Origin of the sequence: Citrobacter amalonaticus, from assembly GCF_018323885.1 — a bacterium.
GTDB classification, from domain to species: domain Bacteria; phylum Pseudomonadota; class Gammaproteobacteria; order Enterobacterales; family Enterobacteriaceae; genus Citrobacter_A; species Citrobacter_A amalonaticus.
The window spans coordinates 1,958,858-2,016,528 of sequence record NZ_AP024585.1; the positions used below are offsets into that span (position 1 = coordinate 1,958,858).

Below are 57,671 nucleotides of genomic sequence, written 5' to 3' on the forward strand. Positions count from 1 at the left end.
GGTGCTGCTAGCGGAAGTGCCGCGTAGCGTGGTCGCTTCACCGGCGCTGCTGGCGCAATTTGCAACGATCGCGGTGCCAGAACAGCTATCGTCGCTGCCCTGGATTGCCGTCAACACCTTCTATCAACACAACGTCTCACTTAGCCATCAGCACAGTCGGGAACCGGTGACCTTTCCGATCACGCCGCGACTGAGTACCGACAGTATCTACGTAGCGCGCAATGCAGCGCTGGCGGGGTTAGGCGTGGTGGTGGTGTCAAGCTGGACGGTGACCGAGGATATCGCGCAAGGACGACTCGTCGAGCTGGTTCCTGACTGGCAGGCCGCTCCTTTGCCAGTACACCTGGTCTATCCCTGGGCGCGTTATTATCCCACTCGCCTGCGTAAGTTTCTGGAATTGATGAAAAAGGTGATGCCGGAACTGGCGGGAATGCGCCGACCTGAAGGGGAATAAAAAAGCCGACCCTGAGGTCGGCTTTTTACGCTATCGATTTTACTCGACAGGCTGAGGACGAGTCGGTCCAGCAGAGGCACTGTGCGAGGCAGTGTGACCACCTGCGGCGCCTTTACCATCAAAGGCGAAAGCAGGGCGCTGCCAGTCACTGTGGCGTGGCGCTTCAGGCACATATTCCGGCGCTGGCGCACGGGTCATCGGTGCGGTTGCGTGGCTGTGCTCAGCAACAGATTCTGCCACGACTGGCGCTGCGGCTTCTGCGACCGGTGCAACGACAACGGGTTCGGATACTGGCGCAGGCGCTGTGGGGGCTTCAACGATCACTGGCGCTGCAACCGGTTCTGCAATGACTTCAGGCTCCGCAACCACTTCAGGTTCAACGGCGACAGGTTCAGCCGCAACCACGTCAGGCACGACAGTCATTGTTTCAGGCTCGACCGTAACCACGTCTGGTGTCTCTTCAACGACCGGAGCGGTTTCCTGCGTTTCAGCGACAGGCTCTGCCTGAGCGGCAACCTCTTCGGCGACCGGCACATCGGCGTCGGCAATCACCTGCGGCTGTTCAACCACCGGGGCGGCAATAACTTCCGGATGCGTCGTTTCAACCACGGCTTCAGCCTGAACCGGCGCTTCTGCTACCGTTTCAACGACAGTTTCAACGGCGGGTTCGACTGCGGAAACAGCTTCAACGGCGGCTGCCACGGCTTGCGGTTCGGTCACAACAGGCTGGGCCTGTACCTGTTCGATTTCCTGTGCTTCTGGCTGCGCATCCTGAGGACGGGCTACCGGGTAGCGGACCACACTTTGCCGGACGCCATTTCTGGCGAGGCGCAGGCGACAGTCAGCGGCATCGGCGACTGCAGTGGGTAACGTTCGTCACGATAACGACGACGACGCTGGCCGCTCACACGCAGATGACGTGGGGAACGACGCGAACGACGCGGCATACCGGCGTTATCACGTGCTTCACCATTGTCATCCTGCTCTGGGGTTGCTTCTGTCACGACAGGCAGCGGCACTTTCACCAGTTCAGTGCTTTGCGCTGGCGCAGCCTGTGCTGCAACTGGTGCGACAACGTTCTCTTCCGTGGTGGCGGTTTCTACCTCTGCCACTTCTGAGGCCTGGTCGTGGTAACGAACTTTCTGGTTCAGCTGACGCTGTTTACGGCGCGGCTGAGCCTGACGAACGCGCTCTTCCTGTTCGGTCTCTGGAGTCTGCTGCTCATCAAGATTCAGCGCTTTTACTTCCTGCTGAGCCTGACGTTTATCATCACTGCGACGGCGGTTACGTTCGCGACGTGGCTGCTGCTGCTGCTCATCACCAGACTTTGCTTTATCCGCTACGTCGGTCGCTTGCTGACGGTTATCACGGTTTTCGGCATTCTGCTGCGCATTACGGCGGTTACGGCGATTCTCGTCGCGGTTCTCGCCATTTTCTGAACGTTCGCCACGGTTATCGCGGTTGTCACGACGTTCGTTGCGATCGTTACGGTCACGACGGTTGTTCTGGCGTTTACGGCGATCCTGCTGACGCTCCGGCTTCTCCGCGGCTTTCGGCGCTGGCTGCTCGGCAGGTTTCACTTCTTCACTACCGCTGAACAGCGATTTCAGTGCGCCAAAGAAACGGCTCAGCAGCCCCGGCTCTGCCGGAGCGGCTGGCGCAACGGCGGCCTTCGGCGCAGCGGCTTTCACTGGCGGTTCGGCAGGCGTTGGCGCAGGCGGAACTTCTGGCATCGCGAAGGTGGCAAGAGCGGGCTGCTCAGGACGTTTACGCTCGGCGAACTCTTCTTCAGACGGTAACGCCATCGCTTCTTCATGCAGCTTCGGCAGCATGTAGCTCAGAGTCGGCGTCTCTTCACCTTTACGCACGCGCAGTACGGAGTAGTGCGGCGTCTCCATTTGATCGTTAGGTACGATCACGCAACGCACGCCATCCTGTCGGGTTTCAATCGCATTAACGGCAGTACGTTTTTCGTTGAGCAGATAGGAGGCAATTGGCACTGGGACAATCGCGTGGACTTCCTGAGTATTCTCTTTCAGCGCTTCTTCTTCAATCAGACGCAGAATAGACAGGGACAGCGACTCGTTATCACGCACGGTGCCGGTACCGCTACAGCGTGGGCAGACGTGATGGCTGGACTCGCCCAGCGACGGGCTCAGGCGCTGACGGGACATTTCCAGCAGGCCGAAGCGTGAAATATGGCTGATCTGGATACGCGCACGATCCTGGCGGACCGCTTCACGCAGACGGTTTTCCACCGCACGCTGATGGCGTACCGGGGTCATATCAATGAAGTCGATAACGATCAGGCCGCCGAGGTCACGCAGGCGCAACTGACGGGCGATCTCATCGGCCGCTTCCAGGTTAGTGTTGAACGCCGTTTCTTCAATATCGCCGCCGCGGGTTGCGCGAGCGGAGTTAATGTCGATGGCGGTTAACGCTTCGGTGCTGTCGATAACGATAGAGCCGCCGGAAGGCAGACGCACTTCACGCTGGAACGCGGATTCAATCTGCGACTCGATCTGATAGTGGCTGAACAGCGGGATTTCACCGGTGTAAAGTTTGATTTTGCTGCTGAAATCCGGACGACCTAACGCCGCAATATGCTGGCGCGCCAGTTCGAGCACTTTCGGGTTATCGATAAGGATTTCACCGATATCCTGACGCAGATAGTCGCGGAAGGCGCGAACAATCACGTTGCTCTCCTGATGGATCAGGAACGGAGCAGGGCGGCTTTCCGCGGCTTTCTGAATGGCTTCCCAGTGTTTCAGACGGAAGCTTAAGTCCCACTGCAGCGCTTCGGCAGATTTGCCTACGCCCGCAGTACGTACAATAAGACCCATGCCATCAGGCAGTTCAAGGCTTGCCAGCGCTTCTTTCAGCTCGGTACGGTCGTCGCCTTCGATGCGACGAGAGATACCCCCCGCACGCGGGTTGTTTGGCATCAGAACCAGATAGCTGCCCGCCAGGCTGATAAAAGTGGTCAGGGCAGCGCCTTTGTTGCCACGTTCTTCTTTATCAATCTGAACAATAACTTCCTGGCCTTCGCGCAGCACATCTTTGATGTTTGGACGACCATGAGCGTTGTAATTAGCGGGGAAATATTCGCGGGCAATTTCTTTTAACGGGAGGAAACCGTGACGTTCAGCGCCGTAATCAACAAAAGCCGCTTCCAGACTCGGTTCAATACGGGTAATTTTGCCTTTATAGATGTTCGCTTTTTTCTGTTCATGTCCAGGACTTTCAATATCCAGGTCGTACAGACGCTGCCCATCTACAAGGGCAACACGCAACTCTTCCTGCTGAGTTGCGTTGATTAACATTCTTTTCATCGTAACTTACTCATTATTCTTACATTGACGACTAAGCTGCGGGCAGAGTATTGCCTTTCCGGGTGTGAACCGATGGCCTCGTGTCTATTCGCGTCGCCAACCTCACGGTTATCGTCAGCTCAAAGAGGCGCAGAGTGTCGGTTGCCTGCATTTCATACGGAAACGCAGCGCAATTATCAGGGGAACCGCCTGGGTATTACTCTCCAGAGAAGATCCGATCTACCGGTAAGGACTGCAACCCGCAGCCCGCTAACTGTCTGAAAGATCAATACGTCTTACGCCATTGCTGCGTGGATGATCGTCCGGACAAAATTGGGTCTTTCCGTAAAATTCCTTGTTTTAACAAGATTCAGCACGGAAGCGGTGACATTATTCCACTGCTAACCTTGTTATAGCAAGATGACTTTTACCATTTATCACCCGCTTACTCACAGTTTTTTCACTTATGCGCGGTGATTGGTTTAATAACCACCAAATCAGTCATGAAACACGTGAGTGACGAAGGATAAAGATAAATATAAGCATAGAAAAATGAGTGGCGCTAATCCTTGTGGCTATTTAGAATCGGCCCCCATGAAAACAGAGACTCCATCCGTAAGAATTGTTGCTATTACTGCTGACGAAGCGGGGCAACGCATTGATAATTTTTTGCGCACACAGCTCAAAGGTGTGCCGAAAAGTATGATTTATCGCATTTTGCGTAAAGGCGAAGTGCGGGTGAATAAAAAACGCATCAAACCCGAATACAAACTGGAAGCGGGTGATGAAGTGCGCATTCCGCCGGTTCGCGTGGCGGAGCGTGAAGAAGAGGCCGTCTCGCCGCATCTGCAAAAAGTGGCGGCGCTGGCGGACGTTATCCTTTATGAAGACGACCATATTCTGGTGCTGAACAAGCCGTCGGGAACCGCGGTGCATGGCGGCAGCGGGTTAAGCTTTGGCGTGATTGAAGGGTTACGTGCGCTGCGTCCTGAGGCGCGTTTTCTTGAGCTGGTACACCGTCTTGACCGCGATACGTCGGGCGTGTTGTTGGTCGCGAAGAAACGTTCAGCACTGCGTTCGCTACATGAGCAACTGCGCGAGAAGGGGATGCAAAAAGATTATCTCGCCCTGGTGCGCGGGCAATGGCAGTCGCATGTCAAAACGGTACAGGCACCGTTATTGAAGAACATTCTGCAAAGCGGCGAGCGTATTGTGCGGGTGAATCAGGAAGGCAAACCGTCGGAAACGCGTTTTAAGGTGGAAGAACGTTACGCGTTCGCCACGCTGGTTCGCTGTAGCCCGGTGACGGGCCGCACACACCAGATTCGCGTGCACACTCAGTACGCGGGTCATCCGATTGCTTTTGACGATCGCTACGGTGACCGCGAGTTCGATAAGCAACTGGCAGGGACCGGATTGTCGCGTCTGTTCCTGCATGCAGCAGCACTGAAATTTACCCACCCGGGTACGGGTGAGGTGCTGCGCATTGAAGCGCCGATGGACGACCAACTGAAGCGCTGTTTACAGGTGTTACGTAAGCCGGCCTGATGCGCATTTATCGCGCTAAACCTGCCGGATAAGACGACTACGTCGCCATCCGGCAGGTTTACGCCTGAAGGCGTTGTATTCTCCCGCCTACTGGATAGTGCCATTAATCAGGTTTTCAGCGGGTTCATCTCTTCCCGACGTAACATCTGGCACAGTGCGATCAGCGGTAAACCAATCAGCGTGTTTGGGTCTCGCCCCTCTAAGCGCTCAAAGAGCGCAATCCCCAGACCTTCGCTTTTAAAACTCCCTGCGCAGTGCAGCGGGCGTTCTTTACGCACGTAGTCTTCAATTTCCGCTTCACTGAGATGGCGGAAGTGAACGTCAAAGGGTTCCACCTCGGTCTGTAAATGTCCCGTCGCGGAGTTATACAGCGCCAGACCGGTATAGAACGTAATGATATTGCCGCTGGCTTTGGCTAACTGTTGGCAGGCTTTCTCTTCTGTTAAGGGCTTACCGGCGATTTCGCCATCCAGTACGCATACCTGATCGGAACCAATAATAAGATGAGACGGAAAGCGGTGAGCCAGCGATTGCGCTTTCTCTTGCGCCAGTCGGTTGACTAAGTGGCGAGGACTCTCTCCGGGCATCGGCGTTTCGTCAACCTCAGGGGCCGCGCATTCAAAGGGCATCGCCAGTTTTTCCAGCAGGGCGCGGCGCCAGGGAGATGTGGAGGCAAGAATGAGATTAGGCATATTTTTTCCACCAGATATAGCGTATTGATGAGAGCCATTTTAAACTATGCTCTTCGTCCTTCAGGCGTGCCGTTGTGGCGTCTCCTGAGCGAAAATAAGTCTGTAAACCGCAATGTGTGCGAATTATTGGCAAAAGGCAACCGCAGGCTGCCTTTTTCTTTGACTATATGACGTTACAAAGTTAATATGCGCGCCCTATGCAAAAGGTAAAATTACCCCTGACTCTTGATCCGGTTCGTACGGCTCAAAAACGCCTCGATTATGAAGGTATCTATACTTCTGATCTGGTAGAGCGCGTCGCCGATTCTGTAGTCAGTGTGGACAGTGATGTGGAATGCGCCATGTCGTTTGCTATCGATAACCAACGTCTTGCCGTGATTACCGGTGATGCGAAGGTTTCGGTAACGCTCGCATGTCAGCGTTGCGGGAAGCCGTTTCCTCATCATGTTCACACAACGTATTGTTTCAGTCCGGTTCGTTCCGACGAACAGGCTGAAGCACTCCCGGAAGCGTATGAGCCGATTGAGGTTAACGAATTCGGTGAAATCGATCTGCTTGCAATGGTGGAAGATGAAATTATCCTCTCCTTGCCGGTAGTTCCGGTGCATGATTCTGAACACTGTGAAGTGTCCGAGGCGGACATGGTCTTTGGTGAACTGCCTGATGAAGCGCAAAAACCAAACCCATTTGCCGTATTAGCCAGCTTAAAGCGTAAGTAATTGAGGAGTAAGGTCCATGGCCGTACAACAGAATAAACCAACCCGTTCCAAACGTGGCATGCGTCGTTCTCATGACGCTCTGACCGCAGTCACCAGCCTGTCTGTAGACAAAACTTCTGGTGAAAAACACCTGCGTCACCACATCACCGCCGACGGTTACTACCGTGGCCGCAAGGTAATCGCTAAGTAATCACGCGTTACTCAACGAATTTTACGTAGCAGGCAGGCTGTTAATGCCTCTTTCGCGTAAGAAACGAAGAGAAACCGTGTGATGAAGCTTAGTGAGGAAATTCCCCGTTGCTGCGGGGAAATACCAAACCAGGCGGCGAAACGACTTTGACACGTCTAACCCTGGCGTTAGATGTCATGGGGGGTGATTTTGGCCCTTCCGTGACAGTGCCTGCAGCATTGCAGGCACTGAATTCTAATTCACAACTCACACTTCTTTTAGTCGGGGATCCCGATACTATCACGCCATTACTTGCTAAAGCTGACTTTGAACAACGTTCGCGTCTGCAGATTATCCCTGCACAGTCAGTTATCGCCAGTGATGCCCGGCCTTCGCAGGCAATCCGCGCCAGTCGCGGGAGCTCAATGCGTGTGGCGCTGGAACTCGTGAAGGAAGGGCGAGCACAAGCCTGCATCAGCGCTGGAAATACCGGTGCGCTGATGGGACTTGCAAAATTATTGCTCAAACCGCTCGACGGTATTGAGCGTCCTGCGCTGGTGACGGTTTTGCCGCATCAGCAGAAAGGGAAGACGGTGGTCCTCGATCTGGGGGCGAACGTCGATTGCGACAGCAAGATGCTGGTGCAATTTGCCATTATGGGCTCGGTGCTTGCGGAAGAAGTGGTCGGTATTAACAACCCTCGTGTGGCCTTGCTCAACATTGGTGAAGAAGAAACCAAGGGGCTCGACAGCATTCGGGATGCCTCTGTGGTGCTAAAAACGATCCCTTCCATCAATTACATCGGCTATCTTGAAGCCAATGAGTTATTGACGGGGAAAACGGATGTGCTGGTATGTGACGGTTTTACAGGCAATGTCACATTAAAGACGATGGAAGGTGTTGTCAGAATGTTCCTTTCACTGCTGAAATCTCAGGGTGAGGGTAAAAAACGGTCGTGGTGGCTGCTGATATTAAAACGTTGGTTACAAAAAAGCCTGGCGAGGCGATTCAGTCACCTCAACCCCGACCAGTATAATGGCGCCTGTCTGTTAGGATTGCGCGGCACGGTGATAAAAAGTCATGGTGCGGCCAATCAGCGAGCGTTTACCGTCGCGATTGAACAGGCAGTGCAGGCGGTGCAGCGACAAGTTCCTCAGCGAATTGCCGCTCGCCTGGAATCTGTATACCCAGCTGGATTTACAATGCTGGATGCTGGTAATGGCGACACATCGCAGCCACACTGATTACGGTGTGGCGTGAGAGCCCCAGCATCTTAGCCGTTGTAATGCGCGGTATATAACCAAAAAGTGACTGAGCGTACATGTATACAAAGATTATTGGTACTGGCAGCTATCTGCCTGAACAGGTGCGGACTAACGCCGATCTGGAAAAAATGGTCGATACGTCTGACGAGTGGATTGTCACCCGTACAGGTATTCGTGAACGCCATATTGCTGCGCCGAATGAAACCGTCTCAACGATGGGTTTTACGGCGGCTCAACGCGCGCTGGAAATGGCGGGCATTGATAAAGAACAGATCGGCTTGATTGTGGTAGCGACCACCTCAGCGACACATGCATTCCCCAGCGCAGCATGCCAGATTCAGAACATGCTGGGCATCAAAGGCTGCCCGGCGTTTGACGTCGCCGCAGCCTGTGCCGGCTTTACTTACGCATTAAGCGTCGCTGATATGTACGTTAAAACGGGTGCGGTCAAATACGCGCTGGTGGTTGGTTCCGATGTTCTGGCCCGCACCTGCGATCCAACCGATCGTGGCACAATCATTATTTTTGGCGATGGTGCCGGTGCCGTGGTACTGAGCGCCTCTGACAAGCCGGGCATCATCTCTACCCATCTGCATGCTGATGGCCGCTATGGCGAACTGCTGACGCTGCCGAATGCCGATCGCGTGAATCCGGAAAATTCGATTCATTTGACGATGGCAGGCAACGAAGTGTTCAAAGTGGCTGTTACCGAACTTGCACACATTGTCGACGAGACACTGGCGGCCAATAACCTGGATCGTTCAGAACTTGACTGGCTGGTTCCGCATCAGGCTAACCTACGTATCATCAGCGCGACGGCCAAAAAACTGGGCATGTCGATGGACAATGTGGTGGTGACTCTGGACAGACATGGCAACACGTCTGCGGCCTCCGTTCCTTGCGCGCTGGATGAAGCCGTGCGTGACGGACGTATCAAAGAAGGTCAGCTTGTGTTGCTTGAAGCCTTTGGCGGTGGATTCACCTGGGGCTCCGCGCTGGTTCGTTTCTAGTATAAGGATTTAAACATGACGCAATTCGCATTTGTGTTCCCTGGACAGGGTTCCCAGACCGTTGGGATGTTAGCCGATATGGCGGCAAGCTATCCCATCGTCGAAGAGACGTTTGCCGACGCTTCTGCGGCGCTGGGCTATGACCTGTGGGCGCTGACTCAACAGGGGCCGGCTGAAGAACTGAACAAGACCTGGCAGACGCAGCCTGCGCTGTTAGCCGCGTCCGTTGCGCTGTATCGCGTCTGGCAACAGCAGGGCGGTAAAGCGCCTGTGCTGATGGCGGGTCATAGCCTTGGTGAATACTCTGCGCTGGTTTGCGCCGGTGTCATTAATTTTGCTGACGCAGTGCGTCTGGTTGAGCTGCGTGGTAAATTCATGCAGGAAGCCGTTCCGGAAGGCACAGGCGGTATGTCTGCTATCATCGGTCTCGATGATGCGTCCATTGCAAAAGCGTGCGAAGAAGCCGCAGAAGGCCAGGTGGTCTCGCCGGTGAACTATAACTCACCGGGACAGGTCGTTATCGCCGGGCATAAAGAAGCCGTTGAGCGTGCTGGTGCCGCCTGTAAAGCCGCCGGTGCAAAACGTGCGCTGCCGTTACCGGTGAGCGTACCGTCTCACTGTGCGCTGATGAAGCCAGCAGCGGAAAAACTGGCAGCAGAATTAGCGAAAATTACCTTTAACGCGCCATCTGTACCGGTTATCAACAACGTGGACGTGAAATGTGAAACTGACGCAGACGCCATTCGCGATGCGTTGGTGCGCCAGTTGTACAGTCCGGTACAGTGGACGAAGAGCGTTGAATTAATGGCGTCTCAGGGTGTCGAGCACCTGTATGAAGTGGGACCAGGTAAAGTGCTTACGGGCCTGACGAAACGTATTGTTGATACCCTGACTGCCTCGGCTCTGAACGAACCGGCGGCAATGTCGGCGGCACTTGCGCAATAAAAGAGGAACACCATGAGTTTTGAAGGAAAAATCGCGCTGGTTACCGGTGCAAGTCGTGGCATTGGCCGCGCAATTGCAGAGACGCTTGTTGCCCGTGGCGCGACCGTTATCGGTACCGCGACCAGCGAAAGTGGCGCTCAGGCCATCAGCGATTACTTAGGTGCTAAAGGTAAAGGTCTGATGTTGAATGTGACTGATCCAGCATCTATCGAATCTGTTCTGGAAAAAATTCGCGCAGAATTTGGTGAAGTGGATATCCTGGTCAATAATGCCGGTATCACACGTGATAACCTGCTGATGCGAATGAAAGATGATGAGTGGAACGATATTCTCGAAACCAATCTTTCATCTGTTTTCCGCCTGTCAAAAGCGGTAATGCGCGCTATGATGAAAAAGCGTCATGGACGTATTATCACTGTCGGTTCTGTGGTTGGTACCATGGGAAATGCGGGTCAGACAAACTACGCTGCGGCGAAAGCGGGTCTGATCGGCTTCAGTAAATCGCTGGCACGCGAAGTTGCGTCCCGCGGTATTACAGTGAACGTTGTTGCTCCGGGCTTTATTGAAACGGACATGACGCGTGCGCTGACTGATGAGCAGCGTGCGGGTACGTTGGCGGCAGTTCCTGCAGGTCGTCTTGGCGATCCGAAAGAGATCGCCAGTGCGGTTGCATTTTTAGCCTCTGACGAAGCAGGTTACATCACGGGTGAGACTTTGCACGTCAACGGCGGGATGTATATGGTTTAACCACGAGATACGCAAAATCATCCAAATTGTATCAAGGCGGCAAGACCGAAAAGCCGGCGAGCATAGATGACTATGTGACCAGAGTTTGAGGATGCAGCCAACACAGAGACAATTTGAAGGATAAAGCGTAGAAAAATATTTGCGTTATTATAGGTCTTGGCCTCAAAATAACGTAAAATCGTGGTAAGACCTGCCGGGATTTAGTTGCAAATTTTTCAACATTTTATACACTACGAAAACCATCGCGAAAGCGAGTTTTGATAGGAAATTTAAGAGTATGAGCACTATCGAAGAACGCGTTAAGAAAATTATCGGCGAACAGCTGGGCGTTAAGCAGGAAGAAGTTACCAACAATGCTTCTTTCGTTGAAGACCTGGGCGCAGATTCTCTTGACACCGTTGAGCTGGTAATGGCTCTGGAAGAAGAGTTTGATACTGAGATTCCGGACGAAGAAGCTGAGAAAATCACCACCGTTCAGGCTGCCATTGATTACATCAACGGCCACCAGGCGTAAGTGAACATCTCCAGGCGGTCATTCGACCGCCTGAGTTTTATCTTTTTGTCCCACTTGAATCAATTATCCCTCCCTGGAGGACAACCGTGTCTAAGCGTCGTGTAGTTGTGACCGGACTGGGCATGTTGTCTCCTGTCGGCAATACCGTAGAGTCTACCTGGAAAGCTCTCCTTGCCGGTCAGAGTGGCATCAGCCTGATCGACCATTTCGATACTAGCGCCTATGCAACGAAATTTGCTGGCTTAGTAAAGGATTTTAACTGTGATGACATTATCTCGCGCAAAGAACAGCGCAAGATGGATGCCTTCATTCAATATGGAATTGTCGCTGGCGTTCAGGCCATGCAGGATTCTGGCCTTGAAGTAACGGAAGAGAACGCATCCCGTATTGGCGCCGCTATTGGCTCCGGTATCGGCGGTCTCGGACTGATTGAAGAAAACCACAGTTCTCTGGTGAACGGTGGACCGCGTAAAATCAGCCCATTCTTCGTTCCGTCGACGATTGTTAACATGGTGGCGGGTCACCTGACCATCATGTATGGCCTGCGTGGGCCAAGCATCTCTATCGCGACCGCCTGCACCTCAGGCGTACATAACATCGGTCATGCCGCGCGTATCATTGCATACGGCGATGCGGACGCGATGATCGCGGGCGGTGCTGAAAAAGCCAGTACGCCACTGGGCGTAGGCGGCTTTGGCGCAGCACGTGCGTTGTCTACCCATAACGATAACCCGCAAGCGGCAAGCCGCCCGTGGGACAAAGAGCGAGATGGCTTTGTTCTGGGCGACGGTGCAGGCATAGTGGTACTGGAAGAGTACGAGCATGCTAAAGCGCGCGGCGCAAAAATTTATGCTGAAGTCGTTGGCTTCGGGATGAGCAGTGACGCTTACCACATGACGTCGCCGCCGGAAAACGGCGCTGGTGCTGCCCTGGCGATGGTCAATGCATTGCGTGATGCGGCGATTGAACCTGGCCAGATTGGCTACGTTAACGCCCATGGGACGTCCACGCCGGCAGGCGATAAAGCTGAAGCGCAGGCTGTTAAATCTGTCTTTGGCGATGCGGCAAGCCGTGTGATGGTGAGTTCCACCAAGTCCATGACCGGTCACCTGTTGGGTGCAGCGGGCGCGGTAGAGTCGATTTACTCTATCCTGGCGCTGCGCGATCAGGCTGTGCCGCCAACCATCAACCTGGATAACCCGGATGAAGGTTGCGATCTGGACTTCGTTCCTCACGAAGCGCGTCAGGTCAGCGGAATGGAGTACACGCTGTGTAACTCCTTCGGTTTCGGTGGGACTAACGGTTCATTGATCTTTAAAAAGGTCTGACCGCCGTTCTGCCTTCCTGGTTAAAAGGTCCGCTTGTCGGGCCTTTTTTATTGCGTTTTCTTCCCTTGTCCTGCGCTAACCATCCTGCGACACTAACGGGCCATGCATAAGGAGCCACCATGTTCTTGATCAATGGCCGTGAACAGGAATCTCTTCCCGCAAGCGATCGCGCCATCCAGTTTGGCGATGGCTGCTTTACCACTGCGTGCATTCTCGACGGCACCGTATCGCTGCTGGCGGCGCATTTGCGGCGCTTGCAGGCGGCCTGCGCAACGTTGCTGATTGCCTTTGATGACTGGGATGTGCTTGAGCGCGAAATGACCGTGCTGGCCGCGGGCCATCCACGTGCGGTACTGAAGGTGATTATCAGCCGTGGAAGTGGGGGACGAGGATACAGCGGCGCGCAGTGTCGTGACAGCACCCGCATTCTCTCTGTGTCTGCCTATCCGCAGCATTATGACCGCTGGCGCGAACAGGGGATCACGCTTGCCTTAAGCCCGGTTCGTCTGGGGCGTAACCCTTTGCTCGCGGGCATCAAGCACCTGAACCGGCTCGAACAAGTGCTGATCCGTTCTCATCTTGAGCAGACGGACGCCGATGAGGCGTTGGTTCTTGACAGTGAGGGTTGGGTTACGGAATGCTGTGCGGCTAATTTATTCTGGCGAAAAGACAATGTGGTCTATACGCCGCGCCTCGATCAGGCGGGAGTGAACGGTATTATGCGACAATTCTGTATCCGGAAACTGGCACAATCGTCTTTTCAGGTTGTCGAAACCCATGCCCGCGAAGCAGCGCTGCAACATGCCGATGAAATGGTGGTCTGCAATGCGCTGATGCCGATTGTACCTGTGCGGGCTTATGGCGCTAACACGTTGTCTTCACGTGTATTATTTCAGTTTCTGGCCCCACTGTGTGAGCATCCGAATTAGTCATGAAAAAAAAGTTTCGTGTTGTCCTTTTACTGGTTGTTGTATTGGGCATTGCCGCAGGGGCGGGAATGTGGAAGGTTCGCCATCTGGCGGACAGTAAAATCCTGATCAAAGAAGAGACCATTTTTACCCTTAAGCCGGGTACCGGGCGTCTGGCCCTGGGCGATCAGTTGTATGCGGATCGGGTGATTAACCGCCCGCGCGTGTTTCAATGGTTGCTGCGCGTCGAGCCAGAACTCTCCCACTTTAAGGCCGGAACCTACCGTTTAACGCCGGGTATGAGCGTCCGCGAGATGCTGCAACTGCTGGAAAGTGGCAAAGAGGCGCAATTCCCACTGCGGCTGGTAGAAGGTATGCGCTTAAGCGACTATCTCAAACAGCTGCGTGATGCGCCGTATATCAAGCATACCCTGAGCGACGATCGCTACGAAACCGTTGCAAAAGCGCTGGGCCTTGAAAGTACGGATGGGCTGGAGGGTTGGTTCTGGCCCGATACCTGGATGTATACCGCCAATACCACGGATGTTGCCTTGCTTAAGCGCGCACATCAGAAAATGGTGAAGGCGGTTGAGCGCGTCTGGGAAGGGCGTGCGGAAGGACTGCCGTATAAAGATCAAAACCAACTGGTGACGATGGCCTCGATTATTGAAAAAGAGACGGCCATTGCCAGCGAGCGCGATCAGGTCGCCTCTGTCTTTATTAACCGCCTGCGGATCGGGATGCGTCTCCAGACCGATCCAACGGTGATTTACGGAATGGGGGAGCGTTATAATGGCAAGATCTCGCGCGCGGACCTGGAAACGCCAACGGCCTATAATACCTACACGATAACAGGACTCCCGCCAGGACCGATTGCGATGCCGGGTGAAGCCTCGCTAAAAGCGGCGGCGCATCCGGCCAAAACGCCGTATCTCTATTTTGTGGCCGATGGTAAAGGCGGTCATACTTTTAATACTAATCTTGCCAGCCATAACCGGTCAGTGCAGGACTATCTGAAAGTGCTTAAGGAAAAAAATGCGCAGTAAGTATATCGTCATCGAGGGGCTGGAAGGCGCCGGAAAAACGACTGCAAAGAATGTTGTGGTTGAGACGCTTGAACAACTCGGTATTCGCGAGATGGTTTTTACCCGCGAGCCGGGCGGTACGCAGCTGGCAGAAAAACTGCGTAGCCTGGTACTGGACATTCGTTCGGTCGGTGACGAAACCATTACCGTAAAAGCCGAAGTGCTGATGTTCTATGCCGCGCGAGTGCAGTTGGTTGAGACGGTCATTAAACCTGCGCTCGCAGAAGGTAAATGGGTAATTGGCGACCGTCATGATCTGTCCACGCAGGCGTATCAGGGTGGTGGTCGCGGGGTCGATCAGCAGATGCTGGCGACGCTTCGTGATGCGGTACTGGGGGATTTCCGCCCGGATTTAACCCTGTACCTCGACGTCACGCCAGAGGTGGGTCTGAAGCGCGCTCGCGCCCGTGGCGAACTGGACCGCATCGAACAGGAATCGTTTGATTTCTTTAATCGTACTCGCGCTCGTTACCTCGAGCTTGCCGCTCAGGATGCCAGTATCCGCACGATTGATGCGACGCAGCCGCTGGATACGGTGATGAGCGATATCCGTACCACCATCACCGAGTGGGTGAAGGAGCAGGGAGAATGAAATGGTATCCATGGTTACGACCTGACTTCGAGAAGCTGGTAGCGAGCTATCAGGCGGGAAGGGGTCACCATGCGTTACTGATTCAGGCCCTACCGGGGATGGGCGACGATGCTTTGATCTATGCGTTGAGCCGCTACCTGCTTTGTCAACAACCGGATGGACATAAAAGCTGTGGCCACTGCCGTGGTTGCCAGTTGATGCAGGCAGGAACGCATCCGGACTACTATTCACTGTTCCCGGAAAAAGGGAAAAGCACGCTGGGCATTGATGCTGTGCGTGAAGTGAGTGAAAAACTGTATGAGCGTGCGCGACTGGGCGGAGCCAAAGTGGTCTGGATCCCGGATGCGGCGCTGATGACTGATGCCGCCGCCAATGCGCTGCTCAAAACGCTGGAAGAACCGCCCGCGCAAACCTGGTTCTTTCTCGCCAGCCGTGAACCCGTGAGGTTACTGGCAACGCTGCGCAGCCGGTGTCGTTTACATCATCTCGCGCCGCCGAGTGAATCATATGCGGTATCGTGGCTTGCACGAGAAGTGACAGCGTCACAAGATGCGTTATTGACTGCGCTGCGCCTGAGTGCCGGTTCTCCGGGGGCGGCGCTGACGCTCCTGGGGTCCGAAAGCTGGTCCCAACGTGACGCGTTGTGTCAGGCGCTGGCGAGCAGCATTCCTGCTGGTGACTGGTACTCATTATTGACGGTGCTTAACCATGAACAGGCGCCTGCCAGACTGCACTGGTTGGCGACGTTAATGATGGATGCGCTTAAACGTCAGCATGGGGCCACTGTGATGACCAACGCGGATGCCGGGCAACTGATCGCCACGATTGCCGGTCAGCTTTCTCAGACGCGTATTCAGGCAATCTTCAATGCCATCTGCCACTGCCGCGAACAACTGCTTAACGTGACCGGAATAAACCGTGAACTGGTGTTAACCGATCTTCTTTTGCAAATCGAGCATTACCTGCAACCAGGCACTGTGTTGCCTGTTCCCCACCTGTAAGAGAGACATTATGTTTTTAGTCGACTCGCACTGCCATCTCGATGGCCTGGATTATCAATCTCTGCATAAGGATGTGGATGACGTGCTGGCGAAAGCCGCTGCGCGCGATGTGAAATTCTGTCTGGCGGTGGCGACAACGCTGCCAGGGTACCGCGGAATGCGGGAACTGGTCGGCCAGCGCGATAACGTCGTTTTCTCGTGCGGCGTACATCCACTCAATCAGGACGAACCGTATGACGTGGAAGAACTGCGTCATCTGGCGGCTGATGACGACGTGGTGGCGATGGGAGAGACGGGACTGGACTACTTTTATACTCCCGAAACAAAAGTGCGCCAGCAGGCGTCGTTCATTCATCATATCCAGATCGGCCGTGAACTGAACAAACCGGTGATCGTCCACACGCGCGATGCCCGCGCCGATACGCTGGCGATTCTTCGTCATGAAAACGTGACGGATTGTGGCGGCGTACTACACTGTTTTACAGAAGACAGAGAAACGGCGGGTAAACTCCTGGATTTGGGTTTTTATATCTCCTTTTCCGGCATTGTGACCTTCCGTAATGCTGAACAATTACGTGACGCTGCGCGATATGTGCCGTTGGATCGACTGCTGGTGGAGACGGACTCTCCGTATCTCGCGCCGGTACCGCATCGGGGTAAAGAGAATCAGCCAGCGATGGTCCGCGACGTGGCGGAATACATGGCCGTATTGAAAGGTGTGGCGGTTGAAGAATTGGCGCAGATCACCACCGATAACTTTGCCCGCCTGTTTCATATCAACGCTTCCCGCCTGCAGTCAGCCTCGTAGTTGAGTTTTTTTAAAGCTCGTAATTAATAACTAAAGCGAGTAAAGTTCACCGCCACAAAGTGGGCGGTGAATGAGCGAACTGACACATTCTGATACCTTTTTTGTCAAAATGTGCAACTTAACGCGCTGTCCAGAGTTGAAACGTGATAGCCGTCAAACTATATTTCGCCGATTTATTTTACTCTGTGTAATAAATAAAGGGCACTTAGATGCCCTGTCCACGGCGGGGTTCTCCCCCCTCGCCAATGCGTGTGAACGTAGAAAGCACAAATACTCAGGAGCACTCTCAATTATGTTTAAGAATGCATTTGCTAACCTGCAAAAGGTCGGTAAATCGCTGATGCTGCCGGTATCCGTATTGCCTATCGCAGGTATCCTGCTGGGCGTCGGGTCCGCAAACTTCAGCTGGCTGCCAGCCGTTGTATCGCACGTGATGGCAGAAGCCGGCGGTTCTGTTTTTGCAAACATGCCGCTGATTTTCGCTATCGGTGTCGCGCTTGGCTTTACCAACAACGATGGCGTTTCGGCTCTGGCTTCGGTTGTCGCCTATGGCATCATGGTGAAAACCATGGCCGTGGTCGCGCCGCTGGTTCTGCATTTACCTGCTGAAGAAATCGCAGCAAAACACCTTGCGGATACGGGTGTACTCGGGGGGATTATCTCCGGTGCGATTGCAGCATACATGTTTAACCGCTTCTACCGTATCAAGCTGCCTGAGTATCTGGGCTTCTTTGCTGGTAAGCGTTTCGTGCCGATCATCTCTGGTCTGGCGGCGATCTTTACCGGTGTGGTTCTGTCCTTCATTTGGCCGCCAATCGGTACGGCAATCCAGACATTCTCTCAGTGGGCTGCGTATCAGAACCCGGTTGTGGCGTTCGGTATCTACGGCTTCATTGAACGCTGCCTGGTACCGTTTGGTCTGCACCATATCTGGAACGTTCCTTTCCAGATGCAGATCGGCGAATACACCAACGCGGCAGGTCAGGTTTTCCACGGCGATATCCCTCGCTACATGGCGGGTGACCCGACGGCGGGCATGTTGTCTGGCGGCTTCCTGTTCAAAATGTATGGTCTGCCGGCGGCTGCGATCGCTATCTGGCACTCTGCGAAACCAGAAAACCGCGCCAAAGTGGGCGGCATCATGATCTCCGCGGCGCTGACTTCGTTCCTGACCGGTATCACCGAACCGATCGAATTCTCCTTCATGTTCGTTGCGCCGATCCTGTACGTTATCCACGCGATTCTGGCGGGTCTGGCGTTCCCAATCTGTATCCTGCTGGGTATGCGTGACGGTACGTCGTTCTCACACGGTCTGATCGACTTTATCGTGCTGTCCGGTAACAGCAGCAAGCTGTGGCTGTTCCCGATTGTCGGTGCGGGCTACGCGATTGTTTACTACACCATCTTCCGCGTGCTGATCAAAGCGCTGGATCTGAAGACTCCGGGTCGTGAAGATAATACCGATGACGCGAAAGCGGGCGCGACCAGTGAAATGGCTCCTGCGCTGATTGCGGCATTTGGTGGTAAAGAAAACATCACTAACCTGGATGCGTGCATTACCCGTCTGCGTGTCAGCGTGGCTGACGTGGCGAAAGTGGATCAGGCTGGCCTGAAGAAACTGGGTGCCGCAGGTGTGGTGGTCGCAGGTTCCGGTGTTCAGGCAATTTTCGGTACGAAATCCGATAACCTGAAAACTGAGATGGATGAATACATCCGTAACAGCTAAGACCTAAGAAGTTGGGGAGAACTAAGGCAGCCGAATGGCTGCCTTTTTTACGGGCTACAATCAGAACTGATAGTTTGCGGTGATGCTCACATTGCGTGGCTCACCATAAACAATCGACCCTTCAACGTTGGTATCGTAGGTTTTATCGAACAGGTTATTGACGTTACCCTGCACGGAGAAGTTTTTGGTTACCTGATAGCGGGTGAACAAATCCACCAGCGCGTAACTGCCTTGCTCAGCACGGAAGATACCGTAGGGCGTCGCGGTATCGGTGTAGACGCGGTTCTGCCAGTTCACGCCACCGCCGACGGTCAAATCAGGTATCACCGGCAGACGGTAGCGGGTGAAAAGCTTGACGCTGGTACGTGGCAGATTCGGATTAACGGCGTTGCCTTCATTGTCTTCTGCGACGTAACGCGTCGCGCCAAAGGTCATCTGCCAGTTATCGGTAATCGCGCCGTTAACTTCGAACTCAACCCCTTTACTGACGGTCCCGTTCGCGGTTTTATAGGCGATTTCGCCATTGCTACCCGGAATCGGTGAACCGGTCGACTGGGCAACGTTATCCTGCTCAATGCGGAACACGGCGAGGGTGGTGGTCAGTCGGCTGTTCATCCAGTCAGACTTGAGGCCAACCTCATAGTTGTTACCGGTGATGGGCGTAAGGTATTTCCCGCCGCTATCGCGTTTATTCTGAGGCTGGAAGATGGAGGTATAACTGGCGTAAGTAGACCAGTTATCATTGATGTCATAAACCAGACCGGCATAGGGCGTAGTGTGGTTTTTTTCCATGCTGTAGCTCAGGGTATCAATACGCCAGTTGGTATAGCGTGCGCCGAGGATCAAGTGCAGCGGATCAGCCAGTGAAACGCGCGTTGCGGCGTACAACGACTTCATGTGCGTGGTGTCGTCCTGGGCCAGTGATTGCGGTGCCCAGTCGGTTTCCGGGAAATTGCCATTGAAGTTATTGAAACTGCCGATCTCATCCGGGAAGACGTTAGCCCAGGAGCTGTAATAGCGGTTGTTCTGTTTGCTGTAGCTGCCGCCGAACATCAGGTTATGCTGACGACCAAACAGGTCATAGCTGCCGTCAGCAAAAAGATCCAGCGCATCGACTTTACGTTTGCCGCTGTTCCAGCCCGTACCGCCCACGTAATCGAACCCCGGTCCATAGTTGCTGTAAGGACCGACCAGCATGCCATCTGCCTTATTCACATACGCATCGACATACATCGTTTTACTGTCGAACTTGATTTCCGAGTGAGTGGCATTCATCGTCGCCTGCCAGGTGTCGGCAAAACGCTGTTTGAACGTGACAAAGACTTTATTGATCTCTTTATCGTTATACGCCCAGTCTGGCGCGGTGCTACGGGCGCGGTCATAGCTGTTTTTGCTGCCATCGGTGTTCCAGCGCGGCAGGCCACCCCAGGTTGGGCTATCCACTCTGATTTTTTGGTACTCATACCCGGCGGCCAGGCTGGTGGTTTCACCCAGGTCAGCATCAATGATGCCAGAGAAGAAGTTTTTCTCGTTGTGATAGCGATCGAGCCAGGAGTCGTTGTCCTGATAACCCGCCACTATGCGGCCGCGTACATTACCGTCATCGGTGAGCGGGCTTTGCAGATCCATCACGTAGCGCTGTTTATTCCAGCTGCCATATTCCGCCGAGACGTTACCTTTGAACTCGCGGCTGGTGGCGTGTTTGCGGATCATATTGATGGAGGCTGACGGGTTGCCGGTGCCGGTCATCAGACCGTTTGCACCGCGTACCACTTCCACGCGCTCATAGAGCGCCATATCGGTGAGGGCGTCACCCAGGTTCCAGCGGGATTCGAACCAGGTCGGAATACCATCAACCATATAGTTATCAATCTGGAAACCACGGGAGAAGTAACTGACGCGGTCAGAATCCGCCTGGCTTTTGCTGATCCCCAGCGTGCTGTCCATCACGTCGCCCAGCGTTTGCAACTGCTGGTCTTCCATACGTTGTTCGCTGACGATGCTGACCGACTGCGGAATATCGCGTTGGGTCATCATCATTTTGGTTCCGGCGGTGGTGGATTTGACGCTGTAATCCTGTTCGTCGTTGTCCGCAAAGGTTGCTGGCGCAGAACCGTCAACAATGACGGTCTCTTCCGGTGTGGTCGCCGCGAAACTCATGGATGGTATCAATGCCATCGCGATGCAGGCTGCCAGCAACGAGGGTGTTGCGCCAGCCTGGCATTGTTCATCCTTGTTGTGTGTTGTGAAAGACATCAGAAAGCCCTTAATAGTGAACGAACTCTGGCTCAGGCCGTGTAAGGTGGCGATGAGCCCCTTTTTATTTTTCTAACCATTTAATACGCATGAAAATGCAAATGCGAAATATACGCATTCATATTTACTCTGTAAACAGATGTAACTTGCTTTCTGAAATCTTGTTTCATTACTTTTTGGCACAGGAGAGGGGATAAATGGTTATAAGAGCGCCATTGTGATGGTTTTTTGCTTAAGAAATCGTGGGTTAAGGTTGAAAGAGCAGGTTTAAGTCGATCATACTCTATACTCGCAATGTGGCTCAGCGTAGCATGACATCACGCATGGCAATTTTTAGAAAAGGAAAACGTCGTGGCAGAAGAGACTATATTCAGCAAGATTATTCGTCGTGAAATCCCTTCCGATATCGTTTACCAGGATGACCTGGTGACGGCATTCCGGGATATTTCACCTCAGGCGCCTACACACATCCTGATCATTCCCAACGTTCTGATCCCGACGGTCAATGACGTCAGCGCAGAGCATGAGCAGGCGCTGGGACGGATGATTACCGTGGCGGCAAAAATTGCCGAGCAGGAAGGCATTGCCGAAGATGGCTACCGCCTGATCATGAATACCAATCGTCATGGCGGTCAGGAGGTGTATCACATCCATATGCATCTGCTGGGCGGTCGCGCGCTCGGTCCTATGCTCGCGCACAAAGGCCTGTCATGATGACCAGAGGATGCATTGCGCTGTCACTGGGTCTGCTCTTACTTGCCGGGTGCCGTTCTCATCCTGAGATCCCGGTAAGCGATGAACAGTCGCTGGTGATGGAGTCGACGCTGCTGGCAGCGGGTATCACCGCGCAAGCGCCGACATTGACCACGTCTGATATTCAGCCCTCTGCATCCTCAACGCTGTATAACGAAAGGCAAAAACCCGTTACCGTTCATTATCGCTTTTACTGGTATGACGCCAGGGGGTTAGAAATGCATCCTCTGGAAGCGCCGCGCAGCGTGACGATTCCGGCGCATTCGTCGGTCACGCTGTATGGCAGCGCCAATTATCTGGGGGCGCACAAAGTCAGACTTTATCTTTATTTGTAAGGGGTGAATCTTGAAGACAAAAATGAGTCGCTACGCATTGATAGCCGCGCTGGCGATGTTCCTGTCCGGTTGTGTGGTGCAACGTGAACCTGCTCCGGTTGAAGAGGTGAAACCCACGCCGGAACAGCCCGCACAGCCGCAAGAACCTGCTCCAGGGGTGCCTTCGGTGCCCACGATCCCGGGGCAGCCGGGGCCTATTGAACATGAAGATCAGACTGCGGCACCGGCGCCGCGCATACGTCATTACGACTGGAATAGCGCGATGCAGCCGATGGTGGGCAAAATGTTGCAGGCCGACGGCGTGACGGCGGGGAGCGTACTGCTGGTCGATAGCGTGAATAACCGTACTAACGGTTCGCTGAACGCGGGTGAAGCCACTGAAACGCTGCGCAATGCGTTGGCGAACAATGGCAAATTTACCCTGGTCTCTGCGCAACAGTTGTCGATGGCAAAACAGCAGTTAGGGCTGTCGCCGCAGGACAGTCTGGGAACGCGTAGCAAAGCGATTGGTATTGCCCGTAACGTTGGCGCGCACTATGTGCTTTATTCCAGCGCCTCGGGTAACGTCAACGCGCCATCACTGCAAATGCAACTAATGCTGGTACAAACTGGCGAGATAATCTGGTCAGGTAAAGGTGCCGTTCAGCAGCAATAATATCCCAGAGCGCGACGCGGTGTTGTCGCGCTACTTTCCGCACTATCGTCCCGTCGCTGAAGGCCAGAGCGGTCTTAGCGGTGGGAGTGTGATTATTGAAAGTCCAACCCAGCGGCTGGTTCTTCGCCGCCATCACGATCCCGATGCGCCGCAAGCGCATTTTTTACGCCAGTATCATGCTTTATCGCGGCTGCCTGAAAGCCTTGCGCCGAAGCCGCGTTTTTACCTGAACGGCTGGATGGCGGTGGACTATGTTCCGGGTGAGATAAAATCCGGACTGCCGGGAGCCGACGAACTGGCGAGCTTACTGTATTATCTTCATCAGCAGCCCTGCTTTGGCTGGCGTATCTGTCTGCTACCGCTGCTGGAACAATACTGGCAGGGAAGCGATCCGGCACGGCGAACACCACGCTGGTTAAGAGAGTTAAAACGTCTGCGCAAGCGAGGGGAGCCTCGTCCGCTACGCCTCGCGCCGCTGCATATGGATGTCCACGCCGCCAACATCGTTCATGGCCCGGCAGGGCTACAGCTGATCGACTGGGAATATGCCGGAGACGGTGATATCGCTCTTGAACTGGCGGCGGTGTGGGTGGACGATGTTGAGCAACACCGGCAACTGGTCGATGCGTATGCCGTTAGCGCACGCATAGACGGGCACAAATTATGGCAACAGGTCAGACGCTGGTATCCGTGGATACTGATGCTGAAGGCCGGTTGGTTTGAATACCGCTGGCAACAGACCGGCGAACGACAATTTATCAGTCTGGCCGATGCAACCTGGCGGCAGCTGGCAACGAAGGATTAAGGAGAGCAGTGTGGGTCCAGTAATGTTGAATGTCGAAGGGTTTGAGCTGGATGCGGAAGAGCGTGAGATTCTGGCCCATCCGCTGGTGGGCGGTTTGATTCTGTTTACGCGCAATTACCACGACCCGGAACAGTTACGTGAACTGGTGCGCCAGATCCGTGCGGCGTCGCGCAACCATCTGGTAGTGGCCGTCGATCAAGAAGGTGGGCGCGTACAGCGTTTCCGGGAAGGATTCACCCGACTGCCCGCCGCACAGTCTTTTGCGGCGCTGCACGGGCTGGAAACAGGCGGTAAACTGGCGGAAGAGGCCGGATGGCTGATGGCCAGTGAAATGATCGCGATGGATATTGATATCAGCTTTGCGCCGGTACTGGATGTCGGGCATATCAGCGCCGCGATTGGCGAACGTTCCTATCATGCTGACCCGATCAAAGCGCTGGCGATGGCGACCCGTTTTATTGACGGTATGCACGCGGCAGGAATGAAAACCACCGGCAAACATTTCCCCGGTCATGGCGCGGTAACCGCCGATTCGCATAAAGAGACGCCGACCGATCCGCGTCCGGAAGCGGAAATTCGGGCGAAAGATATGTCCGTGTTCCGCACGCTGATTACCGAAAACAAGCTGGACGCTATCATGCCGGCGCACGTCATTTACAGCGACGTTGATCCGCGTCCGGCGAGCGGCTCTCCGCACTGGCTGAAAACAGTTCTGCGTCAGGAGTTAGGTTTTGACGGCGTCATTTTCTCTGATGATCTGTCGATGGAAGGGGCCGCGATCATGGGCAGCTATGCTGAGCGTGGGCAGGCATCGCTGGATGCGGGTTGTGATATGATTCTGGTCTGCAATAATCGTAAAGGGGCGGTCAGTGTGTTAGATAATCTGTCGCCGATCAATGCAGAGCGTGTTACACGTTTGTATCATAAAGGTTCATTTTCGCGTCAGGAACTGATGGACTCGGCACGCTGGAAAACCGTCAGCGCGCAGCTCAACCAGTTACATGAACGCTGGCAGGAAGAGAAAGCAGGTCATTAACGCACGTTTGGTGAGGATGCGATGATTATCTATTTACACGGTTTCGACTCTAACAGTCCGGGAAACCACGAAAAAGTCTTGCAGCTGCAGTTTATCGACCCGGACGTCAGACTGATAAGCTACAGCACGCGTCATCCGAAACATGACATGCAGCATCTGCTGAAAGAAGTGGACAAAATGTTGCAGCTTAATGTTGATGAGCGACCGTTGATTTGCGGCGTTGGCCTCGGCGGCTACTGGGCAGAACGCATTGGTTTTCTCTGCGATGTTCGCCAGGTGGTGTTTAATCCGAACCTGTTCCCGTATGAGAACATGGAAGGCAAGATCGATCGTCCGGAAGAGTATGCCGATATCGCCACTAAGTGCGTGACCAACTTCCGCGAGAAGAATCGCGATCGTTGCCTGGTTATTCTCTCGCGTCATGACGAAGCCCTGAACAGCCAACGGTCTTCAGAAGAGCTCCACCATTTCTATGAGATCGTGTGGGACGAAGAGCAGACACATAAGTTTAAGAATATTTCGCCGCACTTGCAGCGCATCAAAGCGTTTAAGACCCTGGGTTGACCCCTTGTCTGTCAGAATTGTCGAATCAAGCCAGCCTTCGGGCTGGTTTTTTTTGCCTGTTTTTCTGGCGTTGTCTATCTTTTCAGCAGCAAAACTTGATACACATCAATTTTGGTATGACCAATGCACCGCATGTGTTATTCTCACTCTCGAAGGACATTTTCATTGTCGTAACTTGTTGTTAATTAAAGGCTATGTTTATAACGTTTAATTAACAATTGGTTAATCATTTTAAGGGGGTCACGTTGACTACACCATTGAAAAAGATCGTGATTGTCGGCGGGGGAGCTGGCGGGCTGGAAATGGCGACGCAGTTGGGACACAAGCTGGGTCGCAAGAAAAAAGCGAAAATTACGCTGGTTGACAGAAACCACAGCCACCTGTGGAAACCCTTGCTGCACGAAGTGGCGACCGGTTCGCTGGATGAAGGCGTGGACGCGCTGAGCTATCTGGCGCATGCCCGTAACCATGGCTTCCAGTTCCAGTTGGGCTCGGTGATGAACATCGATCGCGAAGCGAAAACCATCACTATCGCAGAACTGCGCGATGAGAAAGGTGAGCTGCTGGTGCCTGAACGCAAAATTGCCTATGACACGCTGGTGATGGCGCTGGGTAGCACCTCCAACGACTTCAACACGCCGGGCGTGAAAGAACACTGTATCTTCCTTGATAACCCGCATCAGGCGCGTCGTTTCCACCAGGAAATGCTGAACCTGTTCCTGAAGTATTCCGCCAATCTGGGCGCGAACGGTAAGGTGAATATTGCGATTGTCGGTGGCGGCGCGACGGGCGTAGAACTGTCGGCGGAACTGCATAACGCAGTGAAACAGCTGCACAGCTACGGCTACAAAGGACTGACCAACGACGCGCTGAACGTGACGCTGGTGGAAGCCGGTGAACGTATTCTGCCAGCACTGCCACCGCGTATTTCTTCGGCGGCGCATAACGAATTAACGAAACTCGGCGTTCGCGTACTGACCCAGACGATGGTGACCAGCGCGGATGCGGGCGGCCTGCACACTAAAGACGGTGAATATATTGAAGCCGATCTGATGGTCTGGGCGGCGGGCATCAAAGCGCCGGACTTTATGAAAGAGATTGGCGGTCTGGAGACCAACCGGATTAACCAACTGGTGGTCGAACCGACGCTGCAAACCACCCGCGATCCTGATGTTTACGCGATTGGAGACTGTGCTTCCTGTGCGCGTCCGGAAGGGGGCTTTGTGCCGCCACGTGCTCAGGCTGCGCATCAGATGGCGACCTGTGCGATGAACAATATTCTGGCGCAGATGAACGGTAAGCCGCTGAAAGCATATCAGTACAAAGACCACGGCTCGCTGGTGTCGCTCTCCAACTTCTCGACCGTCGGCAGTCTGATGGGCAATCTGACCAAAGGGTCGATGATGGTGGAAGGGCGTATTGCTCGTTTCGTCTACATCTCACTGTACCGTATGCACCAGATCGCACTGCACGGCTATTTTAAAACCGGTCTGATGATGCTGGTGGGCAGCATTAACCGTGTGATCCGCCCGCGTCTGAAACTGCATTAATCCCGCCTGACTCAGCATCGCCCGTGGGCGGTGCTGAGTGCCTTCTCCGTTCTGCCTCTTCCTTCAGAGTTCTCTGAATCATCCTGTTTTAACGACGACCAACGATATTTTCATCCGCAGTCTGATGGGCTTCTTATTGCATTGGTTGCAAAATTGTAACCAATAGCAAAGAAGGAGGATCTCCCGTGAATAAATCGATGTTGGCGGGTATAGGGATTGGCGTAGCTGCTGCGCTGGGTGTGGCGGCGGTTGCCAGTCTTAACGTGTTTGATCGTGGCCCACAGTATGCTCAGGTGGTTTCTGCAACACCTATCAAAGAGACGATTAAGACGCCGCGGCAGGAGTGTCGCAACGTGACGGTGACGCATCGCAAGCCTGTCCAGGATGAGAACCGCATTACCGGTTCAGTGCTGGGCGCGGTTGCCGGTGGCGTGATTGGTCATCAGTTCGGCGGCGGACGAGGTAAGGATGTGGCAACGGTGGTCGGGGCGTTGGGGGGCGGTTACGCCGGTAACCAGATCCAGGGCTCGATGCAGGAAAACGACACCTATACGTCCACGCAGCAGCGCTGCAAAACCGTCTATGACAAGTCGGAAAAAATGCTCGGTTACGATGTCACCTATAAGATTGGCGACCAGCAGGGCAAGATTCGCATGGATAAAGATCCCGGCACACAGATCCCGCTGGATAATAACGGCCAGCTGATTCTGAATAACAACGCGTAAAAAAGCGGTACTCTGTAAGTTAGCCCCTCATTCGCTCAGGCTGAGGGGCTTTTTTTATCAGAAAGTTAAGGCGTAGTTCAGACCAAAGGTGCGACCCCGGCCCTTATATTCGTACAGCGATGGACTGCCATAGGTTGGGCTGTACAGCAATGGCGCGCGCTGTCCCCACAGGGTGGTGTAATCTTCATCCAGCAGGTTTTCAATGCTGAAGGTCAGTTTGCCCAGCGGGAGTTGATAGCTGCCAATAAAGTCCACGGTGTTATAGCCATCCAGCTTGTTGCCGCTGGCATCGGTGAGATCAAACGACTGTTGGGTCTGAACCCGCAGCGACCACGGCTCGGGCGCCCAGCCGACCCAGGCGGTGGCTTTGGACGGCGACGCAAGCGTTACGTCCCATTTTTCCCATTTCCCGTTCTTTTTCACTTCAGATTTCAGGACGTTAAAGTTCGCACCGAGACTCCAGTCAGTGTCAGGGATGAAGTAATCCGCCGCGCCTTCCACGCCGTAAATCCGGCGATCGTCAGGTTCCACGCGGATCGTCATATCGCTACGGTTAATCACAATCGACTTATCGGACGTCGAATAGTACGCCGCCAGCTGGGTACGCAGATTATCGCCGGTATAACGCCAGCCCAGCTCATACGAATTGACCTTGATCCCTTCGAGACGCGAATCTGCCACGTTCACGCTGCGCTGGAGCTGGTAATGATCGCCCACCAACTGGTAAGTGCCGTTGCCGTAGTATTTCCCGGGATCCGGTAGCTCAACGCCCTGGGAGAAGTTAAACCAAGTCTGCTGGCGTTCGGTGAGATGCGCCAACAGCCCGGCATTGAACAAGAAGTTGTCGTAATCGGTTTTGCCGCCAGGGATGACATCGGCAGAACTTGCTAAACCGTTGGCAATCCCCTGTTGCTGCGCGTAACCCACGAAATCATCAACGCGGTTTTCTGTCCATTGATAGCGCACACCACCGCTCAGAGTGAAGATGTCGTTAATGTCGTAACTGCTTTGCAGGAACGGAGCGAAGTTGGTGATGCTGTATCCGGGATAACGTCCGGTCGTGTAGGCCGTGCGATTGTCCATCCCGCCTGACGGCACAGACCAGGCCAGATCGAAGAACTTCTGGTTGGAGTCGAAGGTTTCATGATCCGCATCGACGCCCCACGTCAGCTCCCAGTTGTCCATCAACTGGCTGTTGAGAGTGATTTTGGCACCGAACTGGTCGGTATCCTGCTGCGACGCCGAGAAGCTGGTCACTTGACCTTTGCTGAGCGTCGGGAAGGGGTAGAACTTTAGCGACTCGTCGCGGTAATAGATTTGGCTGACCAGATTCTGGCCGAAGAAGTCAGCGTCAGAGTATTGCAGGCTGATCAGATGGCGCTCCGTCCCCGGAATACGGTCTGAACTCAGTCCGCTGCGTGTGCTGGCGGTGCCGCTACCGGTAACGGCGGACATGTTTTCGCCCAGGTATAACCCGTAATCTTCATCGCCCTGACTCTTATAGTACTGGGTGACCAACTGTATCTGGCGGTTGTCATCGATATCGAGGGTGCCGGTCCCCATTACGTCCAGACGATCGGAGTGCTGCAGGCCGGTTTGCGTGTTGTCAAGCATCAGGGCATCACCGTTACCGTCGTACCAGCCGCCAAAGCGCTGATAGGCTACGGACAGTCGACCAGACGCGCGATCCGTTCCACCGCTGACCGCGGCGGCAACGCGCTCGTCGTGATCGTTGCTGTTGTTAAAACCCGATTTGCTGCCCAGTTCAAGGTCAACCTGGCGGTCCGGCTGGCCTTTTTTGGTCACAACGTTGATTAAGCCGCCGGTACTGCCGCCGCCATATAGCGAGGTTGCGCCTGAAATGACCTCAATGTGGGCGATGTTAAAGGGATCGATAGAATCCAGCTGACGACTGTCGGTACGTGAAGAATTCAGGCGTACGCCGTCGATCAGCACGACAATCGCACGACCACGCATGTTCATTCCGTAGTTGGTACGTCCCTGGCTGCTGACATCGATGCCCGGAATCAGTTGCGCCAGCACGTCTTTGAACTCTTTGCCGCCCTGAACCTGTTGCTCAATCTCCTGGCCTTCAATGACCCAGGTGGTCTGTGCCATCTCGGCGACGGTTTTCTGGCTACGGTTAGCGCTGACGATGAGGTTTTCTTCTTCTGTTTGCGCCGCCGCAGCGGGCAGAGTCAGGGCTAACAGGACAGGGTTGAGAACCCAAAGACGCTTATTCATTCGCATTCCTTTCTGAAAATATCTGTGCAGGTGAAGGTTTTCACCGGTTGTAGCCGGCTGTTACATTGTGAAACAGATACAAAATCAAATGCGAATATTGCTGATAATAATTGTTATTATCAATGTTTTTTTTACAAAAAAGTGAACCTAACTCAGTGATAACATAAGTTATTATGCGGGAATCATGGTGTGGAAGGACCGGGAAATGACGTTTCCCGGTCAACAAAGCGATCAGGTCTTCAGCAGTTCAGGCCACAGGCGTAGGGTAGTGTGGGTGATTTGCTGCAGCTTGTCGAAACTGGCGCCTTCCCGGGCGCTGATGGACATCCCCTGCAAAATGCAGCTCAGATACTCGGCAAGATGTTGCACATCGCAGTGCGCCGGGATCTCGCCGCGTTCCTGCCGTTGACGAAGAAATTGCGTCAGGGTTTGTTCCTGCATGGCGTGACGTGATTTCACCGTATGCGCAATATCGCGTGACGCGGCGGCAAGCGTCGCGGAGGTATTAATCATAAAGCAGCCAGCGGGGGTGTCTTTGCTGGTGAAACAGGTTGCCACTGCGGTGAAGTAATCCTCCAGTGCCGCTTCAACGCTTTTCTCTTCGCAGAATAACTGCGCTTCATGTTTTGCCGCGAAGCGGGCGATGTATCTGTCCAGCACCGCGCGGAACAGACCCTCTTTATTGGTGAATTCCGCATACAGCGTTGGCGCTTTCGCACCCGTCGCTTCAACAAGGTCAGAAAGCGATGTTGCTTCATAACCGTGCTGCCAGAAGAGTGTCATGGCCTTATCAAGCGCGGCTTCCCTGTCGAACACTTTTGGTCGGCCACGGCTTTTTTTAACACAACCTGTCGATTCAGTTGTCATGATGCCGTTGTACCTTAATGGGCTTAGTGAGCAACCATTATAAAAATAAACCGGCACAGGCTCCAGCGCATTCGTGAGAAAAAGTTTTTCAGCTTAGTTGTATGAAAGATAAGTGCTTTTGTTTTTATATAACGATCGTTATAAAAAATGGATTGACGTGTGACCTGGATCACATCTATCATTTATCTATCGATCGTTAAGTAAATGCTTACGACGCCCAATCATCTGCAAAAGGTCACTATTATGAAAAACGTAAAAACCCTCATCGCTGCTGCTGTTCTGAGTTCACTGTCATTCGCAAGCTTCGCGGCTGTAGAAGTTCAGTCCACGCCTGCCGGTCAGCAAAAAGTCGGCACCATCTCTGCAAATGCAGGGACTAACCTGAGTTCATTGCAGGACGAACTGGCGCAGAAAGCGGATGCCATGGGGGCGAAATCATTCCGCATTACTTCTGTAACGGGTCCAAACAACCTGCACGGTACCGCGGTAATTTATAAATAAGCATTAACCCTCATTGATGCCTGCTGCTGCAAAATAACGTGATAAAAAAAGCCCCGCTGATGTATTGGACTGACCCCATAAATCTGGACAGTTTATATTAAGCGGCCTTCAGAGCCTGGGCCCGGTACTCTACCGGACTCAGGCCTTTTAGTTTCAGGCTTATCCGCTCGTTGTTGTAGTAACGGATATAATCCTCTATCGCCTTCCTCAGTTCGCTGATATTGCTGAACTGACTCAGGTAAAAACACTCCGATTTCAGCGTCCCGAAGAAGTTTTCCATCACGGCATTATCCAGACAGTTTCCTTTTCGGGACATACTTTGCGTCATGCCCTGCGCCTTTAACTTTGCCTGATAGCCTGCCATCCGATATTGCCAGCCCTGATCTGTGTGCAGCAAGGGGGCGTCGTCTGGTCCGAGCTTTAAGAACGCATCCCGCAGCATGGTATTAACCATCTCCATCACCGGCCTTTCCGACAGGCTGTAGGAGATTATTTCCCGGTTAAAAAGATCGAGTACCGGCGACAGGTACAGCTTTTTACCCTGCAGCGAGAACTCTGTAACATCCGTAACCCATTTTTCATTGGCTTTTGATGCACTGAAGTTCCTGCTCAGGATATTGGGGGCTGCCTTGCCTGTTTCCCCCTTCCATGAGCGGTATTTCTTCGCCCTTATCAGAGACCGGAGCGACAGCTCTGTCATCAGCCGCTGCACGGTTTTATGGTTCACCAGCAGACCCTGCTTTCTCAGCGAAAGCGTGATCCTGCGGTAGCCATAACGGCCTTTGTGCCAGGCGTATATCTCACGGATTTTATCTTTCAGCCCGGCATGCCTGTCCACCTGCTTCAGGGCATTCATATTGTAATACCATGTACTGCGGGACATGCCTGCCGCGCGCAGGAGGTCTCGCAGAGCGTGCTTATGCCTCAGTTCACTGATTATCAGGGCTTGCTGCCGTTTTTTTCGCTCTGAACCAAGGCCTTCAACTTTTTTAGATAGGCATTCTCTGCCCGCAGGTAACGGAGTTCAGCCCGGAGTTCTTCGGGGGAGAGTTTTTCCAGTTCTTTATCTGTAGGGGATGGGGGGATTTTTTGTTTTGTCATTTTTCCAGGCCGCCCGCGTTGAATGTTTAGCAGTCCTTCCGCTCCGGCATCGTTGTACACGCAGACCCAGTGTCGGACAAGCGTTTCTGCAGAGAGATTAAACCGGGCAGCTGCTTCACGCATCGTCAGGTGGTCACGGATAACCGCCCGGACGACGACGAGTTTAAATTCAGCTGAATGATGTTTATTTTTCCCTGACAGCCCTTCCATACCGTGGAGTTGCCACGCCCTGACCCAGCGACGGACGGAAGTTCTTTCAACACCAAAACGGTCGGCTGTACGCTCTTCTCCGTCTTTTCCGGACAAATAATGATTAACCACAGCCAGTTTTGTTTCAGGGGAATATTTTGGCTTTGCCATAAAAAACTGCACCTTACTCAGTTGAGTGTCCAACTTTTGGGGTGCAGTCCAGTATTTCAGCGGGGCTTTTTCATGTCCGGAATCGTTACATCGACTGCTGATCCACCTCGCGATGGCGTCGGACATCGACCGGCATCCCGGAGCGAACGTCCATCACATGCTGCATCACCGCCGCGTCCGTCTGTGCGGAATCTTTAAACGATTGCAGAGTGCTGTTCAATACGATAGGCAGAACCTGCGGGTCATCATCAATATTTTTCGACAGCGGCTGGTGGACTTCGACCAGCCGCGTCCCGTCCGGCTCAACCGAGGCTTTGATCGGGGTATTGATGATATTCACTTTGGTGCCCGGTGTAACCTGTCTGAACAGGGTCTCAATATCGCCATCACGCAGGCGGATACAGCCAGAACTGACGCGCATGCCGATACCGAAATCGGCGTTGGTGCCATGCAGCAGATAGACGCCACCATACGCCGCTAAGCGAATGGCATGGTGTCCCATCGGGTTATCCGGTCCGGCAGGCACCACCGCCGGAAGGATAATCCCTTGCGCTTTATAGCGGGCACGGATATTCGCCGTCGGCGTCCAGGTTGGGTTGGCGCGCTTGTCGGAGACGGTCGTGACCATCGTTGGGGTCAGGGTATCACCGCCCAACTGGCCAATGCCGATAGGGTAGACGGTGACCGAATTTTTCCCCGGATGGTAGTAGTAGAGACGCAGTTCAGCCAGGTTGATAACAATGCCTTCACGCGGAGCATCCGGTAGCAGCGTCTGCAAGGGGATGGTCAGCACGCTGCCCGCGCGGGGAACGTAGGGATCCACGCCGGGATTCGCCTGCAACAGCGCGAGAAAACCGACGTTATATTTTTTCGCGATGGCTTCCAGCGAACCTCCGTTATTTTCAACAACGTGGTACTTATTTTCCCCGACCAGTTTGCTGCCAGGCGGAGGAAGAGGCCAGGTATTCGCCTGTGCGGGAAGCGCAAGCGTAATGCTGGCGGCGAGCGCAAAAAAGGCCAGCCAGCGGGAAAGTCGCATCTTGTTCATTATCATCACAAATCAAAGGGTTATTATGCCAGAAGAATCCAATAATAATTATGGCGGGGCGGCGTGTCTTTAAATGCAAGGGAAGTGCAAAGAGTTGTAAAGATCGCGGAACCTTGCCTGATAGCGCGGCGCTTATCAGGCCTACGGCCAGGAATCGATGTGTAGGCCGGATAAGGCGCAACCGCCATCCGGCACCACTCAATCACGCTACGGCGTTTTCTTCCAGTTGCTGCATAAACTGACGCACCCAGTCCATCCGCGTTTTCCGCTCGGTCAGATCCTGGATGAACTTCAGTCGGGTCGGCCCGTCAAGACGGAAGTGCTGCGGCTGTTTTTGCAGCAGTCCAATCAGCCAGCCTGGGTTAACATGGTTCTTCTCGGCGAATTCGATAGTGCCGCCTTTCTCATTGCCTTCCAGTTTGCGGATACCCAGCTTCTGCGCCTGTTGACGCAAGCGGGCGATATCCAGCAGGGTACGCGCCGGATCGGGCAGCAGACCGAAGCGGTCGATCAGCTCCACTTTGATCTCTTCCAGTTCATTCTCGCTCTTCGCGCTGGCGATACGCTTGTAGAACGACAGGCGGGTATTCACGTCCGGGATGTAATCGTCCGGCAGCAGCGACGGCATACGCAGTTCGACCTCAGTTTGCTGGCTGGTGAGATCTTCCAGCGATGGCTCGCGTCCGGCCTTCAGGGCATCGACGGCGTTTTCCAGCAGCTCCATATACAGCGAGAAGCCGATGGTTTCCATCGAACCGCTCTGTTCTTCCCCGAGCAGTTCACCTGCGCCGCGGATCTCCAGATCGTGAGTCGCCAGCGCAAAGCCCGCCCCCAGGTCTTCCAGCGAGGCAATCGCTTCCAGGCGTTTTTGCGCGTCGGTGGTCATCGCTTTGGGATGCGGCGTCAGCAGCCAGGCATACGCCTGATGGTGTGAACGTCCTACGCGGCCGCGCAACTGGTGTAACTGTGCCAGACCGAAATGATCCGCACGCTCGATAATAATCGTGTTGGCGGTCGGGATATCAATCCCGGTTTCGATAATGGTGGTACAGACCAGCACGTTAAAACGCTGATGGTGGAAGTCGTTCATCACGCGTTCCAGTTCGCGTTCGCGCATCTGCCCATGACCAATGGCAATTCGTGCCTCCGGCACCAGCTCCGCCAGCCTGTCGGCGGCTTTCTGGATGTTCTCGACATCATTATAAAGATAGTAGACCTGCCCGCCGCGCAGCACTTCACGCAGAATTGCCTCACGGACCACCAGTGCATCGTACTCGCGAACAAACGTTTTCACCGCCAGACGCCGCGCTGGCGGCGTGGCGATAATCGACAGATCGCGCATGCCGCTCATGGCCATGTTCAGCGTACGCGGGATTGGCGTGGCGGTCAGCGTCAGAATGTCCACATCGGCGCGCATCGCTTTGATCCGCTCTTTATGCCGCACGCCGAAGCGGTGCTCTTCATCGACGATCAGTAGCCCCAGATCTTTCAGTTTCACATCGCTTTGCAGCAGTTTATGCGTACCGATCAGAATATCAATTTTCCCTTCGGCAACCTGTTCCAGGATCTGCGCCTGTTCTTTGGCGCTACGGAAGCGGGAAAGCATTTCGATGCGCACCGGCCAGTTGGCAAAACGGTCGCGGAAATTATCAAAGTGTTGCTGGGCGAGCAGAGTGGTTGGCACCAGCACCGCCACCTGCTTGTGGTTTTCGACCGCGAGAAACGCGGCGCGCATCGCCACTTCGGTTTTACCAAATCCAACGTCACCACACACCAGGCGGTCCATCGCCAGCGGCTGACACATGTCGCTAAGTACTGCGTTAATCGCCTGCGCCTGGTCGGGGGTGGTTTCAAAGGGGAAACCGTCGCAGAACAGTTGATACTGCTCGCGATCGTGTTTGAAGGCGAAGCCCTCTTTTGCCGCGCGCTGGGCGTAGATGTCCAGCAACTCGGCTGCCACGTCGCGCACTTTCTCTGCCGCTTTTTGTCGCGCGCGTGACCAGGCGTCGCCGCCGAGTTTATGCAGCGGTGCGTTCTCTTCTGCGCCTCCGGCGTAACGGCTGATCAGATGCAAAGAGGAGACCGGGACGTACAGTTTGGCGTCATTAGCGTAGGTGAGCATCAGATATTCACCTTTGATCCCGCCCGCTTCCAGCGTGGTCATCCCGGCATAGCGTCCAACGCCGTGCTCCAAATGCACCACGGGTTGACCCGGATGCAACTCTGCCAGGTTGCGGATCAGCGTATCCGGGTTAATCGTGCGGCGCGAATCCTGACGACGGCGCGCCACGCGCTCGCCCAGCAGGTCGCTTTCACAAATGAGTGCCAGATGGCGCGTCGTATCGATAAACCCGTGCTCGGCGGCGCCAATCATCAGGTAGCGTCCAGCCTCCGTCGCGTCATCCAGACGCATAATGCGCTTCGGCGCGACTTTGATTCTGGCGAGCAGTTCACCCAGAGATTCACGACGGCCTTCACTCTCAACCGAGAAAATCACCGGCCCGTTGAAGGTCTCGAGGAATTTGCGCAGCGCATCCAGTGGTGATTTTTGCTGCGCCTGAACCGCGAGATCCGGCAGCGACTGGAAGCCTAAGTTGGTATTAGCCGCCTTGGCGGGAAGGTGGTCGGTTTTGAGCTGCACGCGCGGCCAGCGTTTGAGTTCAGAAAAGAGCTCATCGACACGCAACCAGAGGGACTCCGGTGGCAGCAGCGGACGCATCGGATCCACGCCACGGTTTTCGAAACGCGCCAGCGTATCGGCCTGGAAACGCTCGGCGCTGTTTTCTAAATCGCCAGTATTGACCACCAGCGTATTGGCCGGGAAATAGCTAAACAGCGGCGGCAGCGGCTCGCTGAAAAACAGCGGCTGCCAGTATTCGATCCCCGCCGGCAAAGTGCCTTTGCTGACCTGTTGATAAATATGCTCTGCGTCGCGCTTCACCTCGAAGGTATCGCGCCACTGGCTGCGAAACAGTTCGATCGCCGTTTTGTCGGTTGGGAACTCGTGGGCGGGCAGCAGATTGATGGCGTCGACTTCTTCCAGCGTGCGCTGGGTGTCCGCGTCAAACAGGCGCAGACTGTCAATTTCATCGTCGAAGAAATCCAGACGATAGGGCTGTTCGCTGCCCATAGGGTACAAATCCAGCAGCGCGCCGCGGGTAGCGTATTCGCCATGTTCCATGACCTGATCAACATGCCGGTAACCAGCGCTGTCGAGCTGTAAACGCAGGGCATCGCGCGATAAACGCTGGCCTTTTTTCATCACCAGCGCATGACCGTGCAGATAGCTGTGCGGGCAGACGCGCTGCATCAGGGTATTGACCGGGACGATCAGCACGCCGCGCTGCATCGACGGTAACTGATACAGCGTGGAGAGACGTGAGGAGATAATTTCCTGATGCGGGGAGAAACTGTCGTAGGGCAGTGTTTCCCAGTCCGCGAGGCTCATGACCATCTGATCGGTAAACTGACGGATTTCATCATGCAGGCGCAGCGCGTTTTGCATATCGGGCGCCACGAGCACGACGGGACCATCATGACGTTCGGCAATTTCCGCCACCAGTGTGGCGCAGGCAGCCCCGGTCAGTTCACCTAACAGGCGCTGATCGCCCGCTTTCACGGGCAGCGTGTAACGTTGTTGTTCAGGCATTCGGTTGTCAGAATCTCTTTTAGGTAGTCGTCTGATAAGCAATGCCCTTTATTATCCGTGATCGCTCCTCATTAGCAAATTGAATCGCCCTCACCGGAGGGCGAAAAGTTTAGCGGGAATAGCTAACGGTTTGCGGACGAGAAGGGGGAGAGAAGAGGATATCGCCGAACAGGTCCTGCGACACTTTACGCATGGCAAGACCCAACAGCGTGCACACCAACAGACTGGCAAACGGATAGACCAACAACAGGGCCAGTTCCAGTTCGGGGGACCAGACGGCGGCATTGATTTGCGGGATCAGCAGCAGGCTGAACGCCTCGACCAGAATGCGATGCGTGGTATAAATCGCGATAGTATTCGAACCGATCACATTAAGCAGACTGGATTCACGCATACCGAAGCGCTGCTCATACTGATAAAACAGCTTCATGATCAGCACAATAGAGACCAACGACAGCAGCAATGAGACGTTAAACAGCCATGCGGCGATAGCCAGCACGAAGGCAGCCGCGCTGGGCAGCGCATATCGGCGCAACGGCACCTCTTTAATCCCCGCCATCAGCGGGACGCCAAACCAGGCGCCGAGGCTGTAATACGGCAGGTTGCGGATCACACTGTTCATTCCCCACCACGGGGTGGCAGCAAAGTTGACCGTCACGCTCAGTACAACAAACAGGGCGAACAGCGGCACGGCCCAGCGGCTGAACACTTTACAGACTATGAAATAGACAATGAGCGCATACAGATACCACAGGCTGGTGCTGGCAGTCAGCATGCCGTGAAGGAACTGGCTAACGGAACTGGCGTAAGCGGCGTTGGACGCATGAAGCAGATCGCGTGACGGCGCCAGCCAGTTGTTCAGGGCGTTGAGCGCCAGCCACTGGACCACACCCCACAGCGCCAGCACCCAGAAAATACTCCAGATTCGCTTATTAACGCTTTCTTTCCAGCTCACGCTGTCGATGTAGCGGCGAATCAAAAAGCCCGAGATAAAGAAAAATACCGGCATGCGAAACGGGGCGAGATAGAGATTAAAGTAAACCCAGCATTTCGACAGCAGCTGTGAAAGGGGCAACTGGAAGTGGGTCAGATGCGGGTAAAAGGTGATGACTGAGTGATAGATGACGACCAGACAGATACATAACCCTTTGATTTGATTAATCCATAGTTCTTTCTTTTTCATCAGGACAGCACGCTCGCGTTATTCAACATAGCCTGTGATCCTGCGGGGTGACTCTGGTGCTGTAATGCGTAACATTCTGTTTTTTGTTTTTTTTAAGAAAAGGATCAGGGTCAGCGAGGACGGTATCCTGCGCCTGTCGCGCGGTGGATCCCTTTCAACTGTGTACTGACGAACACTTACGGTTCAGGCGTTTACCCATGCGGCTTTCGCTTATATACTCGTGACTTTGCTAACAGCAACCAGACGGATTTCATGTACCAACCTGTCGCTCTATTCATCGGCCTGCGTTACATGCGCGGGCGTGCAGCAGATCGCTTCGGTCGCTTTGTCTCCTGGCTTTCCACCATCGGCATTACCCTTGGGGTGATGGCGCTGGTCACGGTTTTGTCAGTGATGAACGGTTTTGAACGTGAACTGCAAAATAACATCCTGGGGTTGATGCCCCAGGCCATCCTTTCTGCGGAACAAGGCTCTCTGAATCCACAGCAACTGCCGGAAAGCGCTCTAAAACTGAACGGTGTCAATCGTATTGCGCCGCTAACAACCGGCGATGTCGTGCTGCAAAGCGCGCGCAGCGTGGCGGTCGGGGTGATGTTGGGTATCGACCCGGCACAAAAAGATCCGCTTACGCCGTATCTGGTCAATGTGAAGCAAACCGATCTGCAGCCAGGCAAGTATAATGTCATCCTTGGTGAGCAGCTCGCAGGCCAGTTGGGGGTCAATCGTGGCGATCAGATCCGCGTGATGGTGCCGTCTGCCAGTCAGTTCACGCCGATGGGCCGTCTGCCAAGCCAGCGTCTGTTTACCGTGATTGGCACCTTTGCAGCGAACAGCGAAGTCGATGGTTACCAGATGTTGACCAATATTCAGGACGCCTCGCGCATCATGCGCTACCCGGCCGGGAATATCACCGGTTGGCGTTTGTGGCTGAATGAGCCGCTGAAGGTGGATTCGCTCAGTCAGCAGACGTTGCCGGAAGGGACGAAATGGCAGGACTGGCGCGAGCGTAAAGGCGAACTGTTCCAGGCCGTGCGGATGGAAAAGAACATGATGGGGCTGCTGTTGAGCCTGATCGTAGCGGTTGCCGCGTTCAATATTATTACCTCGTTGGGTCTGATGGTGATGGAGAAGCAGGGAGAAGTGGCTATTTTGCAAACGCAGGGGCTGACGCCGCGACAGATCATGATGGTCTTTATGGTACAGGGGGCCAGCGCCGGGATTATTGGCGCGCTGCTGGGTGCCGCGCTGGGTGCGCTGTTGGCCAGTCAGCTCAATACCTTGATGCCGGTGATCGGTATCCTGCTGGACGGTGCGGCGCTGCCGGTGGCGATCGAGCCGCTGCAGGTCATCGTCATTGCGCTGGTGGCAATGGCCATCGCGCTACTTTCTACGCTTTATCCTTCCTGGCGCGCTGCCGCCACTCAACCCGCTGAGGCTTTACGTTATGAATAAGATCCTGTTGCAATGCGACAAACTGTGCAAACGCTATCAGGAAGGTTCCGTGCAAACCGACGTGTTGCACGATGTCAGCTTCAGCGTGGGCGAAGGCGAAATGATGGCGATTGTCGGCAGCTCCGGCTCCGGCAAAAGTACGTTGTTGCACCTGCTGGGCGGGCTGGATACCCCGACCTCCGGCGATGTCATTTTTAGCGGTCAGCCGATGAGTAAACTGTCGTCGGCGGCGAAAGCGGAGCTGCGTAATCAGAAGCTCGGCTTTATTTATCAGTTCCACCACCTGCTGCCGGATTTCACCGCGCTGGAAAACGTGGCGATGCCGCTGCTGATTGGCAAACACAAACCGGCTGAAATTAACGCACGGGCGCGTGAAATGCTGAAAGCGGTAGGGCTGGATCATCGTGCCAGCCATCGTCCGTCTGAACTGTCTGGCGGTGAGCGTCAGCGTGTGGCGATTGCCCGCGCGCTGGTCAACAACCCGCGACTGGTGCTGGCGGATGAACCAACCGGTAATCTGGATGCGCGCAACGCCGACAGCATCTTCCAGCTTCTGGGCGAATTGAACCGCTCGCAGGGCACCGCGTTTCTGGTCGTCACTCACGATCTGCAGCTGGCGAAGCGCATGAGTCGCCAACTGGAAATGCGTGACGGACGCCTGACGGCAGAACTGAGCCTGATGGGGGCGGAGTAATGGCCTCGCCTTTATCGTTATTAATCGGTCTGCGCTTTAGCCGGGGACGGCGGCGCAGCGGTATGGTATCGCTGATTTCGGTGATCTCGACTATCGGTATCGCGCTGGGGGTGGCGGTTCTGATCGTCGGCCTGAGCGCGATGAACGGCTTTGAGCGTGAGCTGAACAACCGCATTCTGGCCGTGGTGCCGCACGGCGAGATTGAAGCGGTTAATCAACCGTGGACCAACTGGCGCGAAGCGCTGGAGAAGGTACAGAAGGTGCCGGGTATTACCGCCGCAGCGCCGTACATCAACTTTACCGGACTGGTGGAGAGCGGGGCGAATTTGCGCGCTATTCAGGTAAAAGGCGTGGATCCGCAGCAGGAACAGCGTTTGAGCGCGTTGCCCTCGTTTGTGCAGAATAACGCCTGGGCTGATTTTAAAGCTGGTGAACAACAAATCATTATCGGTAAGGGCGTCGCAGACGCGCTGAAGGTGAAGCAGGGGGACTGGGTCTCCATCATGATCCCCAATTCAAATGCCGATCATAAGCTGATGCAACCGAAACGCGTGCGGCTGCACGTTGCTGGCATTTTGCAGTTAAGCGGTCAACTGGATCACAGCTTCGCGATGATCCCGATGGCCGATGCCCAGCAGTATCTGGAGATGAACAATACGGTTTCCGGCATCGCGCTGAAGGTCAACGACGTTTTCAACGCCAACAAACTGGTGCGTGATGCTGGTGAAGTGACCAACAGCTATGTTTACATCAAGAGCTGGATTGGCACCTATGGCTATATGTACCGCGATATCCAGATGATTCGCGCCATTATGTATCTGGCGATGGTGCTGGTGATCGGTGTCGCCTGTTTTAACATTGTCTCAACATTAGTGATGGCGGTAAAAGACAAGAGTGGTGATATTGCGGTATTAAGAACGCTGGGGGCGAAAGATGGTCTGATCCGCGCCATTTTTGTCTGGTACGGTTTGCTGGCAGGACTGTTCGGCAGCCTGATCGGCGTGGTCATTGGTGTGGTGGTTTCGCTACAGCTGACGCCAATCATTAACGGCATCGAAACGCTGATCGGCCATCAGTTCCTTTCCGGGGATATCTATTTTATCGACTTCCTGCCATCCGAATTGCACTGGCTGGATGTGATTTATGTGCTGGTCACCGCACTGTTGCTGAGTTTGTTGGCGAGTTGGTATCCGGCGCGGCGCGCCAGTAACATCGATCCTGCAAGAGTACTTAGCGGCCAGTAACCATAATTGCGTGAGAGATACACAACAACCTCCCTGTGACCAGAACAGCGGCCACCTGAAGGATGAAGTGTATAAAACAAGGAGCGGCAATGTATTACGGGTTTGATATTGGTGGGACAAAAATTGCGCTAGGCGTCTTTGACAACGAGCGGAAATTACAGTGGGAAAAGCGTGTTCCCACGCCGCGCGACAGCTATGACGCTTTTTTAGAGGCTGTTTGCGGGCTGGTGGCGGAAGCCGATCAGCGTTTTGGCGTGAAAGGTTCGGTGGGCATTGGCATCCCCGGAATGCCGGAAACCGAAGATGGCACGCTGTATGCCGCGAATGTCCCTGCTGCCAGCGGCAAACCCCTGCGCGCCGATCTTAGCGCGCGCCTTGATCGCGACGTTCGTCTCGACAACGATGCAAACTGTTTTGCCCTGTCTGAAGCCTGGGATGATGAATTCACCCGCTATCCGCTGGTGATGGGCTTGATTCTGGGCACCGGGGTGGGCGGCGGTTTAATCCTCAACGGAAAACCGATTACCGGGCGCAGTTACATTACCGGCGAGTTTGGTCATATGCGTCTGCCGGTCGATGCGCTCACCCTGATGGGTCTCGATTTCCCGTTGCGCCGCTGTGGCTGCGGTCAACTCGGCTGTATTGAAAATTATCTGTCCGGGCGAGGATTTGCCTGGTTGTATCAGCATTATTATCATCAACCGTTACAGGCGCCTGAAATCATTTCACTGTGGGAGCAAGGCGATGAACAGGCGCGGGCGCATGTTGAGCGTTATCTGGATTTGCTGGCGGTGTGTCTGGGAAATATCCTGACTATTGTCGATCCGGATTTGGTCGTCATCGGCGGCGGATTGTCGAATTTTACCGCCATTACCACCGATCTGGCGGACAGACTACCGCGTCATCTGCTTCCCGTGGCACGAGTGCCCCGCATTGAGCGAGCACGACATGGTGATGCCGGTGGGATGCGTGGTGCTGCCTTCTTACATCTTACCGATTAATCAAAAGAGGTTGCTATGCTGTCGCGTCGGGGTCATCGGTTAAGTCGATTTCGGAAAAACAAACGCCATCTGCGCGAACGCCTTCGTCAACGGATCTTTTTCAGAGACAGAGTGGTACCGGAAGTGATGGAAAAACCAAGAGTTTTGGTGCTTACAGGGGCAGGGATCTCCGCGGAGTCTGGTATTCGTACCTTCCGCGCCGCTGATGGACTGTGGGAAGAACACCGGGTTGAAGATGTGGCGACGCCGGAAGGCTTTGCCCGTAATCCCGCGCTGGTGCAGTCATTCTATAATGCCCGCCGTCGGCAATTGCAGCAGCCTGAAATCCAGCCTAATCCGGCGCACATCGCGCTGGCAAAGCTGGAAGAGGCATTGGGCGACCGCTTTTTGCTGGTGACACAGAATATCGATAACTTGCATGAGCGGGCGGGTAACCAGAACATCATCCATATGCATGGCGAGCTGTTGAAAGTGCACTGCTCGCAGAGCGGACAAATTCTGGAGTGGACGGGCGATGTGACGCCGGAAGATAAATGTCACTGCTGCCAGTTTCCTGCGCCGCTGCGTCCGCACGTGGTGTGGTTTGGTGAGATGCCGCTCGGGATGGATGAAATCTATATGGCGCTGGCCATGGCGGATGTTTTTATCGCCATCGGCACCTCCGGACACGTTTATCCGGCGGCTGGTTTTGTCCACGAAGCGAAGCTGCATGGCGCGCATACGGTTGAGCTGAATCTGGAACCAAGCCAGGTCGGCAGTGAGTTTGAAGAGAAATATTACGGTCCGGCAAGCCAGGTTGTACCTGAGTTTGTGGAGAAGTTATTGAAAGGTTTGTAATAAAAAGGCCCGGATTTTCCGGGCCTTTTTGCTGGATTAGCGTCCTGCTTTTAGCTTCTGATAATACTCTTCGTAGATCGTGCTGGCGGAGCCTACATCGTTCTGCCATTCGCCTTTGCTGATGGTTTCTGCATCCGGATAGAGTGATTTATCGTTGGCGATTTCCGGGCTTAACAGCTTACGTGCCGCCAGGTTTGGCGTCGGATAGCCGATGGTTTCCGCCACTTCTTTCGCCACATCCGGGCGCAACAGGAAGTTGATCAACTTCAGCGCGCCTTCTTTGTTTTTGGCGTTTGCCGGAATCGAAAGGCTGTCCATCCAGAAGATCCCGCCTTCTTTCGGCCAGACTACTTCCAGCGGCGTACCGGCCTGACGGGCGACGAAGGCAGAGCCGTTCCACACCATCCCCAGATTCACTTCGCCTTCCATATACGGATTCGCCGGGTTGTCGGAGTTAAACGCGGCAACGTTAGGCATCAGCTTTTTCAGCTCGTTATAGGCTGCTTCAATCTCTTTAGGATCGGTGGTGTTGCCGGAATAGCCCAGTTTACGCAGCGCCATCTGGAACACTTCGCGCGCATCGTCGGTCAGCAGCAGACTGCCTTTGTATTCCGGTTTCCACAGGTCAGCCCAACGGGTGACGGTTTTCGGGTCGATGCTGTCGCTGTTCACGCCAATGGCCGTCGCGCCCCAGATGTACGGAATGGAGTAGTCGTTGTTGGGATCGAACGGCTTGTTCAGCATCTCCGGATCGAGATTGTTGAAGTTGGATAACTTCGACTTATCAATCTTCTGAATCATGCCTTCTTTACGCATTTTATCGACATAGTAAGTCGATGGCACGACCAGGTCATATGCGCCGTCTTTGTACGTTTTGAGCTTGGCGTACATGGTTTCATTCGACTCGTAGGTCGAGTAAATAACCTTGATGCCGGTCTCTTTAGTGAACTGTTCCAGCAGTCCTGGCGGAACATACTCGGTCCAGTTGTAGAAATAGAGTGTTTTACTGTCGTCCGCGTGCGCAGCGCTGATTCCCATGACGAGAGCGCCTGCCGCGAGCAGGTGGCGTGACCATTTTTTCATTTTAACGTCCCCTGAACTTTAGTTTTATCACGAGCAATAAGTTGGCTGGCGATCACCAGAACCAGCGATAACACCAACAGAATAGTCGCCAGCGCATTCACCTCCGGTGAAACGCCGACTTTCACCATTGAGTAGATCTTCAACGGTAGAATTTCATAACCCGGCCCGGTGACGAACGACGAAACCACCACATCGTCCATCGACAGGGTAAAGCTCAACAACCAGCCAGCGGCGACTGCTGGCATCGCTAATGGCAGAATGATTTTACGCAGGATAGTCATTTCGCTGGCACCCAGATCTTTTGCTGCTTCCAGCATCCGCACGTCAAACCCCTTCAGCCGCGAATAGACCGTCACAACCACGAAAGGCAGGCAGAAGGTGATATGTGAGAACAGTAGTGACCAGAAGCCCAATTGAATGCCCAGCAGCATAAACAGCACCAGCAGTGAAATCGCCATCACGATATCCGGCGACATCATGACCACAAACAGCATCCCGCTGACGAACGGCTTGCCGCGAAAACGGTAGCGATACAGCGCCACGGCCGTTAGCGACCCGATAGCGGTGGCGAACGTTGCGGAAAAAATCGCCATCGTCAGCGAATGTTGCGCCGCCTGCAGCAGGCTATCGTTGTTCATCAGCAGGCCATACCATTTGGTGGTAAAGCCCTGCCAGTTAATGCCAAAGCGCGAGCTGTTAAAGGAGTTCACAATCAAAATAATGATCGGAATATACAGGTATGCGTAGATGGCGGTCATAAAACCGCCGCGAAGCAGACGACCGATCATTCGAGTTCTCCCTTTTTGTTCAGCAATCGGGAGGCGCGCCAGTAAACCAGCAGCATCAGGCCCATCACAATCGTCAGGGTAATGCTGGTTGCGGCACCAAACGGCCAGTCGCGGATATTGAGGAACTGAACTTTAATCACGTTACCGATCAGCAGGTTTTTCGCGCCGCCCATCAGATCGGAGACGTAGAACAGTCCCATCGCGGGCAGCATTACCAGCAGGCAGCCCGCAATAATCCCTGGCATGGTCAGCGGAATGATGATCCGAATTAAGGTCTGCAATTTACTGGCACCCAGATCTTTTGCCGCTTCCAGCAACGGTCTGTCGAGTTTTTCAATGCTGGAATACAGTGGCATCACCATAAACGGCAGCAGGATATACACAAGACCAATAATGACTGCGCTCGGGGTAAACATAATGCGCATCGGCGTATCGATCACCCCGAGCCAAAGCAGAAACTCGTTCAGATAGCCCTTGGTGCTAAGGAAAATTTTCAGCCCGTAGATGCGGATCAGCGAGTTGGTCCAGAAGGGAACAATCAGCAGAAATAGCAGCAGTGGGCGGACTTTCTCTGGCAGTCGCGCCAGAAACCAGGCAAATGGATAGCCGAGCACGAGGCAGGCGAGGGTGGCGATCAGCGCCATATTCAACGAGTGCAACAGCACTTCAAAATAGAGCGGATCGAGCAGGCGCGCGTAGTTGTCCAGCGTAAAGACCATTTTGACGAAGCTGGCATCGTCGCGGGTCAAAAAGCTGGTGCCAATGATCATCAGGTTGGGCAGAAAGACAAACAACACAAGCCAACCGACGATAGTGACAATCACCACATTCTGGAATTTACTTGTGTTCTTCATCAGCCAGTACGACCTCCCAGCTTTCTACCCAGTTAATGGCCATTTTCTGGTCGAGAGAGTGGTCAAAGTCCGGGTCATCTTCGTTGAAGAATTCGCTGACCATCACCATCTTGCCATTTTCCAGTTCAACCACCGACTCCAGCGTCATACCTTTATAGTTACGTTCACGGACATAGCCGATCAGGCCGTCAATGTGGTTGTCATCATTGATTTCATCCACGCGCAAATCTTCCGGGCGTAACAGAACGTGCAGTTTCTGTCCTGGCTCAACGGCGAAGTTGACGTAGATATTGCATTCACGGCCTTCGACGTTAGCACGAACGCGCTGTTCGTCCAGACGCTCGATCACCGTGGCGTTAAACATATTGATTTCGCCAATGAATCCGGCGACGAACAGGTTTTTCGGCTCTTCGTAAATTTCACGCGGCGTGCCGTCCTGTTCGATGCGCCCATCGCGCATCACGACGATGCGATCGGACATGGTCAGGGCTTCTTCCTGATCGTGCGTCACGAACACGAACGTGATGCCGAGCTTACGCTGCAAGGCTTTCAGTTCGTTCTGCATCTGCTTTCGCAGCTTATAGTCCAGCGCGGAGAGGGATTCATCCAGCAGCAACAGGCGGGGTTTATTGACCACAGCACGGGCAATCGCTACGCGCTGCTGTTGGCCGCCGGAAAGTTGATGTGGTTTACGCTGTGCAAACTCTTCCAGTTGCACCATCCGCAGGGCTTCCAGTACGCGTGGCGTGATGTCGGCTGCAGGGGTTTTCTGCATACGCAAACCGAAGGCCACATTTTCAAAAACAGTCATGTGGGGGAATAGCGCATAGCTTTGAAAGACGGTATTCACATAACGGTTTTCTGCCGGTACGTGAGTGATATCCTCGTTATCGAGCATGATGTGCCCGGAATCTACGGTTTCCAGACCGGCAATCAGGCGCAAAACGGTTGTTTTACCGCAGCCAGAAGGGCCAAGCAGCGTGAGGAACTCGCCATTATTGATTGTCAAATCCAGTTCAGAAATGACCTCTTTTCCATCGAAGCTTTTGCTGATACCTGACAAAAGAACCAGCGGTGAAAGCGAACGCGGTTGTTTATTCAATTTTTTACTCTGTCCCATGTAGACGCAACGGATGGCTGACCGAAGCGGGGTTTGTGGTTGACCACCTTGGTGACTCTTAATGAGGGCCGTAATTCTACGGCAAACCGTTGTCATCGCCAATGTTTGTTGCTAATTACTCTACACTTCATCCTTCAGACTGCCTGTTTGTAGACTGCACTCACATACCCCAGTCACGTACGGTTTGTTCGCGCCTGGGGGATTCATGCGCTTGCCGCCGCGATGCATCCTGTACGCTTTTGTGTATATATTTCCTGAATAAAGGGGTCCGGAAGCGAAATATTCTCGTTTGCGGGGATAAAAGTGACCTGACGCAATATTTGTCTTTTGTGGCTTACTGATAATGTTGTCACAAATAGTGAGGGTGACTGCATGGATAAACTACTTGAGCGTTTTTTACACTACGTTTCATTGGATACCCAATCGAAAGCGGGTGTGAGACAGGTTCCCAGTACCGAGGGACAGTGGAAGTTATTAAATTTGCTCAAACAGCAGCTCGAAGAGATGGAGCTGGTCAATGTGACGTTAAGTGACAAAGGGACGCTGATGGCAACGTTGCCGGCGAATGTCCCTGGCGATATCCCTGCTATTGGCTTCATTTCCCATGTGGATACCTCACCGGATTTCAGCGGTAAGCACGTAAATCCGCAGATCGTGGAGAACTATCGCGGCGGTGATATCGCGCTGGGCATTGGTGATGAAGTGTTGTCGCCGGTGATGTTCCCGGTGCTGCATCAGTTGCTTGGTCAAACGCTGATCACCACCGACGGCAAAACGCTGCTGGGGGCGGACGACAAAGCGGGTGTGGCGGAAATCATGACCGCGCTGGCGGTACTGAAGCATAAAAATATTCCGCATGGCGATATTCGCGTCGCTTTTACACCGGACGAAGAGGTGGGCAAAGGGGCGAAACACTTTGATGTAGCAGCCTTTGACGCCAAATGGGCCTATACCGTCGACGGCGGCGGCGTGGGTGAACTTGAGTTTGAGAACTTCAATGCCGCTTCGGTGAATATCAAAATCGTCGGCAATAACGTGCATCCGGGGACGGCAAAAGGCGTGATGGTCAACGCATTATCGCTGGCGGCGCGTATTCACGCCGAGGTTCCTGCGGATGAAAGCCCGGAAATGACCGAAGGATATGAGGGCTTCTACCATCTGGCGAGCATGAAAGGCACCGTGGATCGCGCCGATATGCACTACATCATTCGCGACTTCGACCGCAAACAGTTTGAAGCGCGCAAACGTAAGATGATGGAGATTGCCAGGAAGGTCGGGAAGGGGCTGCATCCGGACTGCTATATTGAACTGGTGATTGAAGACAGTTATTACAATATGCGCGAAAAAGTGGTTGAGCATCCGCATGTTCTGGATATCGCACAGCAGGCGATGCGTGACTGCGATATTCAACCAGATATGAAGCCGATTCGCGGCGGTACCGACGGCGCACAGCTCTCTTTCATGGGATTACCGTGCCCGAATCTGTTCACTGGCGGCTACAACTATCATGGCAAGCATGAGTTTGTGACGCTGGAAGGGATGGAAAAAGCGGTGCAGGTGATTGTGCGGATTGCCGAATTAACGGCGAAGCGGTCGTAGCGTGGTTGATGCCAGTTGACGCGACGCTTATCTGGCCTACAGGACATGTGAACCGTAGGCCGGATAAGACGCGTTAGCGCCGCCATCCGGCATCATTTCAATGTTACCCTTCGAAGAACCAGTACCCGCTGTTGACCAGGGCTGCCAGCATCGCGAGGAACGATGGATCTTCCAGCGCGTCACCAAAGTTCTCTGCAGTCAGCACGATATGGCTGGCAAGGGCTTCCAGCGCCGGACGGTGCGGAGAATCAATTCTCTCGCCGTTGGCATAAACGTCATCACCCACACGCAGTACCCGTAGCCCCCCCAGACGCACCAGCACATCGCCTTGTTTCAGGGCATCGTAGATTTCATCAGGTTGATACGGCGGCTCCGGCGGCGCAATATCCAGTTCATGACGCGACTGGGAGATAAACTCGCCAAACCACTGTTTAAAATGCTCCGGCTGATTAATCAGATCCAGCATCATAGTGCGCAGTTTGTCCATCTCCTGCGGCAGGACGTCAGCAGGATGCTCACGCGACGGCATGTCCGGGTCGCTGTAATAAGTACTGCCCAGCTCACGTTGCAGGACGTAGTCGGCAAACCCGCTGATCAGTTCACGGGTGTTTGGCGCGCGGAAACCGACGGAATAGTTCATCGCGTTTTCCAGCGCATAGCCTTCATGCGGGAATCCTGGCGGAATGTAGAGAATATCGCCCGGCTCCAGTTCTTCATCGATGATGGCTTCAAAAGGATCGACCTGCAGCAGGTCCGGATGCGGGCAGTGCTGCTTCATCTGCAACTTCTCACCCACGCGCCAGCGACGACGACCGGTTCCCTGAATGATAAACACATCATACTGATCGAGATGGGGACCTACGCCACCGCCAGGGACCGAGAATGAGATCATCAGATCGTCGATACGCCAGTCAGGCAGGGCGCGGAAGGGGCGCATCAGCGCGGCGGTTGGCTCATGCCAGTGGTTCACCGCCTGCACCAGTAACGACCAGTTATTCTCGCCGAGATGGTCATAGCTTTCGAACGGACCATGGCTTACCTGCCATTTGCCATCCTGATGGCTTACCAGGCGGCTATCGACTTCACTTTCCATCGCCAGCCCTGCCAGTTCGTCAGGGGAGAGGGGATCGATGAAGTTATTAAAGCCGCGTTTTAACACCACTGGGCGCTTTTGCCAGTGACGTTCAAGAAATTCGGGCCAGTTGAGTGTTAATTGGTATTCCATATTGAGCTTCCACAGGCTGGGGCGGGTATCTGTCACCGATTATAACGGATGCTTAACCAGATGCGTGCAGTTGGCTCATATTTATTACATTTTGGTTTAGTCGTCTTTCGGCCCCGGTTGTTGATGTCCAAAAATGACTTCCATACGTGCACCGCCGAGCAGGCTGTCGCTGGCAACGATTTTGCCATCGTATTGCTCGGTAATTTCTCGCGCCACCGCCAGTCCTACGCCTTGCCCCGGACGCATCGTATCCACGCGTTGACCGCGGTCAAAGACCAGATCGCGCTTGCTGAGTGGGATCCCTGGACCGTCATCTTCCACCACGATGTACAGATGATCGTCGGTCTGGCGGGCAGAAATCTCAACAAACTCGAGACAGTACTTGCAGGCATTATCCAGCACGTTGCCCATCACCTCGACAAAATCGTTCTGCTCGCCGACAAAGCTGATTTCCGGTGAGATATCGAGGCTAATGTTCACGCCTTTACGCTGATACACTTTGTTCAGCGCCGAGGTGAGATTATCCAGCAGCGGTGCGACCGGATGCAGCTCGCGGCTCAGTAGGACACCCCCGCCGCGCATACTGGCGCGATGCAGATAGTAGCCGATTTGCTGTGAAATCCGGCTGATCTGTTCGAGCATTACCGGTTCTGCCTCGCTGACGCTCATCTTATCGCTACGCATCGAACGCAACGTACTTTGCAGCACGGCGAGCGGCGTCTTCAGGCTGTGGGTGAGATCGGTCAGCGTGGTGCGGTATTTGTCATAACGTTCGCGCTCGCTTTTCAACAGGCGGTTCAGGTTACGCACCAGGCTGGTCAATTCCCGCGTCGTTGCAGGGTTAAGCTGTTCGCGGTGGTGTTCTTCCAGTTCGCGCACCTCACGAGCCAGTGCCTCAATGGGGCGCAAACTCCACCAGGCCGCCACCCAGAGCAGGGGAATGACCAGCAACAGGTTGGCAGCCAGCACATAAATAAACCAGCTCCAGACCATATACGAGCGTTTAAGCTCAATCGGAATGGTGTCTACCACCACAATCGTCAGTTGCGGCATGCGCGCGGTAGCCGGGTAGACGTTAACCGCCACCGAGTGGGTCATTTCGGCGTCGTCGTCATCTTCCCGAACCTCTTTCAATCGTTCCTGAACGGAGTGATCGTCATTGAGCAGCGAGCTGCTGGCGCTGATGTCGGCTTCTATTTCATGAAAACCATTACTTTTCAGCCAGTCGGGCTGAATCAGTCTGACCAGCCAGGGGACGTTACGCTGGGCCCACAGCAGTTTGCCGTTCTCATCATAGATCAACGACATCGTGGGGCTCTGCATGTCGAGGTGCTCGGGAAGTTCGACGTGGATCTTATTACCTTCCCATTTTGCAAGCGTATAAAAGAGATTACTTTCGCCGCGCAGCAGACGAAACGTGGTCTTATCGAAACTCACGCTGTAGCCGACCAGCGCAACCATGCCATAGGCCAGAGAAAGCACCAGCACTACGCCTGCGGTGGCCAGCAGAAAACGCAGGCGCAGTGACAACGGAAAAAGATGACGCAACAGTTTATTCATCAGCGCAATTCAAAAAGATATCCCTGACCCCGCACAGTGGTAATGACTTCATCCGGATACTGCGCCTGTATTTTTTTACGCAGGCGGCCCATCAGCACGTCGATAGTGTGGCTTTCACGTAGCTCGGCGTCCGGATACAGCTGCAACATCAGCGAGTCTTTGCTGACCACTTTGCCATTATTGCGGATCAGCGTTTCCATGATGGTGTACTCAAACGCGGTCAGTTTGATCACTTCATCATTGACCGAGAGTTCGCGGCGCGAGAGATCAACCTGAAAAGGCGGAATAGAGATAATCTGCGAAGCGTGGCCGCTGTTACGGCGCATCAGCGCCTGCATCCGCGCGGCGACTTCCTCAATATGGAACGGCTTGGTGACGTAGTCATCTGCACCTGCGCTCAGCACTTCCACTTTGTCCTGCCAGCTTTCACGGGCGGTCAGGACGAGAACCGGGAGAGAAACGTCATTGCTCCGCCAGCGGCGGATCAGTGAAAGTCCATCTTCATCCGGAAGACCCAAATCGACGATAGCGATGTCAGGCAAGTGTTCGTTAAGGTAATAATCGGCCTCTTTGGCATCTTCGGCGTCGTCAACCTGATGTCCGGCATCCTGAAGCTGAACTTTCAGGTGATGACGTAATAACGCATTATCCTCAACAACCAGTACACGCATCATCTTTTCTCACTCTATTTACGGTATGAATAGTTTAACGCTGATTATGTAAGTTGAAACCAGCACAATGAAATTAAATGACTTTTTTATCAGGCCCCGCCCTTGGGATAATCCCTGGAGCAATGCTGTTGGCATTTGATTATTCCGCAGGCTGACCTGGTCCTGGGTCATGTCACCAATCCACGTAGAATAAACCTCACACACCATGCGAGCATCTTCTTGCCCCATCTGGCGGGCAATGAATGAAGGATTCGCTACGGCTATCTGCATCCAGCCAGCATAAGTAAGCCGTGACTGACAGGCATTTCTCTGCCTGATACCTGAAAGTTTAGTACCACGTTTCCCGCCACAGGAAATCGAGTATTTGGGAAAGAAACCTTCTTTAGTATATGAACCCGATCCGGGGATAAAGACAACGCGACGTTCTTATGCCAGCAACCGTTATGGGCGGAACACACAAATGTTTATTCGTCTGGTCTCTGGATACATGGATCTCACCTTTTTCAGGTCTACATCCTCCCAGGCCAGCGCACATATTTCCCCTGGTCTTATCCCCGTGTGTGTTGCCACTATAATGATGAAGGCAAGTTTGTGGGGAAGTGCCAAGATCAGCGCCTGATACTCATGAAGTAAAAGTGGATCGGGATCTGCTTTAACGAGCTGGAGCCTCGATACCCCCTCATAAGGTGCATGTAATATAAACTGACTTCTGTTCTCAAGCTTCAGCATTTACGATAAAACTGCCATTTGTTTATTTACTGTTGAAGGGGAGCGACCTTTTTTGATGAATTCTGGCATTGCAGGGTTACCCTATATTGCCATGCAGACGGACAGGCATGATGGACAGGACTGTCCGGGGAAATGTACGGTCAGGTTATAGTATTCGCGGTCACTTAATCTTTCTCACAGATAACTGAGGGAGTGAAACTTATCGGGAAACCTCATCTGTATCTCCAGGGATTATAGGTCGCGGTGAGGGCGGAAAGCATATAAAAGTGTGCGGACTGCCACTTATCAGCGACAGCCCGGCAGATACTTATCGTTATGTTTTGGCGGATGATTAAAAGAGGAAGGTCACAGAACCATTGACAAATGAATAATCTTTTCCAGTTTTAAACTCCGGTGATACACGATTAAAAGATAAGGTGAAAGCGACCGGAGAATAACCTAAAGTGGCTCCGATGCGATATTCATTAACGGTATGATTAAGGGTGACGGTTTCATTTCGGGTCTGAAGCGTTTTTCCTTGTAATGTATAGTTACGGTCAACTTCCCGACGTTCCATCCCGGCAAATATCTTGTATATTAAACCATCATTTTTTGATGTATGCATTAACCCACGAGTCGCAAGCAGACCATACCCGTTATCTGAGTTCAGGGTTTTGTCATTGCCTATGGCAAGCGTTGCACCGTATCCTACATATTCAAAAAGATTTCCGCTTACCGCGGATATTTCTGGATAAATACCAACATTCGTTCCCAGGATATCCACATCAGGAGTCAGCGATAGCATTCCTTTAACCGTATACCCATAGCGATTTTCGATTTGATCATCCCATGCTTGATATTTTTCAGCATTAATCATTTGATGAGCTTTATTCTGGACTTGTTGACCGCCAGCATCTGGTCCAATCACGCCGACGTCTGTCCCCAGGCGATAGCGAAACCAGCTATTTGCTACAGAATTCCATTCAACACCCGTGTACAGAAAGGCACTAAAAGCTCTGTCTCCGGTTATTGCTGTTGGTAACCGCTTGTTGTCTCCTGATGGTGAGTAAATATCTTGTGCGATATGAAACGATAACTGGCTTGAGTCTGTAACATCATGGCTATAACCCAGGAAGAGACCTTGTGTATAATCATCGCGAGCTTCATCTTTATGACTATAAATTTTGTTAAGCGCAGACTGAAAGATACCTGCGTCATCATTTGACAATGATAATGCGATGCTATCAGCCTGAACAACAGGTGTCATGAAAAACATTGTGAATAACGCAATGCGGGTTAATGACTTATTCATAAGCAGCCTCCTGAGAATTTCCCTTTTTTAATCGGCCAGGTATTACTTCTTTCATAAATTAACATAAAATAAACACCTTCCTTTCTGCAATAAAATGTGGTTAATGTGTTATTTTTTTATCGCTTTATATGGCTTATGTGTGGTAAAAGTTTTTTCAGGAGGGATGGATATGAACAGTCATGCACTTTTGAAAAACTCTTCCTTATTTATTGCATATATGGGATGTTCTTGATGGAGTTGTGCGTTTTTACGGGTAGTGTATTGCTTTCTTTTTTCTGTAAAGCAGAAAGATAAATGAGTGTTATTCCTGTCCTGAAGCGCGGGATATGATGCATGTCATCGACTCTACTGCAATGAATATGTTCATTTTGGTTATGCTTTTTTATGCAAAAAAAACCGCATATTGCTATGCGGTAAACCATTGGGAAGAATATTAAACACATCTGAATTTCGCAAGAACACTGTAATAAATAACGAAGGTTTATTCAATGTATCATAGGCTAATTATGCTGATCTTTTCATATTATTATCATTTTGTTTCTTTTTTGCGTGATGATAGAGTGTAACATGGATATGAGAACACACTATTTTATCAATCCGTACGGACAAATGGCTATTCTGCAGTGTAGAGCACTTGTACATTGGGCTCCTTTAATGCTTTTCCTTCCAGGACATTCATTGCTGCACTCGATTATTTTCCAGAAGATCTTGTTAAAGGGAGTGACGTTATAAATTGTCAATGGAAAAAATTTCCCGTCAATGTAAATCCCTGAGTCAGTTTGCGAGACACTGGAACCTGGAGGAAGGAAAACATCAGATTCATACCAAATAATAAGCTTTATTTTACACCAGAGGATTGAAAATGAAATTCCACTCGAAGAACAGACAACAGTGTCAACAACTAACCATTCCATATTAGAGACCTTAACATTAATAATGACAATTTTTCATAAATGAAAAGTGTAGTTGTTTTTTGATAACTCATTGAAAAAGATCATTTTTTTGATTGTGTTTTTGTTCGTGAGTTATTGATTTTATTATTATAACGATCTTTTGTTGAATCTTTTTGTTTCACTTTTTTAATATTTGCATTTCTTTTTTATAAGTCTTTATAAAATTGGTGGTCAAATTATAAACATAGATTTTTTCAGGGTGAGAGTGAATTATTTAATCTGTGATACCCCTATTTGTCATTGTGCATAGTGACATGCCTTATCCTTTTCTTTAGAGATGGTGATACAGCCTGTATGTTGAAGGTCGATTCTTATGACTAGTACAAATCATGTTGTACCTGGGAGGCCAGTTATCACGTTAAGTCGTGGTTATGTCTCTCGTGGGCGCTAATGGAAGAAGGCTTTCGCGTAGTGAAAAATAACGGCGTCGGCCTGGTAGTGGTCTCTCTTTCTTATGCGATGAGGTTCATTGGAATAGTGGCGTGGGATGAATGTTTATGTGATAAGATGATTATACAGTAATCCCTATGTTAACTATTTATGGTTCATTAACTATAAGGTTGGCTGGCAATGAATACGCTACTTTTTCGATTAATAATGTTTATATTCATGTTTGGTTCTTTCCCATTACAGGCGGAAGTGCCAGATGACATGAAGCTTGAACGAGTTGTGATAGTAAGTCGCCACGGTGTAAGAGCACCAACAAAGTTCACCCCATTGATGCAGGAAATCACACCTTACCATTGGCCGCAATGGGATGTTCCCCTGGGCTGGTTGACGGCTCGGGGTGGTGAGCTCGTCACCGAAATGGGACGATATCAACAAAAAGTATTAATCGATAACGGCGTTCTGGAAAGTAATGTATGTCCGTCACCAGAACAGGTGGCAGTTATTGCCGATACCGATCAGCGCACTCGTAAAACCGGTGAGGCATTTCTGGCTGGATTTGCGCCGGGATGTAAAAATAAGGTTCATTATCAAAAAGATCACGATAAAAAAGATCCTCTTTTTAATCCAGTAAAAATGGGGGTGTGCGCTTTTAATGTACAAAAAACTCAGGAAGCGATTCTGACACGTGCGGAAGGAAACATTGAACGGTACACTCAGCGTTATGACTCTGCATTCCGTACTCTGGAACAGGTTCTCAATTTCTCCCGGTCAGCAGCATGCCGATCAGCAAGCCAGTCTGGTTGCACGCTACCAGGAACCTTACCTTCAGAACTCAGGGTTTCTGCGGATACCGTTTCCTTATCTGGCGCGTGGAGTCTTTCTTCCATGCTGACGGAAATATTTCTATTGCAAGAGGCGCAGGGAATGCCAGAGGTTGCGTGGGGGCGAATTCATGGGGAGAAAGAATGGACAGCGTTATTAAGTCTGCATAATGCTCAGTTTGACCTTTTGCAAAGAACTCCCGAAGTTGCCCGCAGCAGAGCAACACCATTACTCGATTTGATCAGCGAAGCATTAGTGAGTAATGGGTCAACAGAAAATCATTACGGAATTAAATTACCCGTCTCATTATTGTTTATTGCTGGTCATGATACCAATCTTGCAAATCTCAGTGGGGTATTTGATCTTAACTGGTCTCTACCTGGGCAGCCAGATAATACACCTCCTGGCGGGGAGCTGGTTTTCGAAAGATGGACGCGAGTGAGTGATAACACTGACTGGATTCAAATTTCGTTTGTTTATCAGACTCTTCAACAAATGCGTAAGTTTAAACCTTTTTCATCTTCGTCTCTCCCAAACAAGATTGTGCTTACGTTGCCCTCTTGCCAGGATAAAAATCCTGAGGGTATGTGTCCATTAAAGCATTTTATTGACATTGTGCAGACAGCACGTATTCCACAATGTGCAGTGATGGCTGATGTAAACCGTTAAATATAATTCGTAGAGAATAGGGAGATTAAGAACGGTAGTGACAAACAGGTGAACGTTTAAAAGCGAAGTTTTGGGAATTTCAGGTGCGCATTTTGGGGCAGGATTTGGAAGCAAATCCCTCTTTAATATTTCGATATTATTATAAGTTTTTGTTTTTCATGCTATTTTCTTTTTGTCTGCGTAGTTTAACGCTGATGATGGTGTTGTGGGGATCAATATTTCGTAAACCGGGGAA

The 57,671-nt window shown here is 53.0% G+C and carries 49 protein-coding genes and 1 pseudogene (1 of these 50 cut by a window edge); 32 read left to right on the forward strand and 18 right to left on the reverse strand.

The window, feature by feature from the left end:
• Nucleotides 1-454, forward strand: partial view of a LysR family transcriptional regulator gene (locus KI228_RS09150; RefSeq protein WP_044258009.1) — the 3' end only. 482 nt of this gene lie to the left of the window's left edge; 454 of the gene's 936 nt are visible here — the last part of the coding sequence; its start codon lies off the left edge, out of view; it ends in the stop codon at nt 452-454.
• A 39-nt stretch (nt 455-493) separates the two neighbouring features.
• Here the strand turns inward: KI228_RS09150 and rne are convergent.
• Nucleotides 494-3,786, reverse strand: a pseudogene (gene rne, locus KI228_RS09155) (ribonuclease E).
• A 573-nt stretch (nt 3,787-4,359) separates the two neighbouring features.
• Here rne and rluC point away from each other — a divergent pair.
• Nucleotides 4,360-5,313, forward strand: a complete 954-nt coding sequence (gene rluC / locus KI228_RS09160) for a 23S rRNA pseudouridine(955/2504/2580) synthase RluC (protein WP_054176598.1) — start codon at nt 4,360-4,362, stop codon at nt 5,311-5,313.
• Nucleotides 5,314-5,420: 107 nt separating this feature from the next.
• Here rluC and KI228_RS09165 read toward each other — a convergent pair whose 3' ends face one another.
• Entirely contained in the window at nt 5,421-6,005 is a 585-nt protein-coding gene (locus KI228_RS09165; protein ID WP_043000988.1) for a Maf family protein, read from the reverse strand.
• Between the two features lie 197 nt (nt 6,006-6,202).
• On the opposite strand from KI228_RS09165, the gene yceD reads away from it, so the two are divergent.
• From yceD to ptsG, 14 genes are all read left to right on the forward strand, one after another.
• Nucleotides 6,203-6,724 (forward strand): 23S rRNA accumulation protein YceD, encoded by a 522-nt coding sequence (gene yceD / locus KI228_RS09170; protein WP_043000987.1) that lies wholly within the window; start codon nt 6,203-6,205, stop codon nt 6,722-6,724.
• A 16-nt stretch (nt 6,725-6,740) separates the two neighbouring features.
• Nucleotides 6,741-6,914, forward strand: coding sequence for a 50S ribosomal protein L32 (gene rpmF, locus KI228_RS09175; RefSeq protein WP_000290727.1), 174 nt, complete (start codon nt 6,741-6,743; stop codon nt 6,912-6,914).
• Between the two features lie 146 nt (nt 6,915-7,060).
• Nucleotides 7,061-8,137, forward strand: a complete 1,077-nt coding sequence (gene plsX / locus KI228_RS09180; protein WP_046402096.1) for a phosphate acyltransferase PlsX — start codon at nt 7,061-7,063, stop codon at nt 8,135-8,137.
• A gap of 77 nt (nt 8,138-8,214) precedes the next feature.
• Complete coding sequence (gene fabH, locus KI228_RS09185; protein ID WP_043000985.1) at nt 8,215-9,168, forward strand: beta-ketoacyl-ACP synthase III; 954 nt, start codon at nt 8,215-8,217, stop codon at nt 9,166-9,168.
• 15 nt (nt 9,169-9,183) lie between these two features.
• Nucleotides 9,184-10,113 carry an ACP S-malonyltransferase gene (fabD, locus tag KI228_RS09190; protein WP_043000984.1) on the forward strand — a complete coding sequence of 310 codons (930 nt, stop codon included), beginning with the start codon at nt 9,184-9,186 and terminating at the stop codon, nt 10,111-10,113.
• 12 nt (nt 10,114-10,125) lie between these two features.
• Nucleotides 10,126-10,860 carry a 3-oxoacyl-ACP reductase FabG gene (gene fabG, locus KI228_RS09195; protein WP_042319622.1) on the forward strand — a complete coding sequence of 245 codons (735 nt, stop codon included), beginning with the start codon at nt 10,126-10,128 and terminating at the stop codon, nt 10,858-10,860.
• A 277-nt stretch (nt 10,861-11,137) separates the two neighbouring features.
• Nucleotides 11,138-11,374: an acyl carrier protein gene (gene acpP, locus KI228_RS09200; RefSeq protein WP_000103754.1), complete on the forward strand. Its 237-nt coding sequence runs from the start codon at nt 11,138-11,140 to the stop codon at nt 11,372-11,374.
• Between the two features lie 86 nt (nt 11,375-11,460).
• Complete coding sequence (gene fabF / locus KI228_RS09205; RefSeq protein WP_212807566.1) at nt 11,461-12,702, forward strand: beta-ketoacyl-ACP synthase II; 1,242 nt, start codon at nt 11,461-11,463, stop codon at nt 12,700-12,702.
• A 119-nt stretch (nt 12,703-12,821) separates the two neighbouring features.
• Entirely contained in the window at nt 12,822-13,631 is an 810-nt protein-coding gene (pabC, locus tag KI228_RS09210; protein WP_044326995.1) for an aminodeoxychorismate lyase, read from the forward strand.
• Between the two features lie 2 nt (nt 13,632-13,633).
• On the forward strand, nt 13,634-14,656 hold the full coding sequence (yceG, locus tag KI228_RS09215) for a cell division protein YceG (protein WP_061070238.1): 1,023 nt from the start codon (nt 13,634-13,636) through the stop codon (nt 14,654-14,656).
• Nucleotides 14,646-15,287, forward strand: coding sequence for a dTMP kinase (tmk, locus tag KI228_RS09220; protein WP_043000980.1), 642 nt, complete (start codon nt 14,646-14,648; stop codon nt 15,285-15,287). The genes yceG and tmk overlap by 11 nt, the downstream gene beginning before the upstream one ends.
• A complete protein-coding gene (gene holB, locus KI228_RS09225; RefSeq protein ID WP_212807568.1) occupies nt 15,284-16,288 on the forward strand; it encodes a DNA polymerase III subunit delta' in 1,005 nt (334 codons plus the stop codon). Before tmk ends, holB begins: the two co-directional genes overlap by 4 nt.
• A 10-nt stretch (nt 16,289-16,298) precedes the next feature.
• On the forward strand, nt 16,299-17,096 hold the full coding sequence (locus tag KI228_RS09230; protein WP_061070236.1) for a metal-dependent hydrolase: 798 nt from the start codon (nt 16,299-16,301) through the stop codon (nt 17,094-17,096).
• A 292-nt stretch (nt 17,097-17,388) separates the two neighbouring features.
• On the forward strand, nt 17,389-18,822 hold the full coding sequence (gene ptsG, locus KI228_RS09235; protein ID WP_042319612.1) for a PTS glucose transporter subunit IIBC: 1,434 nt from the start codon (nt 17,389-17,391) through the stop codon (nt 18,820-18,822).
• Between the two features lie 60 nt (nt 18,823-18,882).
• On the opposite strand, the gene fhuE is transcribed toward ptsG, so the two are convergent.
• Nucleotides 18,883-21,078: a ferric-rhodotorulic acid/ferric-coprogen receptor FhuE gene (fhuE, locus tag KI228_RS09240; RefSeq protein ID WP_061070235.1), complete on the reverse strand. Its 2,196-nt coding sequence runs from the start codon at nt 21,076-21,078 to the stop codon at nt 18,883-18,885.
• A 351-nt stretch (nt 21,079-21,429) separates the two neighbouring features.
• Between fhuE and hinT the strand changes: the two genes are divergently transcribed.
• From hinT to KI228_RS09280, 8 genes are all read left to right on the forward strand, one after another.
• The gene (gene hinT / locus KI228_RS09245) at nt 21,430-21,792 is read left to right on the forward strand and encodes a purine nucleoside phosphoramidase (protein WP_043000975.1); all 363 of its coding nucleotides are present in this window, start codon (nt 21,430-21,432) and stop codon (nt 21,790-21,792) included.
• On the forward strand, nt 21,792-22,166 hold the full coding sequence (locus KI228_RS09250; RefSeq protein WP_043000974.1) for a YcfL family putative periplasmic lipoprotein: 375 nt from the start codon (nt 21,792-21,794) through the stop codon (nt 22,164-22,166). The genes hinT and KI228_RS09250 overlap by 1 nt, the downstream gene beginning before the upstream one ends.
• Nucleotides 22,167-22,188: 22 nt before the next feature.
• Nucleotides 22,189-22,821 carry a penicillin-binding protein activator LpoB gene (gene lpoB / locus KI228_RS09255; RefSeq protein ID WP_043000973.1) on the forward strand — a complete coding sequence of 211 codons (633 nt, stop codon included), beginning with the start codon at nt 22,189-22,191 and terminating at the stop codon, nt 22,819-22,821.
• The gene (gene thiK / locus KI228_RS09260) at nt 22,802-23,626 is read left to right on the forward strand and encodes a thiamine kinase (RefSeq protein ID WP_061070234.1); all 825 of its coding nucleotides are present in this window, start codon (nt 22,802-22,804) and stop codon (nt 23,624-23,626) included. Before lpoB ends, thiK begins: the two co-directional genes overlap by 20 nt.
• Before the next feature lie 10 nt (nt 23,627-23,636).
• Nucleotides 23,637-24,662 carry a beta-N-acetylhexosaminidase gene (nagZ, locus tag KI228_RS09265; protein WP_043000971.1) on the forward strand — a complete coding sequence of 342 codons (1,026 nt, stop codon included), beginning with the start codon at nt 23,637-23,639 and terminating at the stop codon, nt 24,660-24,662.
• A 21-nt stretch (nt 24,663-24,683) separates the two neighbouring features.
• Nucleotides 24,684-25,226 carry an alpha/beta hydrolase YcfP gene (gene ycfP, locus KI228_RS09270; protein WP_043000970.1) on the forward strand — a complete coding sequence of 181 codons (543 nt, stop codon included), beginning with the start codon at nt 24,684-24,686 and terminating at the stop codon, nt 25,224-25,226.
• Nucleotides 25,227-25,471: 245 nt separating this feature from the next.
• Complete coding sequence (gene ndh, locus KI228_RS09275) at nt 25,472-26,776, forward strand: NADH-quinone dehydrogenase (protein ID WP_044267520.1); 1,305 nt, start codon at nt 25,472-25,474, stop codon at nt 26,774-26,776.
• A gap of 185 nt (nt 26,777-26,961) precedes the next feature.
• Nucleotides 26,962-27,501, forward strand: coding sequence for a glycine zipper 2TM domain-containing protein (locus KI228_RS09280; protein WP_043000968.1), 540 nt, complete (start codon nt 26,962-26,964; stop codon nt 27,499-27,501).
• Between the two features lie 57 nt (nt 27,502-27,558).
• On the opposite strand, the gene KI228_RS09285 is transcribed toward KI228_RS09280, so the two are convergent.
• Nucleotides 27,559-29,745: a TonB-dependent siderophore receptor gene (locus KI228_RS09285; protein ID WP_044257981.1), complete on the reverse strand. Its 2,187-nt coding sequence runs from the start codon at nt 29,743-29,745 to the stop codon at nt 27,559-27,561.
• Nucleotides 29,746-29,976: 231 nt separating this feature from the next.
• Complete coding sequence (comR, locus tag KI228_RS09290) at nt 29,977-30,612, reverse strand: TetR family copper-responsive transcriptional repressor ComR (RefSeq protein WP_044257979.1); 636 nt, start codon at nt 30,610-30,612, stop codon at nt 29,977-29,979.
• Between the two features lie 243 nt (nt 30,613-30,855).
• Here comR and bhsA point away from each other — a divergent pair, with 243 nt between their 5' ends.
• A complete protein-coding gene (bhsA, locus tag KI228_RS09295) occupies nt 30,856-31,113 on the forward strand; it encodes a multiple stress resistance protein BhsA (RefSeq protein WP_043001950.1) in 258 nt (85 codons plus the stop codon).
• Nucleotides 31,114-31,210: 97 nt separating this feature from the next.
• On the opposite strand, the gene KI228_RS09300 is transcribed toward bhsA, so the two are convergent.
• The 4 genes from KI228_RS09300 to KI228_RS09315 form a co-directional block, all read right to left on the reverse strand.
• Nucleotides 31,211-32,574, reverse strand: a protein-coding gene (locus KI228_RS09300; RefSeq protein WP_099433379.1) for an IS3 family transposase whose coding sequence is annotated in 2 segments (ribosomal slippage) — nt 31,211-32,106 and nt 32,106-32,574 — 1,365 coding nt in all. Because the reading frame shifts where the segments join, the coding sequence is not laid out codon by codon here.
• 85 nt (nt 32,575-32,659) lie between these two features.
• Nucleotides 32,660-33,625 (reverse strand): L,D-transpeptidase LdtC, encoded by a 966-nt coding sequence (gene ldtC / locus KI228_RS09305; RefSeq protein ID WP_044254958.1) that lies wholly within the window; start codon nt 33,623-33,625, stop codon nt 32,660-32,662.
• A 199-nt stretch (nt 33,626-33,824) separates the two neighbouring features.
• Complete coding sequence (gene mfd / locus KI228_RS09310; protein ID WP_061070233.1) at nt 33,825-37,271, reverse strand: transcription-repair coupling factor; 3,447 nt, start codon at nt 37,269-37,271, stop codon at nt 33,825-33,827.
• 109 nt (nt 37,272-37,380) lie between these two features.
• Nucleotides 37,381-38,454, reverse strand: coding sequence for an acyltransferase family protein (locus tag KI228_RS09315; RefSeq protein ID WP_061070232.1), 1,074 nt, complete (start codon nt 38,452-38,454; stop codon nt 37,381-37,383).
• Between the two features lie 252 nt (nt 38,455-38,706).
• Here KI228_RS09315 and lolC point away from each other — a divergent pair, with 252 nt between their 5' ends.
• The 5 genes from lolC (at nt 38,707) to cobB (ending at nt 43,682) form a co-directional block, all read left to right on the forward strand.
• On the forward strand, nt 38,707-39,906 hold the full coding sequence (gene lolC, locus KI228_RS09320; protein ID WP_061070231.1) for a lipoprotein-releasing ABC transporter permease subunit LolC: 1,200 nt from the start codon (nt 38,707-38,709) through the stop codon (nt 39,904-39,906).
• The gene (gene lolD, locus KI228_RS09325) at nt 39,899-40,600 is read left to right on the forward strand and encodes a lipoprotein-releasing ABC transporter ATP-binding protein LolD (protein WP_043000962.1); all 702 of its coding nucleotides are present in this window, start codon (nt 39,899-39,901) and stop codon (nt 40,598-40,600) included. Before lolC ends, lolD begins: the two co-directional genes overlap by 8 nt.
• Nucleotides 40,600-41,844: a lipoprotein-releasing ABC transporter permease subunit LolE gene (lolE, locus tag KI228_RS09330; protein WP_054176606.1), complete on the forward strand. Its 1,245-nt coding sequence runs from the start codon at nt 40,600-40,602 to the stop codon at nt 41,842-41,844. Before lolD ends, lolE begins: the two co-directional genes overlap by 1 nt.
• Before the next feature lie 89 nt (nt 41,845-41,933).
• Nucleotides 41,934-42,845 carry an N-acetylglucosamine kinase gene (nagK, locus tag KI228_RS09335; RefSeq protein WP_061070230.1) on the forward strand — a complete coding sequence of 304 codons (912 nt, stop codon included), beginning with the start codon at nt 41,934-41,936 and terminating at the stop codon, nt 42,843-42,845.
• A 15-nt stretch (nt 42,846-42,860) separates the two neighbouring features.
• Entirely contained in the window at nt 42,861-43,682 is an 822-nt protein-coding gene (gene cobB, locus KI228_RS09340; protein WP_043000959.1) for a Sir2 family NAD+-dependent deacetylase, read from the forward strand.
• Between the two features lie 36 nt (nt 43,683-43,718).
• On the opposite strand, the gene potD is transcribed toward cobB, so the two are convergent.
• From potD to potA, 4 genes are read right to left on the reverse strand one after another with little or no spacing between them, the layout of a single operon-like run.
• Nucleotides 43,719-44,765 carry a spermidine/putrescine ABC transporter substrate-binding protein PotD gene (gene potD, locus KI228_RS09345; RefSeq protein WP_044254924.1) on the reverse strand — a complete coding sequence of 349 codons (1,047 nt, stop codon included), beginning with the start codon at nt 44,763-44,765 and terminating at the stop codon, nt 43,719-43,721.
• A complete protein-coding gene (gene potC / locus KI228_RS09350) occupies nt 44,762-45,553 on the reverse strand; it encodes a spermidine/putrescine ABC transporter permease PotC (protein ID WP_054176609.1) in 792 nt (263 codons plus the stop codon). The genes potD and potC overlap by 4 nt, the downstream gene beginning before the upstream one ends.
• On the reverse strand, nt 45,550-46,407 hold the full coding sequence (potB, locus tag KI228_RS09355; RefSeq protein ID WP_061070229.1) for a spermidine/putrescine ABC transporter permease PotB: 858 nt from the start codon (nt 46,405-46,407) through the stop codon (nt 45,550-45,552). Before potB ends, potC begins: the two co-directional genes overlap by 4 nt.
• Entirely contained in the window at nt 46,391-47,527 is a 1,137-nt protein-coding gene (gene potA, locus KI228_RS09360) for a spermidine/putrescine ABC transporter ATP-binding protein PotA (RefSeq protein ID WP_043000955.1), read from the reverse strand. The genes potB and potA overlap by 17 nt, the downstream gene beginning before the upstream one ends.
• Before the next feature lie 372 nt (nt 47,528-47,899).
• On the opposite strand from potA, the gene pepT reads away from it, so the two are divergent.
• Nucleotides 47,900-49,126, forward strand: coding sequence for a peptidase T (gene pepT / locus KI228_RS09365; protein WP_043000954.1), 1,227 nt, complete (start codon nt 47,900-47,902; stop codon nt 49,124-49,126).
• Between the two features lie 103 nt (nt 49,127-49,229).
• On the opposite strand, the gene roxA is transcribed toward pepT, so the two are convergent.
• The 5 genes from roxA to iraM all read right to left on the reverse strand — a co-directional run bounded on the left by roxA (nt 49,230) and on the right by iraM (nt 55,516).
• Entirely contained in the window at nt 49,230-50,351 is a 1,122-nt protein-coding gene (gene roxA, locus KI228_RS09370; RefSeq protein ID WP_044254920.1) for a [50S ribosomal protein L16]-arginine 3-hydroxylase, read from the reverse strand.
• 96 nt (nt 50,352-50,447) lie between these two features.
• Nucleotides 50,448-51,911 (reverse strand): two-component system sensor histidine kinase PhoQ, encoded by a 1,464-nt coding sequence (gene phoQ / locus KI228_RS09375; protein WP_043000952.1) that lies wholly within the window; start codon nt 51,909-51,911, stop codon nt 50,448-50,450.
• Nucleotides 51,911-52,582: a two-component system response regulator PhoP gene (phoP, locus tag KI228_RS09380; RefSeq protein WP_043000951.1), complete on the reverse strand. Its 672-nt coding sequence runs from the start codon at nt 52,580-52,582 to the stop codon at nt 51,911-51,913. The genes phoQ and phoP overlap by 1 nt, the downstream gene beginning before the upstream one ends.
• Nucleotides 52,583-53,642: 1,060 nt before the next feature.
• Entirely contained in the window at nt 53,643-54,602 is a 960-nt protein-coding gene (locus tag KI228_RS09385) for a lipid A deacylase LpxR family protein (protein ID WP_061070226.1), read from the reverse strand.
• Between the two features lie 584 nt (nt 54,603-55,186).
• Nucleotides 55,187-55,516 (reverse strand): anti-adapter protein IraM, encoded by a 330-nt coding sequence (gene iraM, locus KI228_RS09390; protein WP_061070225.1) that lies wholly within the window; start codon nt 55,514-55,516, stop codon nt 55,187-55,189.
• A 609-nt stretch (nt 55,517-56,125) separates the two neighbouring features.
• On the opposite strand from iraM, the gene KI228_RS09395 reads away from it, so the two are divergent.
• The gene (locus KI228_RS09395) at nt 56,126-57,436 is read left to right on the forward strand and encodes an AppA family phytase/histidine-type acid phosphatase (protein ID WP_061070224.1); all 1,311 of its coding nucleotides are present in this window, start codon (nt 56,126-56,128) and stop codon (nt 57,434-57,436) included.
• Nucleotides 57,437-57,671: the final 235 nt, after the last annotated feature.

Excerpts from the sequence above, each read along its gene's own strand:
- rluC (WP_054176598.1), top strand. The coding sequence starts at position 4,360 with ATGAAAACAGAGACTCCATCCGTAAGAATTGTTGCTATTACTGCTGAC.
- KI228_RS09165 (WP_043000988.1), bottom strand. The coding sequence starts at position 6,005 with ATGCCTAATCTCATTCTTGCCTCCACATCTCCCTGGCGCCGCGCCCTG.
- yceD (WP_043000987.1), top strand. The coding sequence starts at position 6,203 with ATGCAAAAGGTAAAATTACCCCTGACTCTTGATCCGGTTCGTACGGCT.
- rpmF (WP_000290727.1), top strand. The coding sequence starts at position 6,741 with ATGGCCGTACAACAGAATAAACCAACCCGTTCCAAACGTGGCATGCGT.
- fabH (WP_043000985.1), top strand. The coding sequence starts at position 8,215 with ATGTATACAAAGATTATTGGTACTGGCAGCTATCTGCCTGAACAGGTG.
- fabD (WP_043000984.1), top strand. The coding sequence starts at position 9,184 with ATGACGCAATTCGCATTTGTGTTCCCTGGACAGGGTTCCCAGACCGTT.
- fabG (WP_042319622.1), top strand. The coding sequence starts at position 10,126 with ATGAGTTTTGAAGGAAAAATCGCGCTGGTTACCGGTGCAAGTCGTGGC.
- acpP (WP_000103754.1), top strand. The coding sequence starts at position 11,138 with ATGAGCACTATCGAAGAACGCGTTAAGAAAATTATCGGCGAACAGCTG.
- pabC (WP_044326995.1), top strand. The coding sequence starts at position 12,822 with ATGTTCTTGATCAATGGCCGTGAACAGGAATCTCTTCCCGCAAGCGAT.
- yceG (WP_061070238.1), top strand. The coding sequence starts at position 13,634 with ATGAAAAAAAAGTTTCGTGTTGTCCTTTTACTGGTTGTTGTATTGGGC.
- tmk (WP_043000980.1), top strand. The coding sequence starts at position 14,646 with ATGCGCAGTAAGTATATCGTCATCGAGGGGCTGGAAGGCGCCGGAAAA.
- holB (WP_212807568.1), top strand. The coding sequence starts at position 15,284 with ATGAAATGGTATCCATGGTTACGACCTGACTTCGAGAAGCTGGTAGCG.
- KI228_RS09230 (WP_061070236.1), top strand. The coding sequence starts at position 16,299 with ATGTTTTTAGTCGACTCGCACTGCCATCTCGATGGCCTGGATTATCAA.
- ptsG (WP_042319612.1), top strand. The coding sequence starts at position 17,389 with ATGTTTAAGAATGCATTTGCTAACCTGCAAAAGGTCGGTAAATCGCTG.
- fhuE (WP_061070235.1), bottom strand. The coding sequence starts at position 21,078 with ATGTCTTTCACAACACACAACAAGGATGAACAATGCCAGGCTGGCGCA.
- KI228_RS09250 (WP_043000974.1), top strand. The coding sequence starts at position 21,792 with ATGACCAGAGGATGCATTGCGCTGTCACTGGGTCTGCTCTTACTTGCC.
- lpoB (WP_043000973.1), top strand. The coding sequence starts at position 22,189 with ATGAGTCGCTACGCATTGATAGCCGCGCTGGCGATGTTCCTGTCCGGT.
- ycfP (WP_043000970.1), top strand. The coding sequence starts at position 24,684 with ATGATTATCTATTTACACGGTTTCGACTCTAACAGTCCGGGAAACCAC.
- KI228_RS09285 (WP_044257981.1), bottom strand. The coding sequence starts at position 29,745 with ATGAATAAGCGTCTTTGGGTTCTCAACCCTGTCCTGTTAGCCCTGACT.
- comR (WP_044257979.1), bottom strand. The coding sequence starts at position 30,612 with ATGACAACTGAATCGACAGGTTGTGTTAAAAAAAGCCGTGGCCGACCA.
- bhsA (WP_043001950.1), top strand. The coding sequence starts at position 30,856 with ATGAAAAACGTAAAAACCCTCATCGCTGCTGCTGTTCTGAGTTCACTG.
- mfd (WP_061070233.1), bottom strand. The coding sequence starts at position 37,271 with ATGCCTGAACAACAACGTTACACGCTGCCCGTGAAAGCGGGCGATCAG.
- KI228_RS09315 (WP_061070232.1), bottom strand. The coding sequence starts at position 38,454 with ATGAAAAAGAAAGAACTATGGATTAATCAAATCAAAGGGTTATGTATC.
- lolC (WP_061070231.1), top strand. The coding sequence starts at position 38,707 with ATGTACCAACCTGTCGCTCTATTCATCGGCCTGCGTTACATGCGCGGG.
- lolD (WP_043000962.1), top strand. The coding sequence starts at position 39,899 with ATGAATAAGATCCTGTTGCAATGCGACAAACTGTGCAAACGCTATCAG.
- lolE (WP_054176606.1), top strand. The coding sequence starts at position 40,600 with ATGGCCTCGCCTTTATCGTTATTAATCGGTCTGCGCTTTAGCCGGGGA.
- nagK (WP_061070230.1), top strand. The coding sequence starts at position 41,934 with ATGTATTACGGGTTTGATATTGGTGGGACAAAAATTGCGCTAGGCGTC.
- cobB (WP_043000959.1), top strand. The coding sequence starts at position 42,861 with ATGCTGTCGCGTCGGGGTCATCGGTTAAGTCGATTTCGGAAAAACAAA.
- potD (WP_044254924.1), bottom strand. The coding sequence starts at position 44,765 with ATGAAAAAATGGTCACGCCACCTGCTCGCGGCAGGCGCTCTCGTCATG.
- potC (WP_054176609.1), bottom strand. The coding sequence starts at position 45,553 with ATGATCGGTCGTCTGCTTCGCGGCGGTTTTATGACCGCCATCTACGCA.
- potB (WP_061070229.1), bottom strand. The coding sequence starts at position 46,407 with ATGAAGAACACAAGTAAATTCCAGAATGTGGTGATTGTCACTATCGTC.
- potA (WP_043000955.1), bottom strand. The coding sequence starts at position 47,527 with ATGGGACAGAGTAAAAAATTGAATAAACAACCGCGTTCGCTTTCACCG.
- pepT (WP_043000954.1), top strand. The coding sequence starts at position 47,900 with ATGGATAAACTACTTGAGCGTTTTTTACACTACGTTTCATTGGATACC.
- roxA (WP_044254920.1), bottom strand. The coding sequence starts at position 50,351 with ATGGAATACCAATTAACACTCAACTGGCCCGAATTTCTTGAACGTCAC.
- phoQ (WP_043000952.1), bottom strand. The coding sequence starts at position 51,911 with ATGAATAAACTGTTGCGTCATCTTTTTCCGTTGTCACTGCGCCTGCGT.
- phoP (WP_043000951.1), bottom strand. The coding sequence starts at position 52,582 with ATGCGTGTACTGGTTGTTGAGGATAATGCGTTATTACGTCATCACCTG.
- KI228_RS09385 (WP_061070226.1), bottom strand. The coding sequence starts at position 54,602 with ATGAATAAGTCATTAACCCGCATTGCGTTATTCACAATGTTTTTCATG.
- iraM (WP_061070225.1), bottom strand. The coding sequence starts at position 55,516 with ATGGAATGGTTAGTTGTTGACACTGTTGTCTGTTCTTCGAGTGGAATT.
- KI228_RS09395 (WP_061070224.1), top strand. The coding sequence starts at position 56,126 with ATGAATACGCTACTTTTTCGATTAATAATGTTTATATTCATGTTTGGT.